Raw genomic sequence first — 57,671 nt, forward strand, 5'->3', positions numbered from 1 at the left:
TCCGACGACCCGCTGCTCGCCGCCCGTTCAGCCGGTTACGCCACGTCCTACCTGCGTCGCACCAGCGAAGTCAGCCAATTGCCCGCCGCCAAACAGGAGGCCCAGCAATGAGCACTCAACCCAACCACTTCGCTCCTCTGGCGCGCTTGCTGCACTGGCTGATGGCACTGATGATCATCGCCATGCTGTTTATCGGTGCGGGCATGGTTGCCTCGGTGTCTGAGCGGCATGAATGGCTGATCAATCTGCACAAGCCTTTGGGTATTGCCATTTTGCTGTTGGTGATTGTGCGCCTGGGCGTGCGCTTCTCCACCACGCAACCACCACTGCCAGCGGACCTGCCGGGTTGGCAAGTGCTGGCGGCCAAGGCCTCGCATGTGTTGCTGTACGTCTTGATGCTGGTCTTGCCGTTGCTGGGGTGGGCGATGATTTCGGCATCTGGCGAACCGGTGATGCTCAGCAGCGCGTTGCAATTGCCGTCGATCGTTGCGGCCAATGCTCAGGTGTTTGCGTTTCTGCGCAAGGCTCACGGGTATCTGGCGTATTTGCTGTTTTTGACCGTGCTGCTGCATTTGGCGGCGGCGTTGTTCCATGCCTGGGTGCGTCGTGATGATGTGCTGGACAGCATGTTACGGGGGAAGGGGCGCGGGTGAGATAGAGTGGGGGAATGGCTGCATGCAGGGCATGCAGCCATTGAGAACGATCAGCGCAACACGTCGACCATATCCGCCACAGTCGTCAAAACATCCTTCCCCAATTGCTTCGACCGCTTGCCCGACCAGCCGGTCAACGGGTTCGGATGATCGTCGTGATCCTTGAACGGCATCTCCAGGGTCAGTGACAGGCAGTCGTACTTCTGGCCAACGCTGTTGCAGGCCAGGGTCATGTTGGCCTGGCCAGGCTCGTCGCGGGTGTAGCCGTGCTTGGTCTGGAAATCCTTGGTGGTGCGCTTCAGGTGGCTACGGAAGTGATCCTCGAGTTTTTCGATGCGCGGTGTGTAACCCGGATTGCCTTCGCAAGCGGCGGTGAACACGTGCGGGATTTCCTCGTCACCGTGCGCGTCGATGAACATGTCGACGCCGTACTTTTCCATCTGCTGCTGTACGAAAAACACTTCCGGGCTGATTTCCGGGCTGGCGTTCTGCCAGGCGCGGTTCAGGTCCTGGCCCATGGCGTTGGTGCGCAGGTGACCGTGGAAGGCACCGTCCGGGTTCATGTTCGGCACCAAGTACAAGTCGGCGCTGGCCAGCAGTTTGTTCAGTACCGGGTCGTCGTGGCTTTCCAGGCGCTCGATCACGCCTTCCATGAACCATTCGGCCATGTGTTCGCCTGGATGTTGCTGGGCGATGATCCACACTTTGCGCTGGCCTTCAGCGCCGGTGCCTTTGCGTAAAAGCTGGATGTCACGACCTTCGACGCTTTTGCCGGTGGCCAGCAGTTCGGTGCCGGCCTTGGTCAGCGCCTGCTCGATCAGCCAATCATGACGGCCACGGCTGTAGGGTTCGAAGTAGGCGAACCAGGCGTGGGTTTGCGTGGCTTCAAGGCAGAAGCGCAGGCAGTCGCCTTCGAAGATGGTGGGTACGCGGAACCAGTTGACGTGGTCGTACGACGCGACCGCCTGATAACCGTCCCAGGCCTTGTTGTACGAAGATTGGCTGGCATTGTTCAGGCGAAACCAGTGTTCCTGACCGACGTGCAGGCCGCTGGCCTTGAAGTGGAACCATTGAAAGTGGTTGCTCTTGGTATCGGGGCGGATCGCCAGCAAGGGCTTGAGCGGGTCGCTGACGTCGATCACCTGAATGTTGCCGCTGTCGAAGTTGGCAGTGATATCGAAAGAGGATTTAGCCACGGTCATAGTCGGTTCCTGAATATGATTTTTATGGCGGCTACTTTACACGCAGGGAAGGGTGAAACCGAGGGAAATTGCGGGGTGGAGCGGGGGGCGTCCTCCTTGACGCCGACGCAGCTTAGAGATTATGCGATTGATTCTCAAGTGCTATTTGGTATTAGTTTGCCCTAATGATCACAGGCTTCTCTTGCCAACAAATATTCTTTTGATATCATCCGCGCCATCGAATTTGCGGCACCTAAAGACTTCATTAGCCTGAAGCCATAAGCCAGAAAACTGGCAAAAAAAGACCCGGCAAAAAGCCGGGTCAAAAACCGTGATTAGCCTGATGAGGAGATAGTCCAAAAGACCGACCTAAGGTCTCTTGGTCCATCGACTGATCTCGCGACCAGCTGATGCAATAATAATCATTCTCGTTTGCAAGTCAAATGATTTTATCTGCGCGATTGGAAAATTCTTTCCAGTCCTCTCTCTTTGCACCTTGGCTTCAACCGTTCTGATGCCTCTCCAGTGACCGATCCACCATGGCTCTGGCCATGTCGATCATGTGCACCGCCGAAAACGCCAAGTCCCGACTTGAACCCTGCAAATGGCTGGCTGACTCGTAAGCTGTGGCTGATGCACAGCGCAACAGGTCTGAAGCATGGACCATCGCCTCCTCGCTGCTGATGTTTCGATTCACGTCAAAGAAACGTTCCGCGACCCCTTCCTCTGAAACAGCAGGTTTCAGGTAATAGTCCAGTGCGCGTTGGGCGGCGGCCGAACCTTGCGGTGAGGTGAGGGAGGTATCGATTTGCATATCAGGCAGGTCGTCGGCGGGTTGGGTCATGGTGGGGGAACGCTCCGTGATTGATTCAGATCCGTGAAGTCATCCTAGTACGATTTGTATTTGTGACCATAGTTTAAATACTACAATTTGTGTTTTGATGGTCGGAGTCCACCCCGTATCGTGCCGCACATGGATAAATGGATTGAATTGGTCAAGGCCAAGATGAGTGAGCTCAAAGTCACTCAAGAGATACTCGCCGACCGCCTCGGGATGTCCCAGGGCGGCGTTGGTCATTGGCTGAACAAGCGTCGCGAGCCCGGCATCGACAACATGAACCGCGTGCTGAAGGCGCTCGGGATGGATTTTCTCGAGGTGGTGTTGGTGATTCGCGAGCCTCAAGAGCCGCGGGACGACGGGATTTCCCTGACACAAAAGTACAACCCGTACTTCCGTTACCCGGTCAGTGACTGGCGAGAAACGGGAGAGGTCCGCGATGGCGAACAAGCGCAATACCGTTTTGAACTGTCGGACTACCACGCTCAGGGCGCGGCATTCTGGTTGACGGTCATGGGCGATGCGATGACTGCACCCAGCGGTCTCAGCATCGCCGAAGGCATGTTGATCCTGGTGGATCCGGACGTGGAAGCCGTGCCTGGCAAACTGGTCATTGCCCAGTGGCGGGACAGCAGCGAGGCGATCTTTCGCAAGCTGATCGAAGAGGGCGGGCAGCGTTACCTGGTTCCGCTCAATCCGACGTATCCGAAAGCCCTTTACTCCGATGAGTGCCGAATCATCGGTGTGGTGGTTCAGGCAACAGCCAAGTTCTGATCAGACCGGTCCTCACAATATGTAGGACCGGTCTTTTTTCACGCCTCCTCCAGCTCGACCAGCGCACTGCCTTCGCTGACCATCTCGCCTTCCTGGCAATACAGTGCCTTGATCACCCCGGCGTGCGGCGCACGAATGCTGTGCTCCATCTTCATCGCTTCCAGTACCACCAGTTGTGCCCCGGCTTCGACCGTTTGCCCGGCCTCCACCAGCACGCGCACGATGCTGCCGTTCATGGGTGCCGTCAGCCCGCCTTGATGGCTGTGGCTGGCCTCGACCGCACTGATCGGGTCATAGGACTCGATGCGATGCAGTTCACCGTCCCATTGCAAATACACATATTCACCCCGACGGATCGCCCGATGCTGACGGCGCACGCCGTTGTGTTCGGTCAGCAAATGCTCGCCCCGGAGCTGGGCGTTGATGTCGGCCAAAGTCAGCGCGCGATCCTGGCCTTCACAACTCAGGTGCAGGGTGATCTCCGCTGGCAATCCGGCGCGGAAGCCGTTGCCGACGGCCCATGGCGAACCCGGATCATCACTACGTATTGAACGGTGCTGGCTCTGGGCAAACGCCTGGGCGGCGGCTTGCCAGAACTCATCACTGAGTTGTGCAGGCGCGGGTAGCAGCTGTTCCTGATAACGCGGGATAAACCCGGTATCCAGCTCCGCCGCGGCAAACGCCGGGTGGTCGATGATCCGCCGCAGGAAGTTGATGTTGGTCTTCAGTCCGCCAATGGCGAACTCATCCAGCATGCTCAGCAGGCGCAATCGAGCCTGTTCACGGTCCTCACCCCAGGCAATCAGCTTGCCGAGCATCGGGTCGTAGAACGGCGAAACTTCATCACCTTCTTCAACGCCGCTGTCCACTCGACGGCCCGTACCCGGGGCGGATTCACGATAAAGCTCCAAGCGCCCGGTCGCGGGCAGGAAGTCATTGCCCGGATCTTCGGCATACAACCGCACTTCGATCGCATGGCCGAGCAGCGGCACCTGATCCTGGGTCATCGGCAAGGCTTCGCCACGCGCCACGCGAATCTGCCACGCCACAAGGTCGAGACCAGTGATGGCTTCGGTCACCGGGTGTTCCACTTGCAGGCGGGTGTTCATCTCCATGAAGAAGAACTCACCGCGGGCGTCCAGCAGGAACTCCACGGTGCCGGCACCGACGTAGCCAATGGCCTGCGCCGAACGCACGGCGGCTTCGCCCATGGCGCGGCGCAATTGCGGACTCAGGCCCGGTGCCGGTGCTTCTTCGACGACTTTCTGGTGGCGACGCTGAATCGAGCAGTCACGTTCGTTGAGGTACAGGCAGTTGCCGTGCTGGTCGGCGAACACCTGGATTTCCACGTGACGCGGTTTGAGCAGGTACTTCTCCACCAGCATCCGCGAATCGCCGAACGACGAAAGTGCCTCGCGCTGGGCCGAGGCCAGGGCTTCGGCCAGTTGGCTGACGTCCTCGACCACTTTCATGCCTTTGCCGCCGCCACCGGCCGTGGCCTTGAGCAGCACCGGATAGCCGATGCGTTCGCAGGCATCGCGGAAGGTGTCGAGGTCTTGGGCCTCGCCGTGATAACCCGGCACCAGTGGCACGCCAGCCGTTTCCATCAGGGCCTTGGCGGCGGACTTGCTGCCCATGGCGTCGATGGCCGAAGCGGGCGGGCCGAGGAAGATCAGGCCTGCCGCTTCGATGGCGCGGGCGAACCCGGCGTTCTCCGACAAAAAGCCGTAACCGGGATGGATTGCCTGGGCGCCGCTGGCCTTGGCCGCAGCGATCAGTTTATCGATCTGCAGATAGCTGTCGGCGGCTTTGCTGCCACCCAGGTCAACGCGGATATCCGCCTCGCGGCTGTGGCGGGCATCACGGTCGGTGGCGCTGTGAACGGCCACGGTGGTCAGGCCAAGCGCCTTGGCGGTGCGCATCACTCGGCAAGCGATTTCACCGCGGTTGGCCACCAACAGGGTAGTGAGTACAGGTGCGCTCATCAACGCGGCTCCTTGGTGGTGGTTTCGGCTTGCCAGCTCGGCGGACGTTTTTGCAAAAAGGCGCGCAGGCCTTCCTGGCCTTCGGGGCTGACGCGGATGCGGGCGATGGCGTTTTCGGTGTAGCGACGCAGCGCCGGGTTCAGCGAACCGTCGCCGACTTCACGCAGCAAGTCCTTGCTGGCACGCATGGCGGCAGGACTGTTAAGCAGCAGGTTGTCGATCCACTGATCGATTTTTTGCTCGAGCTCGGCGATCGGATAACTCTCCGACAACAGGCCCAGTTCCCGTGCCCGTTGCCCGCCGAAGCGTTCAGCGGTCAGGGCATAGCGCCGGGTGGCGCGCTCGCCGATGGCTTGCACCACGAACGGGCTGATCACCGCCGGTGCCAGGCCGATGCGTACTTCCGAAAGGCAGAACTGCGCGTCATCGGCACCGATGGCCATGTCGCAGCAACTGATCAGGCCCAACGCGCCACCAAAGGCTGCGCCTTGCACCACGGCCAGGGTCGGGACTTTCAGTTTGGCCAGGTTGTACATCAACTCCGCCAGTTCCCGGGCGTCGTCGAGGTTGGTGTGGTAATCGAGTTCGGCCGATTGCTGCATCCACGCCAGGTCGGCGCCGGCACTGAAGTGCTTGCCACGGCCGCGGACGATCAGGAATCGCAGGCTGGCATCGCTCGCGACCTTGTCCAGTGCGAGGATCAGTTCGCGGATCATCTCGGCGTTGAAGGCGTTGTTCTTTTCTTCGCGGCTGAGCCACAGCGTGGCGAAACCACGTGGGTCGGTCAGCAGTTCGAGGGTGTTGAAGTCGCTCATGTTCTTCTCCCGATCACATCCGGAACACGCCGAAGCGGCTCGGTTCGATTGGCGCGTTCAACGACGCGGACAAGGCCAGGGCCACTACGTCGCGGGTCTGGGCCGGGTCGATGACACCGTCGTCCCACAGGCGCGCGCTGGAATAGTAGGGGTGACCCTGTTCTTCGTATTGGTCGAGGATCGGTTGCTTGATCTCGGCTTCCTGCTCAGCGCTGAAACCCTGGCCACCGCGTTCAGCCTGTTCGCGCTTGACCTGCACCAGCACGCCGGCCGCCTGTTCGGCACCCATTACGCCAATGCGCGCATTCGGCCACATCCACAAGAAGCGCGGATCGTAGGCGCGCCCGCACATGCCGTAGTTACCGGCACCGAAGCTGCCGCCGATGATCACGGTGAACTTCGGCACCTTGGCGCAGGCCACGGCGGTGACCAGTTTTGCGCCATGTTTGGCGATGCCGCCGGCCTCGTATTTCTGGCCGACCATGAAACCGGTGATGTTCTGCAGGAACAGCAGCGGGATGCCACGCTGACAGGCCAACTCGATGAAGTGCGCGCCTTTCTGCGCCGCTTCAGCGAACAGGATGCCGTTGTTGGCGAGAATTGCGATCGGGTAACCGTGCAGGTAGGAAAAACCGCACACCAGTGTGGTCCCGAACAGAGCCTTGAATTCGTCAAACACCGAACCGTCCACCAACCGTGCGATGACTTCGCGCACGTCGAACGGTTGCTTGGCATCGGCCGGAACCACACCGTACAACTCATCGCTGCTGTAGAGCGGTGCGATTGGCGTGCGCTGCTGAACCTCACCTTGCTTGCGCCAATTGAGGTTGGCCACGCTGCGTCGCGCGATGGCGAGGGCGTGTTCATCGCTTTCGGCGTAATGGTCGGCCACACCGGAAATCTTGCAGTGCACATCCGCCCCGCCGAGGTCTTCGGCGCTGACCACTTCACCGGTCGCGGCTTTCACCAGCGGCGGGCCGGCGAGGAAGATCGTCGCTTGCTCGCGGACCATGATCGCTTCATCAGCCATCGCCGGCACATACGCGCCGCCAGCGGTGCAGGAGCCCATGACCACGGCAATCTGTGGAATGCCCATGGCGCTCATGTTGGCCTGGTTGAAGAAAATCCGGCCGAAGTGTTCGCGGTCCGGGAACACTTCATCCTGGCGCGGCAGGTTGGCGCCGCCCGAATCCACCAGGTAGATGCACGGCAGACGGTTCTGTTGGGCGATGGTCTGGGCACGCAGGTGCTTTTTCACGGTCAGCGGGTAGTACGAGCCACCTTTTACCGTGGCATCGTTGGCGACGATCATGCATTCGACGCCTTCCACCCGGCCGATCCCGGCAATCACGCCAGCGGCGGGAACGTCCTCACCGTAGACCTCGTAGGCCGCCAGTTGGCTGATCTCGAGAAACGGCGAACCTGGATCGAGCAGGCGGTTGATGCGCTCGCGAGGCAGCAATTTGCCCCGCGAGGTGTGGCGTTCCTGAGCCTTCGGGCCGCCACCTTGCGCCACTTGGGCGAGCAAGGTGTGCAACGCGTCGACCTGTTTGAGCATCGCCGCGCTATTGGTGGCGAACTCCGCTGAACGGGGGTTGAGCTGGGTATGCAGGGTAGCCATGGGCAGCTCCGTTTAGCGGGTTTCGTTGAACAGTTCGCGACCGATCAGCATGCGACGGATCTCACTGGTGCCGGCACCGATTTCGTACAGCTTGGCGTCACGCAACAGACGGCCGGCCGGGAATTCGTTGATGTAGCCGTTACCGCCGAGAATCTGGATCGCGTCGAGGGCCATTTGCGTGGCGCGCTCAGCGCTGTAGAGGATCACCCCGGCCGCGTCCTTGCGCGTGGTTTCGCCGCGCTCGCAAGCCTGGGCCACGGCATACAGGTAGGCGCGGCTGGCGTTGAGTTGGGTGTACATGTCGGCGACCTTGCCCTGGATCAACTGGAACTCGCCGATACTTTGGCCGAATTGCTTGCGATCGTGGATGTACGGAACGATGAGGTCCATGCAGGCCTGCATGATCCCGGTAGGGCCGCCCGAGAGCACGACGCGCTCGTAGTCGAGGCCGCTCATCAGCACTTTCACGCCGCCGTTGAGCACGCCGAGAATGTTTTCTTCCGGCACTTCGACGTCATCGAAAAACAGCTCGCAGGTGTTCGAACCGCGCATGCCGAGCTTGTCGAACTTGTTGCTGCGGCTGAAGCCTTTCCAGTCGCGCTCGACGATGAAGGCGGTGATGCCGTGGGGACCTTTTTCCAGGTCGGTCTTGGCGTAGATCACGTAGGTGTTGGCATCAGGGCCATTGGTGATCCAGGTCTTGCTGCCGTTGAGCACATACTTGTCGCCACGTTTTTCGGCGCGCAGTTTCATCGATACCACGTCGGAACCGGCGTTCGGCTCGCTCATGGCCAGTGCGCCGATGTGCTCGCCGCTGATCAGCTTCGGCAGGTATTTGGCTTTCTGTTCGTGGTTGCCGTTGCGGTTGATCTGGTTGACGCAGAGGTTGGAGTGGGCGCCGTAGGACAACGCCACCGAGGCCGAACCGCGGCTGATTTCCTCCATGACCACCACGTGGGCGAGGTAGCCGAGGCCAGCACCACCGTACTCTTCAGGAACGGTGATACCCAGCAGGCCCATGTCGCCGAACTTGCGCCACAGGTCGGCGGGGAACAGGTTGTCAATGTCGATCTGAGCGGCGCGCGGGGCGATCTCTTTGGCGACGAAGGACTGAACCTGATCGCGCAGCATGTCGATGGTTTCACCGAGGGCAAAGTTCAGGGATGGGTAGCTCATGGGTCACCTTTTGGCTTTTTTGTAGGGTGGGGAGGGCAGTGATTCGGCTCTCACCTTTACGTTAACGTAAGCGTGTGACGAAAGGCTGTCAATCACCCTTTACGTTAACGTCAACTTGGGTGATTCTGTAGGCGCGAGCGAGCTCGCTCCTACACAATAAAGACAATAGGGGTCGTCATGGATCAACCCAGTGCAAGCCCGCAACGCAGTTACACCCGTGGTTCCCAGGACAAAGCCTTGCTGGCGATGACCATCGGCCAGGCGTTCGACAGAACTGTCGCGCAGTATCCGACCGGAGAAGCGTTGGTCGTACGCCATCAACAGCTGCGCTACACCTGGCGGCAACTGGCGGATGCGGCAGATGCGCATGCCCGAGCACTGCTGGCGCTGGGCTTGCAGGCCGGTGACCGTCTCGGCATCTGGGCGCCGAATTGCGCGCAATGGTGCATCACACAGATCGCCACCGCGAAAATCGGCGTGATCCTGGTCAATATCAACCCGGCCTACCGCAGTTCTGAACTTGAATACGTATTAAAGCAATCGGGTTGCCAGTGGCTGGTTTGCGCCGGGGCTTTCAAAACCTCCAACTACCACGCCATGCTGCAAGGCCTGGTGCCGGAGTTGGCCGAGCAATCCATCGGTAAATTGCAGAGTGAACGCCTGCCGGATCTTCGCGGTGTGATCAGCCTGGATGCGCAACCGCCCAGCGGTTTTCTGTCGTGGTCGCAATTGGCCGGACTGGCGGGCAGCGTGTCGGGCGAACAACTGCGCGAACGTCAGGACAGCCTGCATTTCGATCAAGCGGTGAACATTCAGTACACCTCCGGCACCACTGGTTTCCCCAAGGGCGCGACCCTCAGTCACTACAACATTCTCAACAACGGTTACATGGTCGGCGAAAGCCTCGGGCTGACCGCCGCGGATCGTCTGGTGATCCCGGTGCCGTTGTATCACTGCTTCGGCATGGTCATGGGCAATCTGGGTTGCATCACCCATGGCAGCACCATGATTTACCCCAACGATGCCTTCGACCCGTTGCTGACCCTGAGCACCGTCGCCGAAGAAAAAGCCACCGCACTCTACGGCGTGCCGACCATGTTCATCGCCATGCTCGATCAGCCGCAGCGTGCCGAATTCGATCTGTCGAGCCTGCGCACCGGGATCATGGCGGGGGCGACGTGCCCGATCGAAGTGATGCGTCGCGTCATCAGCGAAATGCACATGAGCGAAGTGCAGATTGCCTACGGCATGACGGAAACCAGTCCGGTGTCGTTACAGACCGGTCCGTCAGACGACCTGGAGTTGCGCGTCACCACCGTCGGTCGCACCCAGCCGCAGCTGGAAAGCAAGATCATCGACGAGGCAGGCAATCTGGTACCGCGCGGCACCATCGGTGAATTGTGTACTCGCGGTTACAGCGTGATGCTCGGCTATTGGAGCAACCCGCAAGGCACGGCAGAAGCCATCGACCAGGCGGGCTGGATGCACACCGGTGATCTGGCGAGCATGAACGACGAGGGTTACGTGTGCATTGCCGGGCGTAACAAGGACATGATCATCCGCGGTGGTGAAAATGTTTACCCGCGGGAGCTGGAGGAGTTCTTCTTCACCCACCCGGCTGTGGCCGACGTGCAGGTGATCGGTATTCCTTGCTCACGCTACGGCGAAGAGATCGTTGCCTGGATCAAGTTCCACCCCGGCCACAGCGCCACCGAGCAGGAGCTGCAAGCGTGGTGCAAGGAGCGCATCGCGCACTTCAAGACGCCGCGTTACTTCAAGTTCGTTGAGGAGTTTCCGATGACGGTGACTGGCAAGATCCAGAAATTCCGGATGCGCGAGATCAGTATCGAGGAGTTGCGCATCGATAAAGCCTGACTCTTTCCCCTGTGGGAGCCTGCTCGCGATGGCGGTTGAACATCCAGTATTGATGTCGACTGACCCACCGCTATCGCGAGCCGGCTTGCTCCCATAAGGGGCAGTGGTGAAATATCCAAACGCCAGACAGCACAAAGGGGAGCCGAAGCTCCCCTTTAATTTTCGTTGCGCGTGCTCTTTTTTTATTATTGAGGGTCGGTCTGTTGTTGTTTTTGGCAACCGTTGCCCTTTACCGCTGTTTTTGGCGATCCCCATCCGGGATCAAGAGCAAACGTATTTTTTTGAGCGCTGATCTACTTTCTCGCTGAGCGATCCAACCGATTCGGGAGCTACCTGAAGGTAGTTTTATTTTTCTCTGTCCGGTTGCGGGTAACTCCGAAAAGCACCCTGAAAAGCACATCTTCTCCAAAAAAATCTGTTAGCTGCGTCTCTGCCGTGTTGTTTTTGTTATGTCAGAGTCGTTACGTCTTGTTTTTATTAGGGTTGCCGCAATTTTTTTATTCTTGTTGTGCGATAGATATAGCAGAAGCCGTGCCAACTTTTAAAAACCCTTTAAAATCAATGTCTTGGGTTTTATTAGGGTTTTGCGACTCAGGGAAAACCCTACATTTTGTTTCCGTGTTACTCGCTTGCGCCCACGTTTCAGCGTTTGCGGTAACACTCGGACACATTCCCCCCAGTCATTGTGCGCTGCGAGCCTTGGCCACACGCGAACCGGTAGGGCGACCCAATACACTGCAGATTTGCTGGCCGGCTAGGATCAATGCGTCGAGGTTGATTCCTGTTTCGATACCCAGGCCGTTGAGCAAGTAAACCACGTCTTCGGTGGCAACGTTACCGCTGGCGCCCTTGGCGTATGGGCAGCCGCCGAGGCCGGCGATGGAGCTGTCGAACACCGCGATACCTTCCAGCAGGCTGGCGTAGATATTGGCCATGGCCTGACCGTAGGTGTCGTGGAAGTGCCCGGCCAGTTTTTCTCGCGGCACCTCAGCCGACACCACTTCGAACATCTTGCGCGTTGCGCCGGCGGTGCCGGTGCCGATGGTGTCGCCCAGCGAAACCTCATAGCAGCCCATGGCGTAGAGCTCGCGGGCGACAAGGGCGACTTGCTCAGGTTTGACGTGACCTTCATAAGGACAGCCCAGCACGCAGGACACGTAACCGCGCACCGTCACGCCGTGTTGTTTGGCCGCGTCCATGATCGGCACAAAACGCTCCAGGCTTTCACTGATCGAGCAATTGATGTTGCGCTGGGAAAACGCTTCCGACGCCGCCGCGAACACCGCGACTTCCTTGACTCCGCTGGCCAAGGCGTCTTCAAAACCGCGCAGGTTGGGGGCGAGGGCGCCGTAGGTGACGCCCGGTTTGCGCTGGATCTGCGCGAAGACATCAGCGGAACCGGCCATCTGCGGCACCCACTTGGGCGAAACGAAACTGCCGACTTCTATATAGCCCAGGCCTGCAGCCGTGAGCGCGTCGACCAGTTGCACCTTGTCGGCGACGCTGATGGGTTGGGCTTCGTTTTGCAGACCGTCACGAGGGCCGACTTCGACCAGGCGTACATGGGTGGGAAGGGACATGGGGATTCGACCTGTGTTGATTGTTCGGAGAGCCCTGTAGGAGCGAGCCTGCTCGCGATGTGCACCCAGGCACCGCGTTTTGCCAGCAGACACGGGTCATCGTTAACGACCATCGCGAGCAGGCTCGCTCCTACAAGGGGGCGGGGTTTACTGAACCGATTCCTGGCTCTTGAGCGTCTGCTCAAGCGCCTGCACGCAACGCTCTTCCGCGGTATCGAGCTCCAGTTTCATCTGTTCGATGTCCAGCAACTGCTGTTCCAGCTGTTCCCGGCGCTCGCTGATTTTCACCAGCATGCTGTGTAACTGCTTGGTGTTACCGCTGGAGGGATCGTAAAGCTCGATCAACTCGCGGCATTCGGCCAGGGAAAAACCGATGCGCTTGCCCCGCAGGATCAGCTTCAGGCTGACCTTGTCACGAGGCGAATAGATACGTTCCTGACCACGACGTTCAGGGCTGAGCAGGCCTTGCTCTTCATAGAAGCGAATAGCGCGGGTGGTGATGTCGAGCTCGCGGGCGAGGTCGGAGATGCTGTAGGTCTGGCTGCTCATGGGCGCGCTCGAATAAGGTTATGGCGCTAAGCTAATGGCAGGTTGACGTTTACGTCAAGGGGCAGCGATTTTCATCGTTCTTGCTGGCCTCATCGCGAGCAGGCTCGCCCACAGTGGTTCTTCATTGAACTCAATATCTGCGTTCGACAAATAATCCCTGTGGGAGCGAGCCTGCTCGCGGTGGCGGCACCCCGGTATCAAGTCCTACACCTTTTCGAGCTTCTTCTCGTGCGCCGTCACCTGCTGACACAACTCGATCATCTGCTCACGCATCCAGCGGTTGGCCGGGTCCTGGTCGGTGCTTTCGTGCCAGTAGAGGTGGGTTTCCACGGGTGGAACATCGTTGACCGGCAGGTTGAAAGCGTGCAAATCGTTACGACGGGCGAAGCGTTCCGGTACGGTCATGACCATGTCGGTCTGCTGCATCACCTGTGATGCCATCAAGTAATGCTGTGAGCGCAGGGCAATCTTGCGCTGGATGCCCATCTTGCCAAGTGCCAGGTCGACATAACCGAGACCGCTGCGACGGCTGGAAATATGGATGTGGGTCAGCCCCATATACTCATCGAGGCTGAGCTTTTCCTTCCCCGCCAGCGGATGCCCCTTGCGCATGGCACACACGTAGCGGTCTTCCATCAGTTTGACGTGACGCACCTGCGGGTCGGTGTTGAGCGGTGCGTCCACCGCGAAGTCGAGGCGACCGGCCGCCAGTTCCTTGGTGGTTTCGCGGCGTTTGGACAGGAAACTTTCAATGATCACGGTCGGTGCCAGGCGACGCAAACGCTGGAACAGCGGTGGCAGGATCACCGCTTCGGTGAGGTCGGTCATGCTGATGCGGTAGGTCTTGTTCGCCTGCTGTGGGTTGAAGATGCGGCTTTCCTGAACGGAGATGCGCAGCAGCGAAAGCGCGTTGCGTACCGGGCCGATGATGTTCTGCGCCATCGGAGTGGGCACCATGCCCTGGGCGGTACGGACGAAGAGCGGGTCGTTGAAGGTCTCGCGCAGGCGGGCCAGAGCGTTCGACACCGCCGGTTGGGTGATGCCGACGATCTGCCCGGCACGGGTCAGGTTGGCTTCGGTGTAGATCGCGTCGAAGACGATGAAAAGGTTGAGGTCGACCTTGCTCAGATTCATTACGCGGCTCTCTTATTGTGTGGGCGGCTGGCCTTGAAGATCAGCCGATCATATATCGGTGATGAATGTTAATACACGCCGAGAATAGGCTAGGTAAATTTTCGTAGCTGTTCTAGCATCGATTGCATGACCTAAACAACCTCTCCCAAGAAGGTAGCTGCCCATGGATTTCGCTTATTCGCCCAAGGTTCAGGAACTGCGTGAGCGCGTGACCGCGTTCATGGACACCTACGTTTACCCCGCCGAAGCCGTGTTCGAACGTCAGGTCGCCGAGGGTGATCGCTGGCAGCCGACCGCGATCATGGAAGAACTCAAACTCAAGGCCAAGGCTGAAGGGTTGTGGAATTTGTTTCTGCCTGAGTCGGAACTCGGTGCCGGCCTGACCAACCTCGAATACGCACCGCTGGCGGAAATCATGGGCCGCTCTCTGCTCGGGCCGGAGCCGTTCAACTGCTCGGCGCCGGATACCGGCAACATGGAAGTGCTGGTGCGTTACGCCAACGAAGAACAGAAACAGCGCTGGCTCGAACCGCTGCTGCGCGGTGAGATCCGCTCGGCGTTCGCCATGACCGAACCGGACGTTGCGTCCTCCGACGCCACCAATATGGCCGCACGTGCCGTGCGTGATGGTGACGAGTGGGTCATCGATGGCAAGAAATGGTGGACTTCAGGCGCTTGCGATCCACGCTGCAAGATCCTGATCTTCATGGGTCTGAGCAATCCCGATGCACCGCGCCATGCCCAGCACTCGATGATTCTGGTGCCGGTAGATGCGCCTGGCGTGAAGATCGTACGCCCACTGCCGGTGTTCGGTTACGACGACGCGCCTCATGGTCACGCCGAAGTGCATTTCGAAAACGTGCGGGTGCCGTACGAAAACGTCCTGTTGGGTGAAGGACGCGGCTTCGAAATCGCTCAAGGTCGCCTCGGCCCTGGCCGGATTCACCACTGCATGCGTTCGATCGGCATGGCCGAGCGCGCGCTGGAACTGATGTGCAAGCGTTCGGTAAACCGCACGGCATTCGGCAAGCCATTGGCACGCCTGGGTGGCAACATCGACAAGATTGCCGACTCGCGGATGGAAATCGACATGGCACGCCTGCTGACGTTGAAAGCGGCGTACATGATGGACACCGTCGGTAACAAAGTGGCAAAAAGCGAAATCGCGCAGATCAAGGTCGTCGCGCCGAACGTTGCGCTACGGGTGATCGACCGGGCGATCCAGATGCATGGCGGGGCAGGGGTTTCCAATGATTTCCCGCTGGCCTACATGTATGCGATGCAGCGCACCCTGCGCCTGGCCGACGGCCCGGACGAAGTGCACCGCGCGGCGATTGGCAAGTTCGAGATCGGCAAGTACGTGCCGAAAGAGATGATGCGCAGCGGGCAGTAAGACCGCAGCGGCTTCAATCGCCAGCAGGCTGGCTCCCACAGGCTCAGTGTGATCCCTGTGGGAGCCAGCCTGCTGGCGATGGCGTCGTGGCATTCAATACATCAACATCAGATTCAATACACCCAAACCTCAACCCGGCGATTCCTGATCCGCCCCTCATCTGCGCTGTTGGCCGCCACTGGCATTACCGCGCCAAAGCCGCGAATCTCGCGCAACACCACGCCGCTTTTCACCAGTTCCCGCCGTACCGCCATGGCCCGCAGTTTCGACAACAGGTCGGCGCGCGCCGGGTCGTCCTTGGCGTCGCCAAACCCCACCAGTGTTACCTGACGGTCTGACTTGTCGTGCTGTTCTATATAGTCGAGCACTCGCGAAAGGTCCTGCCGCGCCTTGTTGTCCAGATTGGCGCTGCCTTCCTCGAAGCGAAAATTCACCGACAACCGCTGTGCGTGTCGGCTGAGCGCCTGATAAGCCTCGGGCATTAGCGCATTCGGTGTGACGGCCATGGCCTGGACGGTTTGGGCGATAAAGCCATTGGCCGCGACAATCGCCTGGCCTTGACGGCTTTGGGCGAACGCTACCAGCGCTTGCGCCCAGGGATTATTTCCGGAAGGCGGCAGATAAAGGAACAAGCGGCGTGACAGCGGATAGTCTTCGGTGGCAATCAGGCTGTTGAGCGGCAGCATGGCTTGTGACTGACCATCGACAATCGCCACGGCTGTGGCTGAACGCACGTAGGGCAGGCCGATAAAACCGATGCCTTGCGGGTCAAGGCTGACCGCGTCTGACAGTTGTTCACTGGATTCGAAGCGTTTCGCGGCGCTGCTCAGGGATTTCCCACGACCGCTGAGGACCAATTCCTTGAACGTGTCGTATGTGCCGGACTGATCATCCCGCGCATAAAGGTGAATCGTCCCGCCACTGCCGCCGAGCTCTTCCCAGGTCTTGACCTCACCACTGAAAATCCGCGCCAGTTGCACGGTGTCCAGTTGATTCAACGGGTTTTGCGGGTGAAGGATGATTGCCAGGCCGTCGATGGCAATGACTTGCTCGGCGCCGGGGCTTTTCAGGTCGCCAAGAGATTCGAGGCTCAGCAGTTCGCTGTCCTTGATAGGACGTGATGAAGCGGCGAGATCGGCGCTGCCGTTTTTCAACGCGCTGAAACCGGTGCTGGAGCCGTGGGCCGCGAGTTCCACTTCGACCCGTCGTCCTTGCGCGGTTTCGCCGACGATCCGCAACTCATTGGCCTTGTCCGGGGCCTCGCTGTGGACCTTGAGCAAACCCTGTTCGCGCAAAAGTCCCTCGACCAGCGCCGGGCCCAAGGCGGCGCCGATGGTGTTGGAACCCTGGATGCGCAGGGCCGGCCCGTGTTCGGGGATCGGCAAGGTGCCGGCCGTTGCCATTTGCGGCAGGCACAGCATCAACAGGAACAATACGCGCAGCGTCATGCCGGCACCTTATATAGCCAAAGGAGGTGTCGGGAGATTAAGTCAGTGAGGTTTCTGAAATATGACAGCGAGAAGATCGCAGCCTGCGGTGGCTCCTACAGAAAGTATCTGCTGATTCTGTAGGATCTGCCGCAGCTGCGATCTTTGCGTTTTAGCTCAATTCAAGCCAGATCGGCGCATGGTCCGACGGTTTTTCCATGCCGCGCAGTTCATAGTCGACGCCGGCCGCCTTGACCCGTGGCAACAGGCCGTGGGAAGCGAGGATCACATCGATGCGCAGCCCACGCTTGGGCTCGTCCTCGAAACCACGGCTGCGGTAGTCGAACCAGCTGAAGACGTCAGCCACTTCCGGGTTCAGGTGACGGAAGCTGTCAGTCAGGCCCCAGTTTTTCAGGCGTGCCATCCACTCGCGCTCTTCCGGCAGGAAGCTGCATTTCCCGGTTTTCAGCCAACGCTTCATGTTGTCCGGGCCGATGCCGATGTCGCAGTCTTCCGGGGAAATGTTCACATCACCCATGACCACCAGCGGCTGGTCTTTCTTGAACTGGCTTTCCAGCAGTTGCTGCAGATCGCTGTAGAAGCGTTGCTTGGCCGGGAATTTGGTCGGGTGGTCGCGGCTTTCACCTTGTGGGAAATAGCCGTTCATGATGGTCACCGGCACGCCATTGGCGTCGGCGAACGTGCCCCAGATAAAGCGCCGCTGCGCGTCTTCTTCATCGGTGGCGAAACCTTTGTGCAGGGCCAGCGGTTCCTGGCGAGAGAGCAGGGCGACGCCGTAATGGCCCTTTTGCCCGTGGAAATACACGTGGTAGCCCAAGGCCTTGATTTCATCGAGCGGGAACTGGTCGTCGTGGACTTTGGTTTCCTGCAACCCGATCACATCAGGCTGATGCTTTTCGATCAGCGCCGCCAGCTGATGGGGACGGGCGCGCAGCCCGTTGATGTTGAAGGAGACAATCTTCATGGTCGGCAGTCCTGGCAAAAGGGCGATGCTAGCTGACATGTAGGAATCGGGCCAGTGCGAGGTGGGACGTTTACCATTTCATTGCCTACACTGATTCCGAATCAGCACGGAACTGTGTCAGCGCCACTGAGTTCGTACCAATAAGAGCGCAGCCGCCCGAGCTGTGCCGGGGAGATTAACCGTCATGCCCGAAACCGCCATCGCCGATATTCACATGCTCGACAGCGGCTATTCCCGCGAAGCGCGTTCGCTGTTGTATCAGGCTTACCGCCACGAGCCGACGTTCGGCTACCTGTTCGAAGCCGAGCGCCCCGGCTACGAACAGCGGGTGCGCGCGACCGTGCGCGAACTGGTCAAACAGCACTTTTTGCAGGATTTACCGGCCATCGGCCTGCTGGTCAACGATCGCTTGATCGGTATCGCCCTGATCGCACCGCCGCAACGTCGGCTGGGGATCACCGAAAGTTGGGCCTGGCGTTTGCGCATGGTGCTCAGCACTGGCTTTCGCTGCACGCGGCGCTACCTTGAGTATCACGATGCGGTGGCGGCGTGTTCGCCGTCCGACTCGGTGCATGTCCTGCCATTGCTGGGGATTCACCCGCAATTCCAGGGCAAACACTTCGGCGAGCAATTGCTGCAAGCCGTGCATAACTGGTGCGCGGTGGATGAGAATTCCCAGGGAGTGATGCTCGATACCGGCAATCCGCGTTATCTGGAGTTCTATAAGCGCCAGGGTTACGAGGAAATCGGCGAAGTGGCCGTAGGACCGATTCGCGAACACGTATTTTTTCACGCCAACCCGCAGGTCGTGCAGAGCGCAATCGCTTAAGGTCGAACTTTCCTTGCGTGGCAGGCTCTATCACGCTCCCGTGCCCGTGATAGCATCCGCGCCTATGAAGTTTTCAGGAAGAATTACCAGTGGCGTGCTCATGCTGATTAGCAGCTGTGCGGCACTGGCGCAAAGTGAATTGGATGTGCGGGTCAAACCGTCCAACGATGAACTCAAAGCCAATATAGAGGGCTATATCGGCAGTCTCGGCGATCGTGACGAAGAGGCCTTGTTGCGCTTCAGCCGTGGCGCCGAGGAACAGGCGCGCAAGGCTGCCCAGGCCTTGGGTTACTACCAGCCACAAATCGACAGCGACGTGACGGGTGGCAAGACGCCGCACCTGATACTCAATATCGTGCCCGGCGAGCCGGTGCATCTGCGCAACGTCACCCTCCGTATCGACGGCCCGGCCGCCTCGCTAAAATCCTTTCGCGTGCCCAAGAGCCATGCGCTGCAAAGCGGTGCGGTGCTCAATCATGGTCAATACGACGACGCCAAGCGGCTGATCCAGAACCAGGCTTCGCGCTACGGTTTTTTCAGCGGCCATTTCACCCGTTCCAAACTGTCGGTCGACCCGCGAGCCGGCGTGGCCGATATCGAGCTTATTTATGACAGTGGCCCTCGCTATTCACTGGGCAAGGTCAAGTTTGAAGGCGACACGCCGTTTGACGAAGACCTGCTGCAACGCATGGTGCCGTTCAAGGCCGGCACGCCATACGACTCCGAACTGATCGCCGAACTCAATCAGGCGCTGCAATCGAGCGGATACTTCGAGGGTGTGCGGGTGGATGCCGCGCCGACCGCGTCCAAGGACGATGTGATCCCGGTGGACGTCAAACTGGAAACCCGCAAACCGCGGACCATGGGCTTGGGTTTGGGTTACTCCACCGACGTCGGCCCTCGGGTCAAGGCCAACTGGACCCGGCACTGGGTCAACCCGCAGGGCCACAGCTATGGCTGGGAGACGGAAATTTCAGCGCCTCGGCAAAACGTCGGGCTGTTCTACGACATTCCGCTGGACCCGCCTTTGACCGACAAACTGCGTTTCGCCGGGGGCTATCAGAAAGAGGAAATCGCCGACAAGGACAGCCTCAGCAAACTGCTGACCATCGGCCCGGAATGGCACAGCAAGTTGCCCAGCGGCTGGCAGCGGGTGGTCTCGCTGAAGTGGCAACGTGAGGAATACCGACTCGGCGACGACTCCGGGCTCAGTACCCTGTTGATGCCGGGCGTGAGTTATTCGTACTTGAAAAGCGACAACCGCATCGACCCGCACAATGGTTATCGCCTGCAATTCGAAAGCAAAGTGGCCAAAGAAGGGTTGGGCTCGGACAACAACCTGTTGTACGGCACGGCACTGGTCAAAGGCTTGACCACGGTGTTCGACAAGCACCGTTTCCTCGGTCGGGTGCAGGTCGGCGGCAGTGCCACCAACGGTTACAAGTCCATTCCGCCGTCACTGCGCTTTTTTGCCGGTGGCGACCAGAGCGTGCGCGGCTACGACTATCAGAGCCTGTCCCCGGAAAACAACGAGGGTGACCGCATCGGTGGCCGCTACATGGTCGCCGGCAGCGTCGAGTACCAATACTCCGTCGCTGAAAAGTGGCGAGTCGCGACCTTCGTCGATCAGGGCAATTCCTTCAATACACTCGAACTGCCGAATCTCAAGACCGGGGTCGGTATCGGCGTGCGCTGGGTTTCGCCGGTAGGGCCGATTCGTCTCGACCTGGCCCATGCGCTGGATGACGACGGTGGCATTCGCTTGCACTTTTCCATGGGGCCTGAGCTTTGAAACGTGGCTTGAAAGTAACGCTGCTGGCGATCCTGACGCTATTGATGCTGGTGGTTCTGACGCTGGCCACCGTGTTGGGTACGGCGACAGGCAGTCGTTGGGCGCTGGGCTTTGTACCGGGCTTGAGCCTGGATAATTTTCAGGGTCGCCTGGGCGGGCAATGGAGTGCTGACCGCGTGCTGTGGCAGCAAGACACCAGTCGCGTTGAACTGAGCAAAGTCATCTTCGCCTGGTCGCCGCTGTGCCTGACACGCATGACCTTGTGCATCGATCAATTGCAGGCGGAACAGGTCAGCCTGCAATTCCCGCCCGGTGCGGAAGAGCCAAGCAGCGGGCCGATCAGTCTTCCCGATTTGAAGCTGCCGGTGGCGCTGGAACTGGGAGACATTAAGGTCGGCAGCCTGCTGTTCAATGGCAGTGAACAGCTCAAGGGCTTGCAGCTGGCGGCGCACTGGACAGAACAGGGCATGCAGATCGACTCGGTAAAACTGCAGCGTGACGATCTGAGCCTGAGTCTGTCGGGGCGTCTGCAGCCCGGGGGAAACTGGCCGCTCACCGCTGAGGGCCAATTGACCCTGGCGACGCCGGCGCCTTGGACATTGGCCTTGAAGATTGACGGCGACCTTCTGAAAACCCTGAACCTGAAAGCCGACAGCAGCGGCTATCTCACCGGGCAACTGACTGGCGAGCTGCAACCGCTGGCGGAAAACCTGCCGGCCGAGGTGCGCATCACTGCTGACGGCTTCAAGCCCAGCGCCGATCTGCCGGACACGCTGCAATTCAATCAACTGGAACTCACCGGCGACGGTGACCTGAAAAACGGTTATGCGTTACTCGGCAAAGCCACGCTCCCTGGGGAAAAAGGCCCGGTCGCGCTGGTACTGCAAGGCAAGGTCGACGCCAACGGCGCGCAGATCGCCGCGTTGGACCTGACCGCCAACGACAAGCAAAGCCTCAAACTCATCGGGCAGGTGGACTGGAGCAAAGGCCTGAGCGCCGAAGCGAAAATCGACTGGCTGGATTTCCCGTGGCACAGCCTCTATCCGTTGATTGACGAACCGGAAGTGGCCCTGCGCAGCTTCAACGGTGAAGTCTCGTACACCGACGGCAAGTACCTCGGCCACTTCAATGCGGCGCTGGACGGTCCGGCCGGTGCGTTCACCCTGACGAGCCCGTTCGCTGGCGACCTGACGAAAATCTATCTGCAACAAATTCAACTGGTGGCGGGGCAGGGCAAGGCTGAAGGGCATTTGAACCTGCAATTCGCCGATGGCATCGCCTGGGACACCGCGCTGGATCTTTCGGCGATCAACCCGGCGTACTGGGTTGCGGAATTGCCGGGCACCCTCGCTGGACCGTTGCGCAGCAAGGGTGAACTGAAGAATGAAAAACTCAGCCTCACTGCCGACCTTGATCTGAAGGGAAAACTGCGGGGTCAACCGGCGATTTTGCAGGCCAAGGCCGACGGGGCGGGTGAGCAATGGAATCTCAACGCCCTACAGGTTCGCCTTGGTGACAACAGCATCAACGGCAAGGGCAGCCTGCAACAGAAACTCACCGGGCAGATCGATATCAAGCTGCTGCGCCTGGCTCAGCTCTGGCCGCAGTTGCGCGGGCAGATCAATGGCCGGATCGATGTCGCCGGTACGCTCAAGGCACCGCAAGGCAAGCTCGGGCTGCAAGGCACGCAGTTGGCTTTCCAGGACAATCGTCTGCAAAGCCTCAACCTCGACGCGACCCTCGACAGCGCGCAACGGGCGAAAATCGACCTCAAGGGCAGCGGCATCCAGGCGGGCGATACCTCGCTGGGCACGCTGACCGCCAGCGGACAGGGCGACATCAAGAACCAGAAGCTCAACCTCGACCTGCAAGGGCCGAAGCTCAAACTCGCGCTCGGCCTCGACGGTGCGTTGGATAAAGGCAACTGGCGCGGACGTCTGGCCAGTGGCGACATCCAGGCCGGGGGGCAGGACTGGACACTGCAAGGTCCGGCAAAACTGGAGCGGCTGGCGGACGGCAAAATCAACTTTGGCGCCCATTGCTGGGCGTCCGGTCCGGCCAGTCTGTGCGGCGAAGATCAGCGCCTGATGCCGGAACCGAAGCTGCGTTATCACCTCAAGCAATTCCCGATCGACAGCCTCGCACAGTGGCTACCGAAGGATTTCGCCTGGCAAGGTCGACTCAACGCGGACGTGCAACTGGACTTGCCCGCCAGTGGCCCGAACGGTGTGATCAGCATCGATGCCAGCGGTGGCACGTTGCGTGTGAAGGAGAAAGACCAGTGGCTGGACTTCCCGTACCAGACCCTGAAACTCACCAGCAAACTCACGCCCAAGCGCATCGACACCGACCTTAATTTCGTCGGTGGCAAGCTCGGCGAACTGATGGTGCAGGCTCAGATCAATCCATTGCCGAAGAACAAACCGTTGACCGGTTCCTTCCGTTTGAATGGCCTGGACTTGTCGGTGGCGCGGCCGTTCGTGCCGATGGTCGAGAAACTCACCGGACGTTTGAATGGCAGCGGCACGATTTCCGGCGGGTTGTTGGCGCCGCAGGTCAACGGCAGTCTGCAACTGAGCGACGGCGAAGTGTCCGGCCCCGAGTTGCCGATGGAGATTCAAGCCTTGCAGTTGCAGGCCGTGATCGCCGGCGAAACCGTGCAACTCAACGGCGGCTGGAAAAGCGGCAAGACCGGGCAGGGCAGCCTGAACGGCAACATTGCCTGGGGCCAGGCGCTGGTGGTTGATCTGGCGCTCAAGGGTTCGCAGTTGCCGGTCAGCGTTGAACCGTACGCCAAGGTCGAAGTGGCGCCGGACCTGAAAATCTCGATGAAGGGCGATGAACTGGCCATCGCCGGCAAAGTGCTGGTGCCCAAGGGCGACATCACCATCCGCGAGTTGCCGCCATCGACGGTCAAGGTGTCCGATGACACGGTGATCGTTGGCCAGCAAACCGAGGAAGGCAAACCACCGCTTGCCATGAAAATGGACATCGATGTGGTGGTCGGCGAGGAAAAACTCAGCTTTGCCGGGTTCGGCCTGACCGCGAATGTGAAGGGGCATGTGCACATCGGCGACAACATGGACACCCGTGGCGAGTTGTGGCTCAACGACGGTCGCTACCGAGCCTACGGCCAGCGCCTGTCGGTGCGTCGGGCGCGGTTGCTGTTTGCAGGTCCCATCGACCAGCCGTACCTGGACATCGAAGCCATCCGTCAGACGGATGACGTGATCGCCGGCATTCGCTTGAGCGGCAGCGCCGAGCAGCCGACCACGCAAATTTTCTCCGAACCGGCGATGAGCCAGGAGCAGGCGTTGTCTTATCTGGTGCTGGGCCGTCCGTTGAGTACCAACGGTGAGGACAACAACATGCTCGCCCAGGCGGCGCTCGGTTTGGGGTTGATGGGCAGTTCCGGGGTGACGGGTGGTCTGGCGAAGAATCTGGGGATTGAGGATTTCCAGCTCGATACTCAGGGCAGTGGTAATGCCACCAGTGTTGTGGCCAGCGGTAATCTTTCGGAGAAGCTCAGTTTGCGCTATGGGGTTGGGGTGTTTGAGCCGGCCAATACCATTGCCTTGCGTTACAAGCTGAGCAAGAAGGTTTATCTCGAAGCGGCTGGGGGCGTGGCGAGTTCGCTGGATATTTTTTATAAGCGGGATTTCTAGAGGGCCAGCCAAAAGCAGCCCGACACCACCGGCCAACTAATTACTAAGCCTCCTAACTATTACGTTGACATTCGCTGCCTAGGCAGTAACATCTCGACATACATTCACTGCCTAGGCAGCTAATTGGTGTTCAGATGAAACATTTCACGCCAGACGATTTCCACAATTGCCATCTCGGTCTCCTGTTAGGGCGCGCTGCGCTGCTCAAGGACCGGATCATCGACACGCATATGGAACCCCACGGCATCACCGCCGCGCAGTTTAAGGTGCTGATCATCATGGCTCAGTTCGGCGTCGATTCGCCGGGTGAGCTGTGTCGGCATCTGTCGCTGGACAGCGGTTCGATGACCCGCATGCTCGATCGTCTGGAGCAGAAAGGCTTCCTCGCTCGCCAACGCTCCGAGGCTGATCGCCGACAGGTGCAGCTAGTGCTCACGCAAGAGGGGCAACAACTGGCTGACCGTCTGCCGCACATCGGTGCCGAAGCCATGAATGAACTGGCCGGCGCCATCACTCCAGATGAGTTGAAGAACCTGGAGCTGATCCTCAAGAAAATTTTACTGGCAGCGGGTGATTCGATCACCTTGCTGCGCTTGGGTGGTAACAATGAACAGTAAAACCCTGCGCACCGGTTTGAGCCTGGTGCTGTTGGCCATGAGTCTGGCCGGTTGCGCCAGTTACAGCGGCTTGAGCACCGAAGGCGTCAGCCTCGATGCGAAAAATCTCAAGGCCGGACAATCCCTCGGCGGCGTGACGTTGTCACCGGCGGCATGGCCGAAAAGCGATTGGTGGCAAAGCCTCGGCGATCCGCAGCTCGACGGCCTGATCCGCGAAGCCCTGCACGACAGCCCCGACATGCAGATCGCCGACGCCCGTGCCCATCAGGCCAGCGCCGCCGCCTACGCCGCCGATGCCGCGCGGATGCCGACCCTCGATGCCAGCGCCGGTGTCACCCGTTCACGTCTGGCCCGGGACCAGGACCCGCTGGGGCAGGGCGACAACTACGCCACCGTGCGTAACATCGGTGCCAGCTTCAACTACAACTTCGATCTCTGGGGCGGTCAGCGTGACGCCTGGGAAGCCGCACTGGGCGAGGCCCGCGCTGCGGAAGTCGATCAAAAGGCGGCGCAGTTGACCTTGTCCGCCGATGTGGCCCGCGCTTACAGCGATCTTGGGCAGGCTTACATCGTCCACGATCTGTCCGCCGAAGACCTCAAACGCACCAAACAAATGCTCGACCTGAGCCAGCGTCGCCTGAGCGCCGGGATCGACAGCCAGTATCAGTTCCAGCAAACCGAAAGCCTGGAAGCCACGTCAGAAGCCAACCTGATCGACGCCGAAAAGCGCCTGCAAAGCGCCAGGATCGCACTGGCCGTGCTGCTTGGCAAAGGCCCGGATCGCGGCAATGAAATCGCCCGGCCGAACATTCTCAAACCTGGCGCCGTGGCGTTGCCGTCGGTGTTGCCGGCCGAGCTGCTCGGTCGTCGTCCGGACCTGGTGGCGGCGCGTTGGCGGGTCGAGGCGGCGAGCAAGAACATCGACGCCGGCAAAACGCAGTTCTATCCAAACTTGAACCTCAGCGCAGCGGCGGGTGCCGAATCGTTATTGGGCGATGCGATGTTCGGTTCGGCCAGTCGATTCTTCAATGTCGCGCCGACCATTTCCGTGCCGATCTTCGACGGTGGCCGTCTTCGCGCCGACCTCGATTCCCGCGACGCCGACTACGACCTGGCGGTGGCGCAGTACAACAAAAGCCTGGTCAAGGCGTTGGGCGATGTCAGCGACAGCATCAACCAGTTGCGTGATATCGGTCGGCAGATCGCTGCCCAGCAGCACGCCACCGACATTGCCCAGGATTCATACAACACCGTGGTCCAGCGGTACGGTTCCGGCATCGGCAACTACCTGGACGTGCTCAGCATCGAGCAACAATTGCTTCAGGCCCAGCGTCAGTTGGCCAACCTGAACGCCGAGCAGATCGACCTGTCGATCCAACTGATACAGGCGCTGGGTGGCGGCTTCCAGCCTGAGGCCATGGCCTCGGCCGACGCCGCGCCAGCCACGCTGACCCACTAATTCAAGGTACTTGTCATGGCCACTGCCGATACAACTCAATCCCCGGAAAACACCCCGGCCAATCCCAACGCGGGCAAGCGCAAGTTCATGTTGCTGGTGCTTGCCGTGGTCGTCGCACTCAGCGGTGTGGGCGTCTGGGCCTATCACGAATTTTACGGGCGCTGGAGCGAAAGCACCGACGACGCCTATGTGAACGGCAACGTGGTGGAAATCACTCCGCTGGTCACCGGCACGGTGGTGAGCATCGGCGCCGACGATGGTGACCTGGTCCACGAAGGCCAGGTGCTGGTGAACTTCGACCCGAACGATGCCGAAATCGGCCTGCAAAACGCCCAGGCCAATCTGGCCCGCACGGTGCGTCAGGTTCGCGGTTTGTACAGCGATGTCGATGGCATGAAAGCCCAGGTCAACGCCCAGCAAGCCGAAGTGCAGAAGGCCCAGGACAACTACAGCCGCCGGAAAAACCTTGCCAGCGGCGGGGCGATTTCCCAGGAGGAATTGTCCCACGCCCGTGACGACCTGACCTCGGCGCAAAACGCCTTGGCCAACGCCCAGCAGAAACTCAAGACCACCAGCGCACTGGTCGACGACACTGTGGTGTCCTCGCACCCGGACGTAATGGCCGCCGCCGCGCAATTGCGTCAGGCCTACCTGAACAATTCCCGCAGTGTCTTGATCGCACCGGTTACCGGTTACGTGGCCAAACGCTCGGTACAGCTTGGTCAACGGGTGCAGCCGGGTGAAGCGTTGATGGCGGTGATTCCGCTGGATCAACTGTGGATCGACGCCAACTTTAAGGAAACTCAGTTGCGCGACATGCGCATTGGCCAACCGGTGGAAATCGAAACCGATCTCTACGGCAGCAGCGTGAAATACAGCGGAACCATCGACAGCCTCGGCGCCGGTACCGGCAGTGCGTTTGCCCTGCTGCCAGCGCAAAACGCCACCGGTAACTGGATCAAGATCGTGCAACGGGTGCCGGTGCGGATTCACATCAACGCCGAAGAATTGGCCAAACACCCGCTGCGGGTTGGCCTGTCGACCATCGTCGATGTCGACCTGCACGACCAGAGCGGCCCGGTGCTGGCGCAACAGCCTCCGCAGAAGGCGTCGTTCAGCACCCGCATCTACGACCGCCAGTTGGCCGAGGCCGACGCCATGATCACGCAGTTGATTCACGACAACAGCGCTGCGGTCAGCAAGACCGCGCATCGCTGATTCGCCAATCCGTCGACTGCGCCTGTAACGGGCGCAGCGCAACCTGAGTGTCAAAGGATTCGCGATGAGCAATAACGCCTCTTTCACGCCTCCCAGCCTGGTGCTCAGCACCATCGGCCTGTCGCTGGCGACCTTCATGCAAGTGCTCGACACCACCATCGCCAACGTGGCGTTGCCGACGATTTCCGGCAACCTGGGCGTGAGTGCGGAGCAGGGCACGTGGGTGATCACATCGTTCGCGGTGAGCAACGCCATCGCACTGCCGCTGACCGGTTGGCTCAGCCGCCGTTTCGGCGAGGTGAAACTGTTTATCTGGGCGACGCTGCTGTTCGTGCTCGCGTCGTTCCTGTGCGGGATTTCCACTTCCATGCCGGAACTGGTGGGCTTTCGGGTCCTGCAGGGCGTGGTGGCGGGGCCGTTGTACCCCATGACCCAGACGCTGTTGATTGCGGTCTATCCCCCGGCGAAACGGGGGATGGCGTTGGCGCTACTGGCCATGGTCACGGTGGTGGCGCCGATTGCCGGGCCGATCCTGGGCGGCTGGATCACCGACAGTTACAGTTGGCCGTGGATCTTCTTCATCAACGTGCCGATCGGTCTCTTCGCGGCGTGGGTGGTCAAGCAGCAGATGAAAAAGCGCCCGGTGGTCACCAGCCGCCAGCCGATGGATTACGTCGGCCTGATCGCCTTAATCATCGGCGTCGGCGCGTTGCAGATCGTCCTCGACAAAGGCAACGATGCCGATTGGTTCGAATCGAGCTTCATCATCATCGGCTCGGTGATTTCCGTGGTCGCCCTGGTGTTCTTTGTGATCTGGGAAATGACCGATGAACATCCGGTGGTCAACCTTCGGCTATTCGCCCACCGCAACTTCCGCTACGGCACCATCGTGCTGATTCTGGGTTATGCCGGGTTCTTCGGGATCAACCTGATCCTGCCGCAATGGCTGCAGACGCGACTGGGGTACACCGCGACCTGGGCCGGTTTTGCCGTGGCGCCGCTGGGTATCCTGCCGGTGCTGCTGTCACCGTTTGTCGGCAAGTACGCGCCGAAATTCGACATGCGGGTGCTGGCAGGCGGGGCATTCCTGGCCATCGGCCTGAGCTGTTTCATGCGCGCCGGCTTCACCAATGAAGTGGATTTCCAGCACATCGCCATGGTGCAGCTGTTCATGGGCATCGGCGTGGCGCTGTTCTTCATGCCGACCTTGACCATCCTGCTCTCGGACTTGCCACCGCATCAGATTGCCGATGGTTCGGGGTTGGCGACGTTCCTGCGGACCTTGGGCGGTAGCTTTGCGGCATCGTTGACGACCTGGATCTGGATTCGTCGGGCAGACCAGCACCACGCTTATCTGAACGAAAGCATCACCCAGTTCGACCCGGCGACACGTGAAACGTTGACGCATCTGGGCGGGGCGGGGGTCAAGGCCTATACGCAGCTGGATCAGATGGTGGTCAGCCAGGCGTACATCATGTCCACGGTGGATTACTTCACCCTACTGGGCTGGATGTTTTTCGGGCTGATATTGATCGTATGGCTGGCCAAGCCGCCGTTTACCGCGAAGGCCGGGCCTGCGGCGTCCTCGGGACACTAAACATAAACACCGCGCAACAACTGTAGGCGCGAGCCTGCTCGCGATAGCGGATTCAGCTTCAACATCTTTGTTGACTGATCCACCGCTATCGCGAGCAGGCTCGCTCCTACAGGGGAGGCGGCAGTCAGTTCGCCGGAGCAGCCAATTGCGGCGGTGGCGTGAAGTCAAACGGAGCCAATGCAAACCCGTTTTCATCCACCTGCAATGCCCAACCTTGCTTATCCCAATCCCCCAGCACAATGCGCCGGGCCGCTTGTTCGCCCAGCTGCAGCTTGTGAATTGCAGGGCGATGAGTGTGCCCATGGATCAGCGTCTTCACGCCGTATTGCTGCATGATCCGCGGAATCTCCAAGGGCGTGACGTCGACAATGTCATTGGCCTTCATCCGCGTTTGCGCACGGCTTTCACTGCGCAGCTTGCGCGCCAGTTTATGCCGGGTGCTTAACGGCAGATGCCGCAGGATGAACAGGGTGATCGGGTTGCGCAGGTAGCGGCGCAGCTTCATATAGGCTTCGTCGCGGGTGCAGAGGCTGTCGCCGTGCATCAATAGCACCGGCTCGCCGTTGAACTGCACGACACTCGGGTCCTTCAACAATGTGCAGCCGGCCTGTTTGCAAAAGGCCTTGCCGAGCATGAAGTCACGATTGCCGTGCATCAGGAAAATGGCCGTGCCGCTGTCGCTCAATTCGCGCAGGGCCTGGCAGATGGAACGCTGGAAAGGGCTCATGGCGTCGTCGCCAATCCACGCCTCGAAAAAGTCGCCCAGAATGTACAACGCACTCGCCGAGCGGGCGCGTCCGGCGAGCAAATCCAGAAACGCCCGGGTAATGTCCGGGCGCTCCTCTTCCAGATGCAAGTCTGAAATCAGCAATATCACTCAATGATCTCGGCTTTCTCGATGATCACGTCGTCTGCTGGTACGTCCTGGTGGCCGGACTTGGACGTGGTGGCCACGCCTTTGATCTTGTCGACAACGTCCTGACCGGCGGTCACTTTGCCGAACACTGCGTAGCCCCAGCCCTGAACGTTCTTGCCGCTGTGGTTCAGGAAACTGTTGTCAGCCACGTTGATGAAGAACTGTGCGGAAGCCGAATGCGGTTCCATGGTGCGAGCCATGGCAACGGTGTACTTCTCGTTGGAAAGACCGTTGTCAGCTTCGTTCTGGATGCTTGGGCGCTTGTCTTTCTTTTCTTTCATGCCTGGCTCGAAACCGCCGCCCTGGATCATGAAGTTACCGATGACACGGTGGAAAACGGTGTTTTCGTAGTGACCGGCTTTAACGTACTCGACGAAGTTGGCCACGGTGATCGGGGCTTTGTCGGCGTTCAGTTCGAGGACGATGTCGCCGAAGTTGGTAGTCAGTTTGACTTGGGTCATGATCGTTACTCTTTGGAGGAATTCGTGGTTTTGGGACATTCCATCCCGCAACCGGTTCAGCCTGTCTCGGCCAAGGTGCGCAGTTTAGCGTGACAGGCGTGAATTTCGAGGCTGTTTTTCATTTACCGCCTATTAAATGCGACCGTTTGCAGGTGCGCGCTGTCAGGTGCTTGACGGCATCGGCTATGATAGCGGCTTTGTTTTGTCCGGCCTTCATTACGGCCACGCACTTGTACGTTCAAGGATCCTATGAGCAAGCCCACTGTCGACCCTACCTCGAATGCCAAGACCGGCCCAGCCGTGCCGGTCAACTTCCTGCGGCCGATCATCCAGGCAGACCTGGACTCGGGCAAGCACACGCAGATCGTCACCCGTTTCCCGCCTGAGCCCAACGGCTACCTGCACATCGGCCACGCCAAGTCGATCTGCGTGAACTTCGGCCTGGCCCAGGAGTTCGGCGGCGTCACGCACCTGCGTTTCGACGACACCAACCCGGCCAAGGAAGACCAGGAATACATCGACGCGATCGAAAGCGACGTCAAATGGCTGGGCTTCGAATGGTCCGGCGAAGTGCGCTACGCCTCGCAGTATTTCGACCAGTTGCACGACTGGGCGGTAGAGCTGATCAAATCCGGCAAGGCCTACGTCGACGACCTGACCCCTGAGCAAGCCAAGGAATACCGTGGCAGCCTGACCGAGCCGGGCAAGAACAGCCCGTTCCGTGATCGCTCCGTAGAAGAAAACCTCGACTGGTTCACCCGCATGCGTGCCGGCGAGTTCCCGGACGGCGCACGTGTGCTGCGGGCCAAGATCGACATGGCTTCGCCGAACATGAACCTGCGCGATCCGATCATGTATCGCATCCGTCACGCTCACCACCACCAGACCGGTGACAAGTGGTGCATCTACCCGAACTACGACTTCACCCACGGTCAGTCGGACGCCATCGAAGGCATCACTCACTCGATCTGCACCCTGGAATTCGAAAGCCACCGTCCGCTGTACGAGTGGTTCCTCGAACACTTGCCGGTGCCGGCCAACCCGCGCCAGTACGAGTTCAGCCGCCTGAACCTGAACTACACCATCACCAGCAAGCGCAAGCTCAAGCAACTGGTCGATGAAAAGCACGTCAACGGCTGGGACGACCCGCGCATGTCCACGCTGTCGGGCTTCCGCCGCCGTGGCTACACGCCGAAATCGATCCGCAACTTCTGCGAAATGATCGGCACCAACCGTTCCGACGGCGTGGTCGACTTCGGCATGCTCGAGTTCAGCATCCGTGACGACCTCGACCAGAGCGCCCCGCGTGCCATGTGCGTGCTGCGTCCGCTGAAAGTCGTGATCACCAACTACCCGGAAGACCAGGTCGAGAACCTTGAACTGCCGCGTCATCCGAAAGAAGACATGGGTGTGCGTGCGCTGCCGTTCGCCCGTGAAATCTACATCGACCGTGACGACTTCATGGAAGAGCCGCCGAAGGGCTACAAGCGCCTGGAACCCACCGGTGAAGTGCGCCTGCGTGGCAGCTATGTGATCCGTGCCGACGAAACGATCAAGGACGCCGATGGCAACATCGTCGAACTGCGTTGCTCGTATGACCCGCAAACCCTGGGCAAGAACCCTGAAGGCCGCAAGGTCAAAGGCGTGATCCACTGGGTGCCGGCCGCCGCCAGCGTCGAGTGCGAAGTGCGTCTGTACGATCGTCTGTTCCGTTCTCCGAACCCGGAGAAAGCCGAAGACAGCGCCAGTTTCCTGGACAACATCAACCCTGATTCGCTGCAAGTTCTCACTGGTTGTCGTGCCGAGCCTTCGTTGGGCAACGCACAGCCGGAAGACCGTTTCCAGTTCGAGCGCGAAGGTTACTTCTGCGCGGATATCAAGGACTCGAAACCGGGCGCTCCGGTATTCAACCGTACCGTGACCTTGCGTGATTCGTGGGGCCAGTGATTCAAGGAACCTAAAGTGCTTTCTATCTACAACACGCTCACCAAGAGCAAAGAAGTCTTCAAGCCGCTCGATGGCAACAAAGTGCGCATGTACGTGTGCGGCATGACCGTGTACGACTACTGCCACCTGGGCCACGGTCGCAGCATGGTCGCGTTCGACCTGGTGACGCGCTGGTTGCGGTTCAGCGGTTACGAGCTGACCTACGTGCGCAACATCACCGACATTGACGACAAGATCATCAACCGGGCCAACGAGAACGGCGAGTCGTTCGAAGCGCTGACCGAGCGGATGATCGCGGCGATGCACGAAGACGAAGCGCGCCTGAACATCAAGAAACCGGACATGGAGCCGCGTGCCACCGATCACATCCCTGGCATGCACGCGATGATCCAGACCCTGATCGACAAGGGTTATGCCTACGCCCCGGGCAATGGCGACGTGTACTACCGCGTCGGCAAGTTCATGGGCTACGGCAAGCTGTCGCGCAAGAAAATCGAAGACCTGCGCATCGGCGCACGCATTGAAGTCGACGAGTCCAAGCAGGACCCACTCGACTTCGTGCTGTGGAAAGCCGCCAAGCCGGGCGAGCCTAGTTGGGAATCGCCATGGGGCGCCGGGCGTCCGGGCTGGCACATCGAGTGCTCGGTGATGTCCACCTGCTGCCTGGGCGAGACCTTCGACATTCATGGCGGCGGCAGCGACCTTGAGTTCCCGCACCACGAAAACGAAATCGCCCAGAGCGAAGCGGCCACCGGCAAGACCTACGCCAATGCGTGGATGCATTGCGGCATGATTCGCATCAATGGCGAGAAGATGTCCAAGTCCTTGAACAACTTCTTCACCATTCGCGACGTGCTCGACAAGTACCAGCCGGAAGTCGTGCGTTACTTGCTGGTGTCGAGCCACTACCGCAGCGCCATCAACTATTCGGAAGACAACCTCAAGGATGCCAAGGGCGCCCTGGAGCGTTTCTACCACGCGTTGAAAGGCCTGCCGAACGTGGCGCCTGCTGGCGGCGAAGCCTTCGTCGAACGCTTCACCACGGTGATGAACGACGACTTCGGTACGCCGGAAGCCTGTGCGGTGCTGTTCGAGATGGTCCGTGAGATCAACCGTCTGCGTGAGAGCGATCTCAATGCCGCGGCTGGTTTGGCTGCCCGCTTGAAAGAACTGGCCAGCGTGCTGGGTGTGTTGCAGCTTGAAGCCGATGATTTCCTGCAGGCAGGTGCCGAAGGGCGCGTCGATGCAGCCGAAGTCGAAGCGCTGATCGCTGCGCGTCTGGCGGCACGTGCCGGCAAGGACTGGGCCGAATCCGACCGCATCCGCGACCAGCTCACCGCCATGGGCGTGGTGCTGGAAGACGGCAAGGGTGGGACGACCTGGCGTCTGGCTGATTGATTGCTGCTTCTGTTAAAGACAAAACCCGCCTTGTGCGGGTTTTTGTTTTTCAAGGAGTAAGTGCAGCGGTGTCCCGGCTGGCCTCATCGCGGGCAAGCCCGCTCCCACAGTGATCGAAGTGAATTTCGATTTTGTGAACAACGCAAAACCCTGTGGGAGCAACTGTCTGCACCATGCCATTCGTCAGCGCCACTCGGTACCGTCGCGCAGCATGGCATTCAGTCTGATCAGCAGTATCCGCATTCGAGCGATTGTTTTCAGTCTATAGTCGCAGGTGCTCTATTAACTCATTTTTTGAGCAACCAATTTTACGGTGGCATATTTTTTATCGGGACCAACAAGTCGCTCTTTGTGGTGTTTGATAATAAACGTTTTCTCTAAGATTTTTTTTACTTCTCCGGAAATACCCAATTCACGCCAGTTTCCACCGTTGCCACCGATACTTTCATAAATTAAGAATCCAGATGGTTTAATTATATCGATTAAATTTTCTATTAAATATTTATTGTAAAAATGAATGATGATCACGGCTGAAAAAGAATTACTTTTGAATGGTAGTGGTTTTCTGCAGTCCAAAACAATTGGGTTTATACTTTTATGGCTTAAGAACCATGAGTTACTAAAGCTTTCATAAGAAAAATCTACAGCCACTACATTTAAATGATGTTTGGATAATAGTGCTGAATTACGACCATACCCGCACCCCGCATCAAGAACAGTTGACCCTTCACGTAAATTCAAAGCTGAAAGCACCCCCTCAAGGAAACTAGAAGGATCATCGGATAGCGGTTTTTTATGTCGGCTGTAATGGCTGTCGATTTGACTATTTCTCAATCTCATAGGGAACCTGCGAAAATCGCTCTGCAAAATGAAAAACAAGATAACTACTGCATGCCCTCAGGCAATTTTAAAGCCATCATAGTCTGTCGGCCTGCGCTGTCTGTCCCGGGGCTTACATTTAATTGCAGGCTTTGAAGTTTAAGATAGTTCAAGAGGTTAGATAACGCCTTCTCGTGTTTGGTGGGGAGTCTCAATTTTCGTGAAAGGCTATGCGCCGCATCCGTCAAGGACGGTAATAGGAGAATTATATGGCGCCATCTCTGTGCTGTCGTTTTTCGCTCTATAGCCTTTACTAAAAAGCGTGTCGTCTGTCGGGTTATGGATGAGTAAAAGGCCATTAGTCGATTCCATATTGACATCATTGATATGTGTCAGCGAGACTCACCGAAAACCCCAAGAACGATAGGGAAAATTCGCGATGAAAAAACGCTCCTTTCTGGTACCGATGGCCACTCTTGCAGCTGCGATGGCAGCCGAACAAGCATCAGCAGTAGCCAGCCACGAGGTTATAGAACCAATAACCGACACCCCAAACACATTCCCGGCTGAAGCTCAAAGCGAAAACCTTTCGGTGCGCGGTGGTAGTGATCAATTCGCCTTTGTTCTCAAACGCGGGGGCCAAGGGCAGTTAATGGCTTACCACACCTCCCACAGCTCCCATGCTTCTCACTCCTCGCACACCTCTCACACTTCAGGCTCCTGATGGCTTACTCACATAAGCTCGTTTTTGATGAGCGGATTTACGACGCGCAGGTGTTGCAGAAAGCCGCTTATCGTTCGATGAATTTTCTGACGGTTGATATCGCAGCCGATGAGGGGGTGTTTATCTGCGCCTTGTCCTCGAATATCGGCGTTGATGAGTCGTCCTTCCTATCTGCGGTTCAAGAATTCAAGAAGGATGTGCTCGACTATCAATTGCGCCACCAGCTGATCACCGAGACGCAGCCGATCAAAAATTTGATCCTTGGACTGGCCTTTTCAAAAACCGGGCTTATTAGTGAGTAAATTCCAAAAGCTTGAGCTCTACGCGCAGCAACGTCCTTACGAGTTGCTGCCCTTCAAGTTTGACCGCCTGAATGACGACGAGTATGTCATCACCAACATGGCAGGCGAGTTCCACGTCATACCATCGCCTATGCTTGAGCCGATCATTAGTAAGACGCTTCCACTCTCATCAGAGCTGATCCCTACGCTCCGGTCCAAGCACTTCATTCGCTTCACCAATGAGCAAGCGCCACTTCAGCTCTTGGCACTCAAAATACGCACACGGCTGTCCAGGCTGGCCCAGTTCACCAATCTACATATCTTCGTGGTGACCCTTCGCTGTGACCACAGCTGTCCGTATTGCCAGGTATCAAGGCAGTCGGAAAGCAAAGGCGAATTCGACATGACCACGGAGATGGCAGACAAATCGTTGGATTTCGTTTTTAGGTCACCGAATCCAGCGATCAAAATTGAATTTCAGGGTGGCGAACCACTGCTGAACTTCGAGATAGTGAGGTACGTCGTTCTTGAGGCAAAAAAGCGCAACATCAAGGAAAGGCGAGACCTGCGGTTCGTCATCGCGACCACACTGTCGCTCCTGACCGATGACATGCTCGAATTTTGTAAGCGGCACAACATCGTGCTTTCATCTTCGCTGGACGGGCCAATGGATCTGCATAATGCAAATCGCCCACGGCCAGGCCGAGATAGTCACCAGCGTTTCGAGGAGGGCTTGAAAAAAGCCCGTGCAGCCCTCGGCTATGACCAAGTGTCAGCCCTGATGACAACTACAGATAAGAGCCTGCCACGCGCACGTGACATCATTGATGAATACTTGCGCCTGGGCTTTGATGGGATCTTCTTACGTACGCTCTCCCCTTACGGCTTTGCGATCAAGACCAAGAAATTCATGTCGTATGACACGGAGCGTTGGTTGGAGTTTTACAAGGAAGGTCTTGAGTACATTATTGAGCTGAACAAGTCCGGCATAAGATTTGTAGAGCAGTACTCCTCAATTGTGCTGGCGAAGATGTTGACATCAGGGGACCCTGGGTTTGTTGATTTGATGAACCCTGCCGGAGCTGGCATCGCCGCCATCGTGTTCAACTACGACGGATCGGTCTACGCCTCAGATGAAAGCCGAATGCTTGCCGAAATGGGCGATCATACGTTTCGGCTGGGCAACATTCTTGAGCATTCCTATGAGGACATAATCCTTTCTGATCAGCTTCTGGATGCACTGGAGAACTCGTTCACTTTAAGCGCTCCAATGTGCTCTGACTGTGCATTTGAGCCATACTGCGGCGCCGAGCCCGTCTACCATCACGCCATCCACAAGGACGTGGTTGCAAGAAAACCTGAGTCCTCTTTCTGCAAGCGAAATATGGCGATTTTCAAGCATCTCATTGAGCTGATGGAAAGCGATGAGCAAACGAAACGGATTTTTATGGGATGGGCCAATCGATGCTGAAGCTCGGCGGAAAGATTATCCGTATCCATGCGGTTGATGTTCACAAGGACCTCACCTTACTCAAAGTGGCGACCAGCCGGAGTCTGCCTGAAGTTTTGCGACGAGAAATGGCCTATCTGGTTTCTGATCACCAGATTCCCCGAGGATTCGTACACTACCTACTGCTTGAAAAACATCGTGAGTTGGTTGACGTGCTGCCTTCCGACTCTGATTACTCACTCCTACCAAATGACTACAGCTACATTGGTGATGGTGACATAGTCAGGCTTTCAGTAGATCGTCGGACAATTCGTGTACTATTTCGGGCATCGGCGCCCAACAACAGTATTCTGATTACTGAACAGTGCAATCATTACTGCCTGATGTGCTCACAACCGCCTAAGGCTGCTGATGATTCATGGTTGCTCGATGAAACGGAAAATCTGATCCCGCTAATTCCAAAGGACACCCCAGAATTGGTATTTACTGGCGGCGAGCCAACGACCAATCGGGAGCGTTTCCTTAAGATCATCAGCCTGACAAAAAGTTATCTACCAAGAACTGCAATCCACATTCTCTCGAACGGGCGCAGTTTTAAAGACCCTGCGTTCGCCGAAAAGTATGCGCAGATTGAATTGCCCGACGCGATGATCGGAATACCTGTCTATTCGGACGATCCGACGCTACATGACTACATCGTCCAGGCCCAAGGCGCATTCGATGAAACCATTCAGGGTATTCTCAATCTGAAGCGCTTGGGTCAGAAGGTTGAGATCCGAGTTGTCATTCACAAGCTATCAGTGCAGCGCCTGCCTGAGCTGTGTGAGTTCATCGCACGCAACCTGCTGTTTGTTGATCATGTGGCGTTGATGGGCCTAGAGATGATGGGCTTCGCTAGGGCCAATCTTGATGAGCTGTGGATTGACCCAATTGAGTACAAAGACACACTCAGCAAATCAGTTGGGATTTTGGCCAAGTACGGCATGAATATCTCGGTCTACAACCATCAGCTGTGTTTGGTGAATCCGGACATTCAACCCTACTACCGTAAATCAATCAGCGACTGGAAGAACGAGTACGCTTCTGAGTGTCAGAGCTGTAAAAAACAGCGCGAATGCGGAGGTTTCTTCGCATCAGGTGTTAAATTCGGTTACAGCAAGCACCTAGTCCCGTTCTGACTTCGGCATCATTTTAGTGAGTCACATAGCGTTATTAGTGCATACACGTCCGCAAATGGTGCTCGCTGCTTGTAATGGTCGCTGATTGGTAGTGGTCAACTCCGATGCATGGTTGGTCACGTTGAATGCCTGCGGGGGAGTGAGTAAGTCTGTGTAACTACTCATTCAACAGAGTCAGTCGCCGCGGCGGCCGCGAAAACTATAAGCACTTTATGCGGATTTTTGTTTATGCGCAGGGCTTTTAAGTACTGCGGTGGCGGGGCTTGAGACCATCGCGGGCTTGCCCGCGATGGTCTCAAGCCGAACACAGCCAGTGCGGCGAACTCATCACTCGGAGTGACGCAATCGCTTGTAAAGGGTGTTGCGACTAACCCCAAGCCGCCGCGCCAAGTGCGAAATATTCCCCCCCGCCGCCTGCAACTGCCGATTCAATTCTTCAACATCATTCAGATCCACGGCCAACGGCTCGGGCGTGTCCAGCGGTTCCATCTCCAGATCGACAAAAAAATCATCCGGCAAGTGCTCCGGCCGCACCGGTTGCTCTTCGGCCATGGCCAGCGCTACCTGCATCACGCTGCTGACCTGACGCAAATTCCCCGGCCACGGGTGACGGTCGAACAGCTCCAGCACCTCGCGGCTCAGCCCAGCCCATTGGCTCGGTTCGCGATGCTGTTCCCACAAACGCTTGAACAGCGCTTCTTTATCGCTGCGTTCTCTTAACGGCGGCAGTTCCAGGGTCAAGCCGCCAATGCGGTAGTACAAATCCTCGCGGAATCGCCCCAACTGCACCTGCTCGCGCAGCGAACGGTTGGTCGCGGAAATAATGCGGATGTCCACCGGGAACAACTCACTGCTGCCTACCGGTTGCACGCAACGCTCCTGCAACACCCGCAGCAAACGCGCCTGGGTCGGTAGCGGCATGTCGCCGATTTCGTCGAGGAACAATGTGCCCCGGTCGGCCTTGCGGATCAGGCCAATGCTGCCTTTCTGGTTGGCACCGGTGAACGCGCCTTTCTCGTAGCCGAACAATTCGGACTCCACCAGTTCGGCGGGGATCGCTGCACAGTTGACGGCAATGAGCGCCTGTTTGCTGCGAGAGCTGGCATGGTGCAAGGCTTTGACGAAGACTTCCTTGCCGACGCCAGTCTCGCCGTGGATCAACAACGGAATGTCTTTTTCCAGCAAGCGCTCGGCCTGGCGCACGGCTTTTTCCACGCGGCTGTCGCCGAAATGCAGGGTGTTGAGGCTGATCGCCGCGGGTGCCGGGTTTGCCACAGCAGGTTCGGTGAAGACTCTGGGTTGAATCGGAACCTGTTTCGGCCGTTTCAACAGGCACTGGAAGCGATTGCGCCCGGAAGCCTGAAGCGAGAAGGGCAGGCCTTCGGGTTGATTGAGCAGTTCCAGCAGCGAAACCTTGAACAGACTTTCGACACTGACCCGCGACAGTCGGATGCCCAACAGATTATCGGCGCGGCGGTTTGCGGACAGCACCTGGCCGCTCTCATCAAAAATCAGCAACCCGGCCCACTGGCTGTCGAGGTTGTTCAGGCCGGTGTTGAAGGTCAGTTGGAAATGCTGGCCGTGGAACAGATTGAGGATCAGCCGGTTTTCCACGGTCTGGCTCATCATCTTGACCATGCCCAAGGTGTGGGACGGCGGCAGGTAGCTGTCGCTGGAGACATCGAGCACCGCAATGACCTTGCGCTCGGCATCGAAAATCGGTGCGGCGGAACCGGTCATGAAACGGTTGGCCTTGAGGAAGTGTTCATCGTGCTCAATGTGCACTGCCTGCTCGCAGGCCAGCGCGGTGCCAATGGCGTTGGTGCCGCTGGAACGCTCCATCCAGCTGGCGCCGGCGCTGAAACCACGGGTCAGGCTCGGCTCGATGAAACGCTGGGTGCCCCAGGACGTCAGCACCTGGCCCTGATTGTCGGCAAGCATAATCAGGCAATTGGAGTTGCTGAGGATGTTCTCGTAGTACGGCAGCACTTCCTGGTGGGTGGTTTGCACCAGTGAGTGCTGGCTCTCCAGCAATTGCTTGATGCCTTCCGCCGGCAGTTGATCGAATGCCGGAGCGCTTTGGTGATCAAGGCCGAACGCGCGGCAACGGGTCCAGGAGTCCTGGATGATGGTGTCGTGGGACAGCGGCGAGGCGGGTGCGGCCATGGCAGTCAGTCTCTGAACAAGCTTTTATTGTTTTTATGGGTATTTCCCTTGTGGGAGCGAGCTTGTTCGCGATGAGGGTGTGCCAGTCGACATTAATGTTGGCTGAACCACCGCTATCGCGAGCAGGCTCGCGCCCACAGGCTTTGCACCTATTCCGGTTCCGGGGTGGGGCAAAAATCATCCATAGAGTGTTGTTCACTATTGTTCACTGTCAATGGGTGAACTGTTCAGTTGTTCATTTCCGATTGTTCATTTGTGTTCAGCAACGAACGCGAGTTTTTCGTGGTTTTCAGGATTTTCTAGCTGAATCAACAGCTTGAGTTTTCTGGCACGAAAGTCGCGTTAGTGCTCCGGTCGCTTGATTCCAAAAATAAAAAAGGCCGAGCCATGTCATTAACCCTGGAGCATGTCAGCCGCACCGTCGAGGGCCAGACCTGGATTGACGATGCGTGCCTCAGTTTCGAACCCGGATCCTTCAACGTTTTGCTCGGGCGCACGTTGTCCGGCAAAACCAGTCTCATGCGCCTGATGGCCGGGCTGGACAAGCCCGACAGCGGTCGCATCCTGATGAATGGCGTCGATGTCACGCAACGCCCGGTGCGCCTGCGCAACGTGTCGATGGTGTATCAGCAGTTCATCAATTACCCGACCATGACCGTCTTCGAGAACATCGCCTCGCCGTTGCGCCAGGCCGGTATGTCCAACGAGCTTATCCAGAGCAAAGTGCTGGAAACCGCGAAGATGCTGCGCATCGAGAAGTTCCTCAAGCGCTATCCCCTCGAACTCTCCGGTGGACAGCAACAGCGCACGGCCATGGCCCGGGCGCTGGTCAAGGACGCCGAACTGATCCTGTTCGATGAGCCGCTGGTGAACCTCGACTACAAATTGCGCGAAGAACTGCGCCAGGAAATGCGCGAGCTGTTCAAGGCGCGCCATACCATCGCGATCTACGCCACCACCGAACCCAACGAAGCCCTGGCCCTGGGCGGCACTACGACCATTCTCCATGAAGGTCGGGTGATCCAGAGCGGCAAGTCGTCCGAGGTCTATCACCAGCCGCAGACGGTGCTGGCGGCCGAGTTGTTTTCCGAGCCGCCGATCAACCTGATGCCCGGACGCATTGCCGGCAACGAAGTGAGTTTCGCCAATTTCGTGCACTTCCCGTTGAACGTCGATTTGCGCCCGGTGGGCGAGGGCGAGTTCCGCTTCGGCGTGCGTCCCAGCCACATCTCGCTGGTGCCGAGCAACGACGATGATCTCGAACTGGCGGTGACCGTCGAAGTCGCGGAAATCAGCGGCTCGGAAACCTTCCTGCATGTGCGCAACGAGCATTTCCTGCTGGTGCTGCACTTGCCCGGCGTTCATGAATACGACGTCGATGCGCCGATCCGCATCTACATCCCGACTCATAAACTGTTTGTGTTCGATGCGCAGGGACGGCTGGTCCAGGCGCCGGGCCGGCGTATCGCGAGGGTTGCCTGATGGCCGAAATCCGTTTGCAGAACCTCGCCCATAGCTACACCAGTACACCGAGTGGTCCGGAGGATTACGCGATCCGCGAGATGGACCACATCTGGGAACAGGGCGGTGCCTACGCCTTGCTCGGCCCGTCGGGTTGCGGCAAGTCGACGTTGCTCAACATCATTTCCGGGTTGCTCAGCCCGTCCCAGGGCCATGTGTTGTTCGACGGCAAAGCGGTCAACAACCTGACCCCGGAGAAGCGCAACATCGCCCAGGTTTTCCAGTTTCCCGTGGTCTACGACACCATGACGGTGTTCGACAACCTGGCCTTCCCGTTGCGCAATCAGGGCATGGCCGAGGCGAAAGTTCACACCAAGGTGCAGGAAATTGCCGAAGTCCTCGACCTGCAGAACTTGCTCGGCAAAAAAGCCCGCAATCTTACCGCCGACGAAAAACAGAAAGTTTCCATGGGCCGGGGGCTGGTGCGCGATGACGTGTCGGCGATCCTTTTCGATGAACCGCTGACGGTGATCGACCCGCACCTGAAGTGGAAGCTGCGGCGCAAGCTCAAGCAGATCCACGAACAGTTCAACATCACCATGGTCTACGTCACCCACGATCAACTGGAAGCTTCGACGTTCGCCGACAAGATCGCGGTGATGTACGGCGGCCAGATCGTGCAGTTCGGCACGCCCCGGGAATTGTTCGAGCGGCCGAGCCACACGTTTGTCGGCTACTTCATCGGCAGTCCGGGAATGAACCTGATCGAGGTGCAGCCGCAACCGGGCGGCGTCGGTTTCGCTTCGACTCATTTGCCGTTATCCGAGGCCATGCAAAAACGTATCGCCGAGTCCGAATGGAAAACCTTGAAAGTCGGCATTCGCCCGGAGTTCGTGCATGTCTGGGACGAGCCGTTTGATGACGCGATGCGGGCACAGGTCGTACACGTCGAAGACCTTGGCACCTACAAGATCATGACCCTGAACCTCGATGGCGCACCGCTGAAAGTACGCCTGGCCGAAGACAAACCGGTGCCGGAAGGCACGGCCTACATCAGTTTTCCGGCGCAGTGGCTGATGGTCTACGCCGACGAATTTCTGTTGGAAGCACAAGCCATCCATGAGGTACAGCCATGAACAAGGTGCAAAACAACAAGGCCTGGTGGCTCGTGTTGCCGGTGTTCCTGCTGGTGGCGTTCAGTGCGGTGATCCCGATGATGACTGTGGTCAACTATTCGGTGCAGGACATCTTCGACCAGTCCAGCCGCTACTTTGTCGGCGCCGACTGGTACAAGCAGGTGCTGCTCGATCCGCGTCTGCATGACTCGCTGTTGCGCCAGTTCATTTATTCGGCCTGCGTGCTGCTGATCGAAATCCCGCTGGGGATCGCAATTGCGCTGACCATGCCGACCAAGGGCCGCTGGTCGTCGGTAGTGCTGATCATCCTGGCGATTCCGCTGCTGATTCCGTGGAACGTGGTCGGCACCATTTGGCAGATCTTTGGCCGGGCCGACATCGGCTTGCTCGGCTCGACCCTCAACGCCATGGGCATCAGCTACAACTATGCGGCCAACACCATGGACGCCTGGGTCACCGTGCTGGTGATGGACGTCTGGCACTGGACCTCGCTGGTGGCACTGTTGTGCTTCTCCGGTCTGCGGGCGATTCCGGACGTGTACTACCAGGCCGCGCGAATTGACCGGGCCTCGGCCTGGGCGGTGTTCCGGCACATCCAGTTGCCCAAGCTCAAGAGCGTGCTGCTGATCGCAGTGATGCTGCGCTTCATGGACAGTTTCATGATCTACACCGAGCCATTCGTGCTCACTGGCGGCGGGCCAGGCAATGCCACGACGTTCCTCAGCCAGACCCTGACGCAGATGGCGATCGGGCAGTTCGATCTGGGGCCGGCGGCAGCGTTCTCGCTGGTGTACTTCCTGATCATCCTGTTGGTGTCCTGGCTGTTCTACACCGCCATGACTCACTCTGACGCCAACCGCTGAGGCCATCATGAGCAAGAGAAAGCTGATACCACTGCTGATCTACATCCTGTTCCTGCTGGTGCCGATCTACTGGCTGCTGAACATGTCCTTCAAGAGCAACACCGAAATCCTCGGCGGCCTGACGCTGTTTCCCCAGGATTTCACCTTCCACAACTACAAGGTGATCTTCACTGATCCGGCCTGGTACACCGGTTACCTCAACTCGCTGTACTACGTGAGCCTGAACACGGTGATTTCCCTAAGTGTGGCGTTGCCGGCGGCGTACGCGTTCTCGCGCTATCGTTTCCTTGGCGACAAGCACCTGTTCTTCTGGCTGCTGACCAACCGCATGGCGCCGCCGGCGGTGTTCCTGCTGCCGTTCTTCCAGTTGTATTCGTCGATCGGGCTGTTCGACACGCACATCGCCGTGGCCCTGGCTCACTGTCTGTTCAACGTGCCGTTGGCGGTGTGGATTCTGGAAGGCTTCATGTCCGGCGTGCCCAAGGAAATCGACGAAACCGCCTACATCGACGGCTACAGTTTTCCCAAGTTCTTCGTGAAGATTTTCATCCCGCTGATCGGCTCCGGCATCGGTGTCACGGCGTTTTTCTGCTTCATGTTTTCCTGGGTCGAACTGTTGCTGGCGCGAACGCTGACCTCGGTGAATGCCAAACCCATTGCAGCGGTGATGACGCGCACGGTGTCGGCGTCCGGTATCGACTGGGGCGTGCTGGCGGCGGCGGGGGTGTTGACCATTTTGCCGGGCATGCTAGTGATCTGGTTTGTTCGCAACCACGTGGCCAAGGGTTTTGCCCTGGGCCGGGTATGAGGAACTGATGATGGAATGGATGAGCTGGACCGTCCCGACGGCGGCATTTTTTGGTGTGATCGGCTTGATCCTGGTCGGTATGACGACCTGGGAGTTGCGCTCGCCGAGTGTACTGCGGCGAGGTTTTTTGCCGATTGCCACCACCCGTGGCGATCGGTTGTTTATCGGTCTTCTCGGCAGCGCCTACCTGCATTTGCTGGTAATCGGCGTCACCGACTGGAGCATCTGGGTAGCGTTCGCGTTATCCCTGGTGTGGCTGTTGGCTGTGATGCGTTGGGGCTAGTCGAATCGCTCGGCAATGTTGCTCCGAAATTCAATAAGGAGGTCTCTATGTTCGACAAAAACAATAAGCTGCGACATAGCATTTCATTGGCAGCCATGCTGGCACTCAGCGGTTTGAGCGCTTCGGCCTGGGCCGATGCCTATGAAGACGCTGCGAAAAAATGGATCGGCAGCGAGTTCAAGCCGTCCACCCTGACGGCCGATCAGCAACTCGAAGAGCTGAAGTGGTTCATCAAGGCGGCTGAGCCGTTTCGCGGGATGAACATCAAGGTTGTGTCGGAAACCATCGCTACCCACGAGTATGAATCCAAGGTGCTGGCCAAGGCGTTCAGCGAGATCACCGGGATCAAGCTGACCCACGACCTGCTGCAAGAAGGCGACGTGGTTGAAAAACTGCAGACCCAGATGCAGTCGGACAAGAATATCTACGACGGCTGGGTCAACGACTCGGACCTGATCGGTACGCACTTCCGCTACGGCAAGACCGAATCGATCACCGACCTGATGGCCAACGAGGGCAAGAACTTCACCTCGCCGACCCTCGACATCAAGGACTTCATCGGTATCTCGTTCACCACCGCACCGGACGGCAAGATCTATCAGCTGCCCGACCAGCAGTTCGCCAACCTGTATTGGTTCCGCGCCGACTGGTTCGAGCGCGCGGACCTGAAAGCCAAATTCAAGGAAAAGTACGGCTACGAATTGGGCGTGCCGGTGAACTGGTCGGCCTATGAAGATATCGCCAAGTTCTTCACCGAAGACGTCAAGGAAATCGACGGCAAACGCGTCTACGGGCACATGGACTACGGCAAGAAAGACCCGTCCCTGGGCTGGCGCTTCACCGACGCCTGGTTCTCCATGGCCGGCGGCGGCGACAAGGGCTTGCCGAACGGCTTGCCGGTGGACGAGTGGGGTATCCGTGTCGAGGATTGCCATCCAGTGGGTTCCAGCGTGACCCGTGGCGGCGACACCAACGGCCCGGCGGCAGTGTTCGCCACCACCAAATACGTGGACTGGATGAAGAAATACGCGCCACCGGAAGCGGCGGGCATGACCTTCTCCGAATCGGGTCCGGTGCCGTCGCAGGGCAACATTGCCCAGCAGATCTTCTGGTACACCGCGTTCACCGCCGACATGACCAAACCGGGCCTGGCGGTGATGAACGCCGACGGCACGCCGAAATGGCGCATGGCGCCGTCGCCGCGTGGTCCGTACTGGGAAGAGGGGATGAAGCTGGGCTATCAGGACGTGGGTTCGTGGACGTTCATGAAGTCCACGCCTGAGAAACAAAAACTGGCTGCCTGGCTGTACGCGCAGTTCGTGACCTCGAAAACCGTGTCGCTGAAGAAAACCATCGTTGGCCTGACGCCGATTCGCGAGTCGGACATCAACTCGCAAGCAATGACCGACCTGGCGCCAAAGCTCGGTGGCCTGGTGGAGTTCTACCGCAGCCCGGCCCGCGTGCAATGGACCCCGACCGGGACCAACGTGCCGGACTATCCGCGCCTGGCGCAACTGTGGTGGAGCCACATTGCTGAAGCCGCCAGCGGCGAGAAAACCCCGCAAGAGGCACTCGACGGTCTGGCCAAGGATCAGGACGCCATCATGTCCCGCCTCGAACGCTCGAAGGCCCAAGCCACTTGCGCCCCGAAAATGAACCCTGAGCGCGATGCGCAATACTGGTTCGACCAGCCGGGCGCACCGAAGCCGAAACTGGCGAACGAGAAACCTAAAGGCGAGACTGTTAGCTACGCCGAACTGCTGAAATCGTGGGAGGCGGCGCGTAAGTAAACAGGTTGTATTGTGAAAGGCGAACGGCACCGGAAGGTGCCGTTTTTGTGGGTGTCTGTTCCACCGCCATCGCGAGCAAGCTGCTCCTACAGGGGGCGATCGGTAACCGGAAACCCCAGTCGAAACACGGTCATTGCCCCCGGCAAGCTCTTCACCTCGGCCACGCCTTGATGCAGGCTCATGATCGAACGCACGATAGCCAGGCCCAGGCCGGTGCTGCCCTGTGAGCGCGAGCGGCTGCTGTCGACCCGGTAGAAACGGTCGAACAGGTGCGGCAGATGTTGTGCCTCAATACCGTCGCCGGGGTTGCTGACCAACAACGAAACCTGCGTCGCCCCTTGGTCAATCAGCAAGGTCACCGTTTTTCCGTTCGGGCAGTGCCGCAATGCGTTGGACAACAGGTTCGAAATCGCCCGCTGAATCATCAATCGATCACCCGACACCCGCGCACGGCCGACCACGTTCAGGCGGATCTGCTTGTCCTGTGCCGACAGTGAAAACAGATCGGCCACTTTCAGCGTTTCCTCCTCCAGTGCAATCGACTCGAAAGGCGCCAACGCCGACGGGTGACTGGCCTGCGCCAGGAACAGCATGTCCGAGACAATCCGCGCGACCCGCTCCAGCTCTTCAGTGCACGACACCAACACGTTCTGGTATTCCTCAGTCGTGCGCTCCCGAGACAAGGTGACTTGCGCCTTGCCCATCAGGTTGTTGATCGGCGTGCGCAGTTCGTGCGCGAGGTCGTCGGAGAATTGCGACAGCTGCTGCACACCGGCGTCCAGGCGATGCAGCATGACGTTGATGCCCTGAGCCAGTTCGCTCAACTCGTGGGGCATGTTGACCACTGAGAGACGATGATCAAGGTCCTGGGTCGAGACCATCGCCGCCACTTTGCGAAACTCGCGCATCGGTGCCAGCCCTCGCTGCACCGCGGCCCAGGCGCTAAGGCCGATGAAAATCAGCAGCAACGGCAGGGCGATCAGCGTCGAGCGCTGGTAGGCGCTGAGCAGGGCCTCATCGTGGGCATTGTCCATCGATAACAGCACCGGCACGCGGGTCCCGTCCTTGAGACGAATCAGGCGGGAGAGGGTGATAAATTTTGCACCCCGGGCATCGGTGCTGGTGGAGTACGCCAATTGATCGGACGCCCCCCGCACCGCTTTACGCTCAACCCGCGGGTCGGCCATGCCGCTGCCGGATTTGAGCAGCGGCGTGCGCAGGTTGTTACGTTCGTAAATGGTCAGCGTGAGGTTGTCATGCCCCATGACTTGATCGAGCAAAATGTGCGGCTTGGAGCGGATATCACCGGTGTCGGGGTACAGTGACAAGCTGTGTTCGACCTGTTCCATTTTCTTTTCCAGGCTACCCCTGGATAGGGCATTGAGCTCATGGGTCAGGGCGAAATACGCCATGATCGCCAGGAACACCACCAGCAGTGCACCGAGAATACTGACCGTCAGACCCAATCGCATCGACAGACTGGCAGGTTTCATTCCCGCGCCTCCAGCACATAGCCGACACCGCGCAGGGTATGGATCAACTTGCTGTCGAACGGGTCGTCGATTTTCGCCCGCAAGCGGCGGATCGAGACTTCGACCACGTTGGTGTCACAGTCGAAATTCATGTCCCACACAAGCGAAATGATCTGGGTGCGTGTCAGCACCTCGCCGGACTGGCGCATCAGCAGGTGCAGCAGGGCGAATTCCTTGGTAGTGAGGTCGATGCGTTGCTCGCCGCGGAACGCCCGATGGCGCCCCGGATCTAGCTCCAGGTCGGCGACCTTGAGCACCTGCGGCACCGGGATGTTCTCGCTGCGGCGCATCAGGCTGCGCACCCGTGCCAGCAGCTCTGGAAACTCGAACGGCTTGACCAGGTAGTCATCGGCGCCCAGGTCCAGGCCACGAATCTTGTCCGCCAGCCGCCCGCGTGCAGTCAGCATCATCACCCGGGTGGTGCGGGTACGGCGCAGCTGTTCCAACACGCCCCAACCGTCCAGTTCCGGCAGATTAACGTCCAGAATCACCAGGTCATACAGCTGTTGTTGCGCCAGATGCAGTCCATCGGCACCGGTGGCAGCGTGGTCAACGATGTAACCACTTTCCGTCAGTCCCTGATGCAAGTATTCGGCAGTTTTAAGCTCGTCCTCGACGACAAGGATTCGCATGATTGATCACCACTTTTATTCAATGGATAAGTTATTAAGGTGGCCGGGAAAGTTATTGTTTTTGTAAGGTCTTTCGAACGGTATCAAGTAACAATTAGTTGAGGCGCTGTCGTGTTTTCCTATAGACGTTTCTCCGTCTGAGGGCGTGCAAGATAAAGGCTGTAGTCGCTACAGGGTCAATGCAAAACCGAGGGTTTGAGCCTGATAAAGGGTGTGGTGCGACGGCGTGTCGCAGTTTGCAGGGCTGAACCTCAAAAGCCTCACGAGAAAATTAATTGGGCAAGTACTGTTTGGCGGATAACCAATGGGTATTTGTTTCTTTGTGTTGCTACAAGACTGTTTGAACTTTGCATGTTAGTGCAAAACAACTTGCCGGCATCTTGAATAACGGATTTGTAATGTTTCAGTCACCTTGTCGATAAGTTCAAAACCCTACCGTGGCAGTATCGAAAAATCCTGAATGTAAGGAAGTCTTCCATTGCCCGGTTTAAAAGCACTGACGGCGTGCTCACGCCTTGAAAAAACAGCGAGGGGGATAACAGTCGGCGTTTTGTGGCTCGCCGGCGCGAACCTCGCCAATGCATCGACACTGACCCTGAACGAAGCCTTGCAAACGGCCTTCGCCGGCAATCCGGACCTGGCAGCCGCGCAATGGGACATCGGCATTGCCGAAGGGGAGCGGCAGCAGGCGGGTTTGATCCCCAATCCCGAAGTATCGTGGGAGGCCGAAGATACTCGGCGCGAGTCGCGCACGACCACGGTGATGCTCAGCCAGCCGATTGAACTGGGTGGCAAACGTGGCGCGCGTATCGACCTTGCCAGTCGCGCACAGGATGCCGCCGGCATTGAGCTTGAGCGCAAGCGCAATGCGTTGCGGGCCGATGTGATTCTGGCCTACTCCAGTGCGCAAACCGCGCAGCAACGATTGCAGTTGTCCCGTGAATCGCTGGCGCTGGCCGAGCACGGCTTGCGGGTGGCGCAGGGGCGCATCGGTGCAGGCAAATCATCACCGGTCGAAGGCACGCGGGCGCAGGTGCAACTGTCAGAGGTGCGCCTGGAACTGAGCCGTGCCGAGCGGGATCAGGCCACTGCCTGGCAACAACTGGCGCAGGTCATGGGTGCACCGTTTCCGACCTCGGTGACGGTGCAGACAGCCGCGCCTCGCATCACCACCGTGCCGTCGTCGGCGCGGTTGCTTGAGCGCCTGAACGAGACCGCTGAACTGCGGTTGGCCAAGTTGCAAATCGATCAGCGCGAAGCCGCGTTGGGGTTGGAAAAATCTCAACGGATCCCCGACCTGACCGTCAGTGTCGGCAGCCAGTACAGTGAGCTGGATCGCGAGCGGGTGAACGTGGTCGGGTTGTCGATGCCGATCCCCCTGTTCAACCGCAATCAGGGCAACGTGCTGGCGGCCGCCCGGCGCACCGATCAGGCCCGGGATCTGCGTAACGCGACCGAGCTGCGGCTGCGCACCGAAATCCAGAACACGCTCAATCAATGGCAAACCGCCAGCGGCGAAGTCGACGCGTTTAAACAGACGATTCTGCCCGCGGCGCAAAGTGCGGTCGACAGTGCGACGCGCGGTTTCGAAATGGGCAAGTTCGGCTTCCTCGACGTGCTCGACGCCCAACGCACACTCATCGCCGCTCGCAGCCAATACATCCAGGCCGTCAGCGAGACGACGGATGCTCGCGTACGCATCGAACGCATTTTCGGCGACCTCGCCGTCAGTCCTTGAATTTCATTTTTCAGATCACTGCGCGATGGCATGGCGCAGAGGAGTTTCCATGGATAAAAAACTGATCGTGGTCGCAGCAGCGACCTTGGCGCTGGGTATTGGTATCGGCTCGATGTGGGGCGGTAATGGCTCTACCGATGCCCATGCCGATGAAGCGGCGGAACACGCCGATCATGCCGAAGAAAGCGCAGCCACCGAGGGCGAACATGCCGAAGGCGAAGAAGGACACCTAGAACTGAGTACCGAGCAGATCGCAGCGGCCGGCATTCAACTGGTCGAGGCCCGTGCGCAGACCATCAGTCTCGGCCTGCCGTTCCCCGGCGAAGTGCGTTTCGACGAAGACCGCACCACCCACGTGGTGCCGCGCGTGCCTGGCGTGGTCGAGTCGGTGTCGGTCAACCTCGGGCAGTCGGTCAAGAAAGGGCAATTGCTGGCGGTGATTGCCAGTCAGCAGATTTCCGATCAGCGCAGCGAACAGGCCGCGGCGCAACGACGTTTGGCCTTGGCGCGTACCACCTATGAGCGCGAGAGAAAGCTGTGGCAGGACAAGATTTCCGCCGAGCAGGACTTCCTTCAGGCCCGCCAAGCGCTTGAAGAGGCAGAAATTGCCGTGAGCAATGCCCGTCAGAAAATCAGCGTACTCAGCGGCAGCGTGGTGGCCACCGGCGGTAATCGTTATGAACTGCGTGCGCCGTTTGACGGCGTAGTAGTGGAAAAACACCTGACGCAGGGAGAGGTGGTCGATGAAACCACCGCCGCTTTCACGCTCTCGGATCTTTCACGGGTGTGGGTCACGTTTGGCGTTTCACCCAAGGATTTGAACAAGGTGCAAGTGGGCAAACAGGTCACCGTCAGCGCGCCGGAATTGAATGCCGAAGTTGCAGGTACCGTGGCCTACGTCGGCAGCTTGCTGGGTGAGCAGACGCGTACTGCGACGGTTCGCGTAACACTGGAAAACCCGCAAGGCTCGTGGCGTCCGGGGCTGTTCGTCAACGCGCTGGTCGCCACGGACAGCCGTCAGGCAAAAGTCGCCGTGCCAGAAACCGCCATCCAGACCATGGAGGACAAACCCACGGTGTTCGTGCGTACCGACGATGGCTTCAAGGTACAAGCCGTGGAACTGGGCAACCGCGCGACGGGGTGGGTGGAAGTCACCCAAGGGCTGGCGTCGGGCGTGCAAGTCGCGGCGGCCGGCAGCTTCGTACTCAAGTCGGAGCTGGGCAAAGCCTCGGCCGAGCATTCTCACTGATCCCCTGAACGAGAAGGTTCTCATGTTCGAACGCCTGATCCAGTTTGCCATCGAGCAGCGCATCATCGTGCTGCTCGCCGTTTTGCTCATGGCCGGTCTCGGCATCGCCAGTTATCAGAAACTGCCGATCGACGCCGTGCCGGACATCACCAACGTCCAGGTGCAGATCAACACCGGCGCCGCCGGGTTTTCGCCGCTGGAGACCGAACAACGCATCACCTTCCCGATTGAAACCGCCATGGCCGGTTTGCCGGGGCTGGAGCAGACCCGCTCGCTGTCGCGCTCGGGTTTGTCGCAAGTCACGGTGATTTTCAAGGACGGCACCGACCTGTTCTTCGCCCGGCAATTGGTCAACGAACGCTTGCAGATCGCCAGGGAGCAATTGCCCGCAGGCTCTGATGCGGTGATGGGACCAATTTCCACGGGGCTTGGCGAGATTTTCCTGTGGACGGTCGAGGCGCAGGAGGGCGCGCTCAAGGATGACGGTACGCCCTACTCGCCGACCGACCTGCGGGTGATTCAGGACTGGATCATCAAACCGCAATTGCGCAACGTCACAGGCGTGGCCGAGATCAACACCATCGGCGGCTTCGCCAAGGAGTACCAGATTGCCCCCGACCCGAAACGGCTGGCGGCTTACAAGCTGACGCTGACCGATCTGGTCACGGCCCTGGAGCGTAACAACGCCAACGTCGGTGCCGGCTACATCGAACGCAGCGGCGAGCAGTTGCTGATTCGCGCACCGGGGCAAGTGGCGAACATCGAGGACATCGCCAACATTGTGATGGCCAATGTCGACGGCACGCCTATTCGCATCAAGAACGTCGCCACCGTGGACATCGGCCGCGAGCAGCGCAGCGGCGCAGCGACGGAAAACGGCCGTGAAGTGGTGTTGGGCACGGTGTTCATGCTGATTGGCGAAAACAGCCGCACAGTGTCCCAGGCGGTGGCGAGCAAGCTTGAGCAGATCAATCGTTCGCTGCCGGAAGGTGTGGTCGCGGTGCCGGTCTACGACCGCACACACCTGGTCGACAAAGCCATCGCTACGGTGAAGAAGAACCTGGTGGAAGGCGCGATTCTGGTGATCGCGATACTGTTTCTGTTCCTGGGCAACATTCGTGCGGCGCTGATCACCGCGATGGTGATTCCGCTGTCGATGCTGTTCACCTTCACCGGCATGTTCACCAACAAAGTCAGCGCCAACCTCATGAGCCTGGGTGCACTCGACTTCGGCATCATCGTCGACGGTGCGGTGGTGATTGTCGAAAACACCCTGCGACGGCTGGCGCATGCGCAACAGCGTTACGGGCGTTTGCTGACCCGAACCGAGCGTTTTCATGAAGTATTTGCCGCGGCGAAAGAGGCTCGGCGACCGCTGATCTACGGCCAGTTGATCATCATGGTTGTATACCTGCCGATCTTCGCGTTGAGCGGTGTCGAAGGGAAAATGTTCCACCCGATGGCCTTCACCGTGGTCATCGCGCTGCTGGGCGCGATGTTGTTGTCGGTGACCTTTGTCCCGGCGGCCATCGCGCTGTTCGTCACCGGCAAGGTCAAGGAAGAGGAAGGCGCGGTCATGCGCGGTGCTCGCCGGTTGTATGCGCCGGCGCTGGCCTGGGTGATGTCCCACCGCACTGTGGCCGTGGGTGCGGCATTGGGCGTGGTGGTACTCAGTGGTGCATTGGCCGGGCGCATGGGCAGCGAGTTTGTGCCCAGCCTCAGCGAAGGCGATTTTGCCCTGCAAGCGTTGCGCGTGCCGGGCACCAGCCTCTCGCAATCGGTGGACATGCAGCAACGCCTGGAAACCTTGATCCTCGCAAAAGTGCCTGAAGTCGAGCGGGTGTTCGCCCGTACCGGCACCGCCGAGATTGCGGCCGACCCGATGCCGCCGAACATCTCCGACAGCTACGTGATGCTCAAGCCAAAAGATCAGTGGCCGGACCCGGGCAAGTCCCGTGAAACCCTGATGGCCGAGCTGCAACAGGCCGCCACGACCCTGCCGGGCAGCAACTATGAGCTGTCACAGCCGATCCAGTTGCGCTTCAACGAACTGATCTCCGGCGTGCGCAGTGATGTGGCGGTCAAGGTGTTCGGTGATGACATGGGCGTGCTCAACGCCACGGCGGCGAAAATCGCGACGGCCATGCAGAAGGTCAACGGCGCGTCCGAGGTCAAGGTCGAGCAAACCACTGGCCTGCCGGTGCTGACCATCAACATCGATCGCGACAAGGCAGCGCGTTACGGGCTCAACGTGGGTGACGTGCAGGACACCATCGCGGTGGCGGTCGGCGGGCAGCGGGCCGGGACGTTGTATGAAGGGGACCGACGTTTCGACATGGTGGTGCGCCTGTCCGATGCCATGCGTCAGGACATCGACGGCTTGTCGGCGTTGCTGATCCCGGTGCCGGCGCCCTTGAGCGGGGCTACCGATCAGATCGGGTTTATCGCGCTCAAGGAAGTGGCGAGCCTTGATCTGGTGTTGGGGCCGAACCAGGTCAGTCGCGAGAACGGCAAGCGCCTGGTGATCGTCAGCGCCAACGTGCGTGGACGTGACATTGGTTCGTTCGTCCAGGAGGCGGGCGAGGTGATCGAACGTGATGTTCAGGTGCCGGCCGGTTACTGGACCCATTGGGGTGGCCAGTTCGAGCAGTTGCAGTCGGCGGCCAAGCGTTTGCAGATCGTGGTGCCGGTGGCATTGCTGCTGGTATTCGGGTTGCTGTTCATGATGTTCAACAACCTGAAAGACGGGCTGCTGGTGTTCACCGGAATCCCGTTTGCGTTGACCGGTGGGGTCATGGCGCTCTGGTTGCGGGATATTCCGCTGTCGATCTCGGCGGGCGTCGGGTTTATTGCGCTCTCGGGTGTGGCAGTGCTGAACGGCTTGGTGATGATTGCGTTTATCCGCAATTTGCGCGAGGAGGGGCGTTCACTGTCTGATGCGATCAGCGAAGGCGCGCTGACGCGGTTGCGACCGGTGTTGATGACGGCGCTGGTGGCGTCCCTGGGCTTTATTCCAATGGCCCTGGCGACCGGCACCGGTGCCGAAGTGCAGCGACCGCTGGCGACCGTGGTGATCGGCGGAATCCTGTCTTCGACCATTCTCACGCTGCTGATTTTGCCGGCCCTGTATCAGCTCGCGCATCGCCGGGACGAGGACACCGTTCCAACTGAATAGGTGATCCCCAGTGAGAGCTGGTCTGCTAGCTCCCACAGTCGTTTTGAGGTTGTCCTGGCAGTTGGGCGACGACATAACGGATATGTAATGTCCACGCCACCGCCACGAAAGGTTCGGATTGTTACCTTGATCCCGTCAGTTACTTAAACGAGGAATCAAAGATGAAATCTGTACAGATGGGTGCTTTTTTAGCGGCGTTGCTGATGTCTTCAGTTGCTCTGGCTGAAGGTGGCGGTGACAGGACGATTGAAAAAGCGATGGCTGCCAATGACCGTTCAATGGAGCTGTTTGTCGCCAGACAACAAGGGCGTGACCCTGTCGTCGTGAATGAAAAGAAAGACGACAAGACCAAAGACTTGTAAGCGTGTCGACGTTGAATCAACCCATCATCGAATGTCGATGATGGGTTTTTTTATGGGCCGGTTTTTGAAAGGTAATGAGTATGAATGCGTTGAAGTTGATTGCGTTGGCCGGGGTTATGGCTGTGTCCATGAGTGCACTGGCCGAAGGTGGCGGTGACCGGGCGTTCGAGAAGATGTTGAGTGCCAATACCCGGGCCATGAAGCAGTACGCTGCCAATGAAGGTAAAGCGGCGCCCGTGGTCAAGGACTATGAATACGGGATGAAGCTGGACGTGGTGAAAGTGGTGAGCGTTGTGCGTCCGGCGGTGGCGTGTGCGGTGGTGCCCGCGGCGATGACGTATGAAGACTCCCGGGGCCTGCTCAATACCATCAAGTACACGGTGGCTGGGGAGTGTCGGCAGCGCGGTGGCTGACATCGCATCCCCACAGGCGTCGGCCCTGCCGGCGCCATCGCTGTGATGCGGTGACCCGACAAACCAGCTCCCCAGGGAATGTGCAGGAGCCAGACTGCTGGCGGTGGACGCAGGGCGTCATCAACGGGCGCCCCAAAAAAAGGCGCCCCGAAGGACGCCAAAGAATTCACCTCTTACCAAAGGAGCAAGGAGCTTCTAAAGGTGAATTTGTATCAGTCGTGCAGTCAGAGAATCGCCAACGGATACTCGACAATCACCCGAACTTCATCCAGATCCGACTCAAACGCTGTGGCCCGTGTGGTGGCCTGACGCAGACGCAACGACAAGTCCTTCATCGAGCCGGTCTGCACCACATACTTGACCTCGATGTCCCGTTCCCAGCGCTTCTGGTCGGTCAGCGGATTGCCCTCGGCATCACGGCGCATGTACACCGCGTTGGCGTTGGAATAGTCGGCGTCGGTACCTCGCGCATAACGGGTCATGAACGACAGTCCGGGCACGCCATAGGTCGTCATGTCGAGGTCATAACGCACCATCCACGAGCGCTCCTTGGGTGAGTTGAAGTCGCTGTACTGGATGGAGTTGTCGAGGAAGATCGAGTCGGACTGGCGCAGGTAGTCGAAGTCGTCGTCGCCGTTGTTGCGCTGATGCGACAAGGCCAAGGAGTGCGCATCGAACTTCACGCCTACGCGGCCGCTCCAGATGTTGTTGTCGAACTCGCCAAGCAACTGTTTACCCTCGTCGACCGCCTTGTAGTAATTGAGTCCACCGAACAGCGACAGGTCATCCGACAACGGATACGTCCACGCAGTGCCGGCGTAGTACTGGTTCCAGGCGTCCTTGAGGCGACTGGAGTACAGGCTGAAGCTGAGGTTCTGGTTCAGCGCATAGTCGCCGCCGCCGTAGGCGATCCACGGTGAATTGACCGGGCCGGCATAGAAAGTCGCGAAGTTCTCGCGCATGTCGCTGGACGTTGGTTGGCTCATGGCGTGCAAACGACCGCCTTGAACCGACAGGCCTTCGATGCTGGTGTTGGTCGCCGTCACACCCCGAAAACTCTCCGGCAGCAGCCGAGAGTCACCCGCGGCGACGACGGGGTTGGTGGGGAACACGTCACCGACCTTGAGCACGGTGTCGAAGACGCGCAATTTGGCGGCGCCACCGATCTTGGTGTATTCGTCGCGCGCCTGGCCATCGCTGTTGACCGGCAGCACGTCGAACGAACTTTGGCCGCCGTTGCGCCCGTCACCGCTGTCGAGCTTCAGGCCGATCATGGCAAACGCATCAACGCCGACCCCAACCGTGCCCTGGGTAAATCCGGATTCGAATTTGCTGATGACGGCGTGAGCCCATGCCTCGGAGTATCCATTGCCGGTAGGGCTGGACTGACCATTGCGGTGATCACGGTTGAAATAGAAGTTGCGGTTGAGCACCGTCAGGCTGCTGCCCTCGATAAAACCCTCGGCTTTATCTTCCGCCAACACCACGGACGGTCCGGCGCCGACCACCACCGCTAAGGCGGCCATCGACATTTTTGTATTGTTAACCATCAATCACTCCTAAGGTTCGGCAGAACGAGAACGAGAACGAGAACGAGAACGAGAACGTGATTCGGCGTGGGTTTTATTGTTCGGCGGGCAAGGGCCCGCCAGTAGGGTCGCCGGGTGACATCGTTGCAAGCTGCGGATAACGCGAAGGTGATGAGGGAATTACAATTTCGTCATGT

Annotated in this window: 47 protein-coding genes (1 of these 47 cut by a window edge); 29 read left to right on the forward strand and 18 right to left on the reverse strand. The window is 58.8% G+C overall.

Annotation, left to right across the window (positions count from 1 at the left end; genetic code table 11):
• Both ACNYC6_RS23715 and ACNYC6_RS23720 read left to right on the forward strand, forming a co-directional pair.
• On the forward strand, positions 1-111 hold the 3' end of the coding sequence (locus ACNYC6_RS23715; RefSeq protein ID WP_419709406.1) for a catalase family peroxidase. The gene continues 975 nt to the left of window position 1, outside the view; only the last 111 of its 1,086 coding nucleotides appear in the window; its start codon lies beyond the left edge, outside the window; the stop codon is at positions 109-111.
• Complete coding sequence (locus tag ACNYC6_RS23720) at positions 108-653, forward strand: cytochrome b (RefSeq protein ID WP_419709407.1); 546 nt, start codon at positions 108-110, stop codon at positions 651-653. Before ACNYC6_RS23715 ends, ACNYC6_RS23720 begins: the two co-directional genes overlap by 4 nt.
• A 50-nt stretch (positions 654-703) precedes the next feature.
• On the opposite strand, the gene ACNYC6_RS23725 is transcribed toward ACNYC6_RS23720, so the two are convergent.
• Both ACNYC6_RS23725 and ACNYC6_RS23730 read right to left on the reverse strand, forming a co-directional pair.
• A complete protein-coding gene (locus ACNYC6_RS23725) occupies positions 704-1,855 on the reverse strand; it encodes a M14 family metallopeptidase (RefSeq protein WP_419709408.1) in 1,152 nt (383 codons plus the stop codon).
• Positions 1,856-2,336: 481 nt separating this feature from the next.
• A complete protein-coding gene (locus ACNYC6_RS23730) occupies positions 2,337-2,678 on the reverse strand; it encodes a DUF6124 family protein (RefSeq protein WP_419709409.1) in 342 nt (113 codons plus the stop codon).
• Positions 2,679-2,807: 129 nt separating this feature from the next.
• On the opposite strand from ACNYC6_RS23730, the gene ACNYC6_RS23735 reads away from it, so the two are divergent.
• Positions 2,808-3,446 carry a LexA family protein gene (locus ACNYC6_RS23735; RefSeq protein WP_419709410.1) on the forward strand — a complete coding sequence of 213 codons (639 nt, stop codon included), beginning with the start codon at positions 2,808-2,810 and terminating at the stop codon, positions 3,444-3,446.
• Between the two features lie 38 nt (positions 3,447-3,484).
• On the opposite strand, the gene ACNYC6_RS23740 is transcribed toward ACNYC6_RS23735, so the two are convergent.
• Genes ACNYC6_RS23740 through ACNYC6_RS23755 form a run of 4 tightly spaced genes read right to left on the reverse strand, consistent with a single transcriptional unit; the run spans position 3,485 to position 9,043 of the window.
• Positions 3,485-5,431: an acetyl/propionyl/methylcrotonyl-CoA carboxylase subunit alpha gene (locus tag ACNYC6_RS23740; RefSeq protein WP_419709411.1), complete on the reverse strand. Its 1,947-nt coding sequence runs from the start codon at positions 5,429-5,431 to the stop codon at positions 3,485-3,487.
• Positions 5,431-6,246, reverse strand: a complete 816-nt coding sequence (locus ACNYC6_RS23745; RefSeq protein WP_338581919.1) for a gamma-carboxygeranoyl-CoA hydratase — start codon at positions 6,244-6,246, stop codon at positions 5,431-5,433. Before ACNYC6_RS23745 ends, ACNYC6_RS23740 begins: the two co-directional genes overlap by 1 nt.
• A 13-nt stretch (positions 6,247-6,259) precedes the next feature.
• Positions 6,260-7,867, reverse strand: coding sequence for a carboxyl transferase domain-containing protein (locus ACNYC6_RS23750; RefSeq protein WP_419709412.1), 1,608 nt, complete (start codon positions 7,865-7,867; stop codon positions 6,260-6,262).
• 12 nt (positions 7,868-7,879) lie between these two features.
• Positions 7,880-9,043, reverse strand: coding sequence for an isovaleryl-CoA dehydrogenase (locus tag ACNYC6_RS23755; RefSeq protein ID WP_419709413.1), 1,164 nt, complete (start codon positions 9,041-9,043; stop codon positions 7,880-7,882).
• 177 nt (positions 9,044-9,220) lie between these two features.
• Here ACNYC6_RS23755 and ACNYC6_RS23760 point away from each other — a divergent pair, with 177 nt between their 5' ends.
• A complete protein-coding gene (locus ACNYC6_RS23760) occupies positions 9,221-10,918 on the forward strand; it encodes an AMP-binding protein (RefSeq protein WP_419709414.1) in 1,698 nt (565 codons plus the stop codon).
• Between the two features lie 680 nt (positions 10,919-11,598).
• Here the strand turns inward: ACNYC6_RS23760 and ACNYC6_RS23765 are convergent.
• The 3 genes from ACNYC6_RS23765 to ACNYC6_RS23775 form a co-directional block, all read right to left on the reverse strand.
• Positions 11,599-12,498: a hydroxymethylglutaryl-CoA lyase gene (locus ACNYC6_RS23765; protein WP_419709415.1), complete on the reverse strand. Its 900-nt coding sequence runs from the start codon at positions 12,496-12,498 to the stop codon at positions 11,599-11,601.
• A gap of 147 nt (positions 12,499-12,645) precedes the next feature.
• Positions 12,646-13,047 carry a MerR family transcriptional regulator gene (locus ACNYC6_RS23770; RefSeq protein WP_347901080.1) on the reverse strand — a complete coding sequence of 134 codons (402 nt, stop codon included), beginning with the start codon at positions 13,045-13,047 and terminating at the stop codon, positions 12,646-12,648.
• 204 nt (positions 13,048-13,251) lie between these two features.
• On the reverse strand, positions 13,252-14,181 hold the full coding sequence (locus tag ACNYC6_RS23775; protein ID WP_419709416.1) for a LysR family transcriptional regulator: 930 nt from the start codon (positions 14,179-14,181) through the stop codon (positions 13,252-13,254).
• A gap of 163 nt (positions 14,182-14,344) precedes the next feature.
• Between ACNYC6_RS23775 and ACNYC6_RS23780 the strand changes: the two genes are divergently transcribed.
• Positions 14,345-15,574: an acyl-CoA dehydrogenase gene (locus ACNYC6_RS23780; protein WP_419709417.1), complete on the forward strand. Its 1,230-nt coding sequence runs from the start codon at positions 14,345-14,347 to the stop codon at positions 15,572-15,574.
• Between the two features lie 113 nt (positions 15,575-15,687).
• Here ACNYC6_RS23780 and ACNYC6_RS23785 read toward each other — a convergent pair whose 3' ends face one another.
• Together ACNYC6_RS23785 and xthA are read right to left on the reverse strand one after the other, a co-directional pair.
• Positions 15,688-17,022, reverse strand: coding sequence for a substrate-binding domain-containing protein (locus ACNYC6_RS23785; protein ID WP_419709418.1), 1,335 nt, complete (start codon positions 17,020-17,022; stop codon positions 15,688-15,690).
• A gap of 151 nt (positions 17,023-17,173) precedes the next feature.
• Positions 17,174-17,986: an exodeoxyribonuclease III gene (gene xthA, locus ACNYC6_RS23790; RefSeq protein WP_419709419.1), complete on the reverse strand. Its 813-nt coding sequence runs from the start codon at positions 17,984-17,986 to the stop codon at positions 17,174-17,176.
• Positions 17,987-18,170: 184 nt separating this feature from the next.
• Here xthA and ACNYC6_RS23795 point away from each other — a divergent pair, with 184 nt between their 5' ends.
• The 7 genes from ACNYC6_RS23795 (at position 18,171) to ACNYC6_RS23825 (ending at position 29,163) form a co-directional block, all read left to right on the forward strand.
• Positions 18,171-18,815, forward strand: a complete 645-nt coding sequence (locus ACNYC6_RS23795) for a GNAT family N-acetyltransferase (RefSeq protein ID WP_419709420.1) — start codon at positions 18,171-18,173, stop codon at positions 18,813-18,815.
• A 64-nt stretch (positions 18,816-18,879) separates the two neighbouring features.
• Entirely contained in the window at positions 18,880-20,607 is a 1,728-nt protein-coding gene (locus ACNYC6_RS23800; RefSeq protein WP_419709421.1) for an autotransporter assembly complex protein TamA, read from the forward strand.
• Positions 20,604-24,272 (forward strand): translocation/assembly module TamB domain-containing protein, encoded by a 3,669-nt coding sequence (locus ACNYC6_RS23805; protein ID WP_419709422.1) that lies wholly within the window; start codon positions 20,604-20,606, stop codon positions 24,270-24,272. Before ACNYC6_RS23800 ends, ACNYC6_RS23805 begins: the two co-directional genes overlap by 4 nt.
• A gap of 134 nt (positions 24,273-24,406) precedes the next feature.
• On the forward strand, positions 24,407-24,889 hold the full coding sequence (locus ACNYC6_RS23810; RefSeq protein ID WP_419709423.1) for a MarR family winged helix-turn-helix transcriptional regulator: 483 nt from the start codon (positions 24,407-24,409) through the stop codon (positions 24,887-24,889).
• A complete protein-coding gene (locus ACNYC6_RS23815) occupies positions 24,879-26,348 on the forward strand; it encodes an efflux transporter outer membrane subunit (RefSeq protein ID WP_419709424.1) in 1,470 nt (489 codons plus the stop codon). Before ACNYC6_RS23810 ends, ACNYC6_RS23815 begins: the two co-directional genes overlap by 11 nt.
• A gap of 15 nt (positions 26,349-26,363) precedes the next feature.
• The gene (locus tag ACNYC6_RS23820) at positions 26,364-27,566 is read left to right on the forward strand and encodes an HlyD family efflux transporter periplasmic adaptor subunit (protein WP_419709425.1); all 1,203 of its coding nucleotides are present in this window, start codon (positions 26,364-26,366) and stop codon (positions 27,564-27,566) included.
• A 64-nt stretch (positions 27,567-27,630) separates the two neighbouring features.
• A complete protein-coding gene (locus ACNYC6_RS23825) occupies positions 27,631-29,163 on the forward strand; it encodes a DHA2 family efflux MFS transporter permease subunit (RefSeq protein ID WP_419709426.1) in 1,533 nt (510 codons plus the stop codon).
• Between the two features lie 124 nt (positions 29,164-29,287).
• Here the strand turns inward: ACNYC6_RS23825 and lpxH are convergent, their stop codons facing one another.
• Positions 29,288-30,040: a UDP-2,3-diacylglucosamine diphosphatase gene (lpxH, locus tag ACNYC6_RS23830; RefSeq protein ID WP_419709427.1), complete on the reverse strand. Its 753-nt coding sequence runs from the start codon at positions 30,038-30,040 to the stop codon at positions 29,288-29,290.
• Positions 30,037-30,540, reverse strand: coding sequence for a peptidylprolyl isomerase (locus ACNYC6_RS23835; RefSeq protein WP_150701287.1), 504 nt, complete (start codon positions 30,538-30,540; stop codon positions 30,037-30,039). The genes lpxH and ACNYC6_RS23835 overlap by 4 nt, the downstream gene beginning before the upstream one ends.
• 249 nt (positions 30,541-30,789) lie before the next feature.
• Here ACNYC6_RS23835 and ACNYC6_RS23840 point away from each other — a divergent pair, with 249 nt between their 5' ends.
• Positions 30,790-32,487: a glutamine--tRNA ligase/YqeY domain fusion protein gene (locus ACNYC6_RS23840; protein ID WP_419709428.1), complete on the forward strand. Its 1,698-nt coding sequence runs from the start codon at positions 30,790-30,792 to the stop codon at positions 32,485-32,487.
• Between the two features lie 15 nt (positions 32,488-32,502).
• Complete coding sequence (gene cysS / locus ACNYC6_RS23845; RefSeq protein ID WP_419709429.1) at positions 32,503-33,885, forward strand: cysteine--tRNA ligase; 1,383 nt, start codon at positions 32,503-32,505, stop codon at positions 33,883-33,885.
• 282 nt (positions 33,886-34,167) lie between these two features.
• Here cysS and ACNYC6_RS23850 read toward each other — a convergent pair whose 3' ends face one another.
• Positions 34,168-34,725: a class I SAM-dependent methyltransferase gene (locus ACNYC6_RS23850; RefSeq protein WP_419709430.1), complete on the reverse strand. Its 558-nt coding sequence runs from the start codon at positions 34,723-34,725 to the stop codon at positions 34,168-34,170.
• A 418-nt stretch (positions 34,726-35,143) separates the two neighbouring features.
• Between ACNYC6_RS23850 and hxsA2 the strand changes: the two genes are divergently transcribed.
• Genes hxsA2 through hxsC form a run of 4 tightly spaced genes read left to right on the forward strand, consistent with a single transcriptional unit; the run spans position 35,144 to position 38,337 of the window.
• On the forward strand, positions 35,144-35,428 hold the full coding sequence (hxsA2, locus tag ACNYC6_RS23855) for a His-Xaa-Ser repeat protein HxsA2 (RefSeq protein ID WP_419709431.1): 285 nt from the start codon (positions 35,144-35,146) through the stop codon (positions 35,426-35,428).
• Positions 35,428-35,730, forward strand: coding sequence for a His-Xaa-Ser system protein HxsD (gene hxsD, locus ACNYC6_RS23860; RefSeq protein WP_419709432.1), 303 nt, complete (start codon positions 35,428-35,430; stop codon positions 35,728-35,730). Before hxsA2 ends, hxsD begins: the two co-directional genes overlap by 1 nt.
• Positions 35,723-37,180 carry a His-Xaa-Ser system radical SAM maturase HxsB gene (hxsB, locus tag ACNYC6_RS23865; RefSeq protein WP_419709433.1) on the forward strand — a complete coding sequence of 486 codons (1,458 nt, stop codon included), beginning with the start codon at positions 35,723-35,725 and terminating at the stop codon, positions 37,178-37,180. Before hxsD ends, hxsB begins: the two co-directional genes overlap by 8 nt.
• Complete coding sequence (gene hxsC / locus ACNYC6_RS23870; protein ID WP_419713004.1) at positions 37,174-38,337, forward strand: His-Xaa-Ser system radical SAM maturase HxsC; 1,164 nt, start codon at positions 37,174-37,176, stop codon at positions 38,335-38,337. The genes hxsB and hxsC overlap by 7 nt, the downstream gene beginning before the upstream one ends.
• A gap of 327 nt (positions 38,338-38,664) precedes the next feature.
• On the opposite strand, the gene ACNYC6_RS23875 is transcribed toward hxsC, so the two are convergent.
• The gene (locus ACNYC6_RS23875) at positions 38,665-40,503 is read right to left on the reverse strand and encodes a sigma-54-dependent Fis family transcriptional regulator (protein ID WP_419709434.1); all 1,839 of its coding nucleotides are present in this window, start codon (positions 40,501-40,503) and stop codon (positions 38,665-38,667) included.
• Between the two features lie 387 nt (positions 40,504-40,890).
• Here ACNYC6_RS23875 and ACNYC6_RS23880 point away from each other — a divergent pair, with 387 nt between their 5' ends.
• Genes ACNYC6_RS23880 through ACNYC6_RS23905 form a run of 6 tightly spaced genes read left to right on the forward strand, consistent with a single transcriptional unit; the run spans position 40,891 to position 46,844 of the window.
• Positions 40,891-41,985, forward strand: a complete 1,095-nt coding sequence (locus ACNYC6_RS23880; protein WP_419709435.1) for an ABC transporter ATP-binding protein — start codon at positions 40,891-40,893, stop codon at positions 41,983-41,985.
• A complete protein-coding gene (locus ACNYC6_RS23885) occupies positions 41,985-43,100 on the forward strand; it encodes an ABC transporter ATP-binding protein (RefSeq protein ID WP_419709436.1) in 1,116 nt (371 codons plus the stop codon). Before ACNYC6_RS23880 ends, ACNYC6_RS23885 begins: the two co-directional genes overlap by 1 nt.
• Positions 43,097-43,963, forward strand: coding sequence for a carbohydrate ABC transporter permease (locus ACNYC6_RS23890; RefSeq protein WP_150701293.1), 867 nt, complete (start codon positions 43,097-43,099; stop codon positions 43,961-43,963). The genes ACNYC6_RS23885 and ACNYC6_RS23890 overlap by 4 nt, the downstream gene beginning before the upstream one ends.
• Positions 43,964-43,970: 7 nt before the next feature.
• Entirely contained in the window at positions 43,971-44,771 is an 801-nt protein-coding gene (locus ACNYC6_RS23895; protein WP_046032508.1) for a carbohydrate ABC transporter permease, read from the forward strand.
• 10 nt (positions 44,772-44,781) lie between these two features.
• Entirely contained in the window at positions 44,782-45,054 is a 273-nt protein-coding gene (locus ACNYC6_RS23900) for a DUF2160 domain-containing protein (protein ID WP_056854889.1), read from the forward strand.
• A 47-nt stretch (positions 45,055-45,101) separates the two neighbouring features.
• Positions 45,102-46,844 (forward strand): carbohydrate ABC transporter substrate-binding protein, encoded by a 1,743-nt coding sequence (locus ACNYC6_RS23905; RefSeq protein WP_419709437.1) that lies wholly within the window; start codon positions 45,102-45,104, stop codon positions 46,842-46,844.
• Between the two features lie 86 nt (positions 46,845-46,930).
• Here ACNYC6_RS23905 and ACNYC6_RS23910 read toward each other — a convergent pair whose 3' ends face one another.
• Together ACNYC6_RS23910 and ACNYC6_RS23915 are read right to left on the reverse strand one after the other, a co-directional pair.
• Positions 46,931-48,337 carry a heavy metal sensor histidine kinase gene (locus tag ACNYC6_RS23910; protein ID WP_419709438.1) on the reverse strand — a complete coding sequence of 469 codons (1,407 nt, stop codon included), beginning with the start codon at positions 48,335-48,337 and terminating at the stop codon, positions 46,931-46,933.
• A complete protein-coding gene (locus ACNYC6_RS23915; RefSeq protein WP_419709439.1) occupies positions 48,334-49,008 on the reverse strand; it encodes a heavy metal response regulator transcription factor in 675 nt (224 codons plus the stop codon). Before ACNYC6_RS23915 ends, ACNYC6_RS23910 begins: the two co-directional genes overlap by 4 nt.
• A gap of 478 nt (positions 49,009-49,486) precedes the next feature.
• On the opposite strand from ACNYC6_RS23915, the gene ACNYC6_RS23920 reads away from it, so the two are divergent.
• The 5 genes from ACNYC6_RS23920 to ACNYC6_RS23940 all read left to right on the forward strand — a co-directional run bounded on the left by ACNYC6_RS23920 (position 49,487) and on the right by ACNYC6_RS23940 (position 55,945).
• The gene (locus ACNYC6_RS23920) at positions 49,487-50,746 is read left to right on the forward strand and encodes a TolC family protein (protein WP_419709440.1); all 1,260 of its coding nucleotides are present in this window, start codon (positions 49,487-49,489) and stop codon (positions 50,744-50,746) included.
• A 49-nt stretch (positions 50,747-50,795) separates the two neighbouring features.
• Complete coding sequence (locus ACNYC6_RS23925; protein ID WP_419709441.1) at positions 50,796-51,995, forward strand: efflux RND transporter periplasmic adaptor subunit; 1,200 nt, start codon at positions 50,796-50,798, stop codon at positions 51,993-51,995.
• A gap of 22 nt (positions 51,996-52,017) precedes the next feature.
• Positions 52,018-55,170: an efflux RND transporter permease subunit gene (locus tag ACNYC6_RS23930; RefSeq protein ID WP_419709442.1), complete on the forward strand. Its 3,153-nt coding sequence runs from the start codon at positions 52,018-52,020 to the stop codon at positions 55,168-55,170.
• A 161-nt stretch (positions 55,171-55,331) separates the two neighbouring features.
• Entirely contained in the window at positions 55,332-55,532 is a 201-nt protein-coding gene (locus ACNYC6_RS23935) for a co-regulatory protein PtrA N-terminal domain-containing protein (protein ID WP_419709443.1), read from the forward strand.
• An 80-nt stretch (positions 55,533-55,612) separates the two neighbouring features.
• Positions 55,613-55,945 carry a DUF2790 domain-containing protein gene (locus ACNYC6_RS23940; protein ID WP_419709444.1) on the forward strand — a complete coding sequence of 111 codons (333 nt, stop codon included), beginning with the start codon at positions 55,613-55,615 and terminating at the stop codon, positions 55,943-55,945.
• Positions 55,946-56,169: 224 nt separating this feature from the next.
• Here the strand turns inward: ACNYC6_RS23940 and ACNYC6_RS23945 are convergent, their stop codons facing one another.
• On the reverse strand, positions 56,170-57,495 hold the full coding sequence (locus tag ACNYC6_RS23945) for an OprD family porin (protein WP_419709445.1): 1,326 nt from the start codon (positions 57,493-57,495) through the stop codon (positions 56,170-56,172).
• Between the last annotated feature and the right edge of the window lie 176 nt (positions 57,496-57,671).

Source organism: Pseudomonas sp. NFX224, assembly GCF_048565165.1.
In the GTDB taxonomy this organism is placed as follows: domain Bacteria; phylum Pseudomonadota; class Gammaproteobacteria; order Pseudomonadales; family Pseudomonadaceae; genus Aquipseudomonas.

Excerpts from the sequence above, each read along its gene's own strand:
- ACNYC6_RS23720 (WP_419709407.1), top strand. The coding sequence starts at position 108 with ATGAGCACTCAACCCAACCACTTCGCTCCTCTGGCGCGCTTGCTGCAC.
- ACNYC6_RS23725 (WP_419709408.1), bottom strand. The coding sequence starts at position 1,855 with ATGACCGTGGCTAAATCCTCTTTCGATATCACTGCCAACTTCGACAGC.
- ACNYC6_RS23730 (WP_419709409.1), bottom strand. The coding sequence starts at position 2,678 with ATGACCCAACCCGCCGACGACCTGCCTGATATGCAAATCGATACCTCC.
- ACNYC6_RS23735 (WP_419709410.1), top strand. The coding sequence starts at position 2,808 with ATGGATAAATGGATTGAATTGGTCAAGGCCAAGATGAGTGAGCTCAAA.
- ACNYC6_RS23740 (WP_419709411.1), bottom strand. The coding sequence starts at position 5,431 with ATGAGCGCACCTGTACTCACTACCCTGTTGGTGGCCAACCGCGGTGAA.
- ACNYC6_RS23745 (WP_338581919.1), bottom strand. The coding sequence starts at position 6,246 with ATGAGCGACTTCAACACCCTCGAACTGCTGACCGACCCACGTGGTTTC.
- ACNYC6_RS23750 (WP_419709412.1), bottom strand. The coding sequence starts at position 7,867 with ATGGCTACCCTGCATACCCAGCTCAACCCCCGTTCAGCGGAGTTCGCC.
- ACNYC6_RS23755 (WP_419709413.1), bottom strand. The coding sequence starts at position 9,043 with ATGAGCTACCCATCCCTGAACTTTGCCCTCGGTGAAACCATCGACATG.
- ACNYC6_RS23760 (WP_419709414.1), top strand. The coding sequence starts at position 9,221 with ATGGATCAACCCAGTGCAAGCCCGCAACGCAGTTACACCCGTGGTTCC.
- ACNYC6_RS23765 (WP_419709415.1), bottom strand. The coding sequence starts at position 12,498 with ATGTCCCTTCCCACCCATGTACGCCTGGTCGAAGTCGGCCCTCGTGAC.
- ACNYC6_RS23770 (WP_347901080.1), bottom strand. The coding sequence starts at position 13,047 with ATGAGCAGCCAGACCTACAGCATCTCCGACCTCGCCCGCGAGCTCGAC.
- ACNYC6_RS23775 (WP_419709416.1), bottom strand. The coding sequence starts at position 14,181 with ATGAATCTGAGCAAGGTCGACCTCAACCTTTTCATCGTCTTCGACGCG.
- ACNYC6_RS23780 (WP_419709417.1), top strand. The coding sequence starts at position 14,345 with ATGGATTTCGCTTATTCGCCCAAGGTTCAGGAACTGCGTGAGCGCGTG.
- ACNYC6_RS23785 (WP_419709418.1), bottom strand. The coding sequence starts at position 17,022 with ATGACGCTGCGCGTATTGTTCCTGTTGATGCTGTGCCTGCCGCAAATG.
- xthA (WP_419709419.1), bottom strand. The coding sequence starts at position 17,986 with ATGAAGATTGTCTCCTTCAACATCAACGGGCTGCGCGCCCGTCCCCAT.
- ACNYC6_RS23795 (WP_419709420.1), top strand. The coding sequence starts at position 18,171 with ATGCCCGAAACCGCCATCGCCGATATTCACATGCTCGACAGCGGCTAT.
- ACNYC6_RS23800 (WP_419709421.1), top strand. The coding sequence starts at position 18,880 with ATGAAGTTTTCAGGAAGAATTACCAGTGGCGTGCTCATGCTGATTAGC.
- ACNYC6_RS23810 (WP_419709423.1), top strand. The coding sequence starts at position 24,407 with ATGAAACATTTCACGCCAGACGATTTCCACAATTGCCATCTCGGTCTC.
- ACNYC6_RS23815 (WP_419709424.1), top strand. The coding sequence starts at position 24,879 with ATGAACAGTAAAACCCTGCGCACCGGTTTGAGCCTGGTGCTGTTGGCC.
- ACNYC6_RS23820 (WP_419709425.1), top strand. The coding sequence starts at position 26,364 with ATGGCCACTGCCGATACAACTCAATCCCCGGAAAACACCCCGGCCAAT.
- ACNYC6_RS23825 (WP_419709426.1), top strand. The coding sequence starts at position 27,631 with ATGAGCAATAACGCCTCTTTCACGCCTCCCAGCCTGGTGCTCAGCACC.
- ACNYC6_RS23835 (WP_150701287.1), bottom strand. The coding sequence starts at position 30,540 with ATGACCCAAGTCAAACTGACTACCAACTTCGGCGACATCGTCCTCGAA.
- ACNYC6_RS23840 (WP_419709428.1), top strand. The coding sequence starts at position 30,790 with ATGAGCAAGCCCACTGTCGACCCTACCTCGAATGCCAAGACCGGCCCA.
- ACNYC6_RS23850 (WP_419709430.1), bottom strand. The coding sequence starts at position 34,725 with ATGAGATTGAGAAATAGTCAAATCGACAGCCATTACAGCCGACATAAA.
- hxsA2 (WP_419709431.1), top strand. The coding sequence starts at position 35,144 with ATGAAAAAACGCTCCTTTCTGGTACCGATGGCCACTCTTGCAGCTGCG.
- hxsD (WP_419709432.1), top strand. The coding sequence starts at position 35,428 with ATGGCTTACTCACATAAGCTCGTTTTTGATGAGCGGATTTACGACGCG.
- hxsC (WP_419713004.1), top strand. The coding sequence starts at position 37,174 with ATGCTGAAGCTCGGCGGAAAGATTATCCGTATCCATGCGGTTGATGTT.
- ACNYC6_RS23875 (WP_419709434.1), bottom strand. The coding sequence starts at position 40,503 with ATGGCCGCACCCGCCTCGCCGCTGTCCCACGACACCATCATCCAGGAC.
- ACNYC6_RS23880 (WP_419709435.1), top strand. The coding sequence starts at position 40,891 with ATGTCATTAACCCTGGAGCATGTCAGCCGCACCGTCGAGGGCCAGACC.
- ACNYC6_RS23885 (WP_419709436.1), top strand. The coding sequence starts at position 41,985 with ATGGCCGAAATCCGTTTGCAGAACCTCGCCCATAGCTACACCAGTACA.
- ACNYC6_RS23890 (WP_150701293.1), top strand. The coding sequence starts at position 43,097 with ATGAACAAGGTGCAAAACAACAAGGCCTGGTGGCTCGTGTTGCCGGTG.
- ACNYC6_RS23895 (WP_046032508.1), top strand. The coding sequence starts at position 43,971 with ATGAGCAAGAGAAAGCTGATACCACTGCTGATCTACATCCTGTTCCTG.
- ACNYC6_RS23900 (WP_056854889.1), top strand. The coding sequence starts at position 44,782 with ATGGAATGGATGAGCTGGACCGTCCCGACGGCGGCATTTTTTGGTGTG.
- ACNYC6_RS23905 (WP_419709437.1), top strand. The coding sequence starts at position 45,102 with ATGTTCGACAAAAACAATAAGCTGCGACATAGCATTTCATTGGCAGCC.
- ACNYC6_RS23910 (WP_419709438.1), bottom strand. The coding sequence starts at position 48,337 with ATGAAACCTGCCAGTCTGTCGATGCGATTGGGTCTGACGGTCAGTATT.
- ACNYC6_RS23915 (WP_419709439.1), bottom strand. The coding sequence starts at position 49,008 with ATGCGAATCCTTGTCGTCGAGGACGAGCTTAAAACTGCCGAATACTTG.
- ACNYC6_RS23925 (WP_419709441.1), top strand. The coding sequence starts at position 50,796 with ATGGATAAAAAACTGATCGTGGTCGCAGCAGCGACCTTGGCGCTGGGT.
- ACNYC6_RS23930 (WP_419709442.1), top strand. The coding sequence starts at position 52,018 with ATGTTCGAACGCCTGATCCAGTTTGCCATCGAGCAGCGCATCATCGTG.
- ACNYC6_RS23935 (WP_419709443.1), top strand. The coding sequence starts at position 55,332 with ATGAAATCTGTACAGATGGGTGCTTTTTTAGCGGCGTTGCTGATGTCT.
- ACNYC6_RS23940 (WP_419709444.1), top strand. The coding sequence starts at position 55,613 with ATGAATGCGTTGAAGTTGATTGCGTTGGCCGGGGTTATGGCTGTGTCC.
- ACNYC6_RS23945 (WP_419709445.1), bottom strand. The coding sequence starts at position 57,495 with ATGGTTAACAATACAAAAATGTCGATGGCCGCCTTAGCGGTGGTGGTC.